Annotated in this window: 37 protein-coding genes; 33 read left to right on the top strand and 4 right to left on the bottom strand. The window is 45.0% G+C overall.

Annotated elements, in window-relative coordinates:
* The first annotated feature begins 226 nt into the window (after positions 1 to 226).
* From NXH67_RS07460 to NXH67_RS07405, 12 genes are all read left to right on the top strand, one after another.
* On the top strand, positions 227 to 1,219 hold the full coding sequence (locus NXH67_RS07460) for a pyruvate kinase (RefSeq protein WP_272796953.1): 993 nt from the start codon (positions 227 to 229) through the stop codon (positions 1,217 to 1,219).
* Between the two features lie 145 nt (positions 1,220 to 1,364).
* Positions 1,365 to 1,631, top strand: a complete 267-nt coding sequence (locus NXH67_RS07455) for a hypothetical protein (protein WP_155830796.1) — start codon at positions 1,365 to 1,367, stop codon at positions 1,629 to 1,631.
* Between the two features lie 91 nt (positions 1,632 to 1,722).
* Complete coding sequence (locus NXH67_RS07450; protein ID WP_272796952.1) at positions 1,723 to 2,640, top strand: hypothetical protein; 918 nt, start codon at positions 1,723 to 1,725, stop codon at positions 2,638 to 2,640.
* Between the two features lie 178 nt (positions 2,641 to 2,818).
* Positions 2,819 to 3,490, top strand: coding sequence for a hypothetical protein (locus NXH67_RS07445; protein WP_272796951.1), 672 nt, complete (start codon positions 2,819 to 2,821; stop codon positions 3,488 to 3,490).
* Between the two features lie 229 nt (positions 3,491 to 3,719).
* A complete protein-coding gene (locus tag NXH67_RS07440; RefSeq protein ID WP_272796950.1) occupies positions 3,720 to 4,217 on the top strand; it encodes an FUSC family protein in 498 nt (165 codons plus the stop codon).
* Positions 4,218 to 4,262: 45 nt separating this feature from the next.
* Entirely contained in the window at positions 4,263 to 5,582 is a 1,320-nt protein-coding gene (locus NXH67_RS07435) for a circularly permuted type 2 ATP-grasp protein (protein ID WP_272796949.1), read from the top strand.
* Positions 5,564 to 6,229, top strand: coding sequence for an alpha-E domain-containing protein (locus tag NXH67_RS07430; RefSeq protein ID WP_272796948.1), 666 nt, complete (start codon positions 5,564 to 5,566; stop codon positions 6,227 to 6,229). The genes NXH67_RS07435 and NXH67_RS07430 overlap by 19 nt, the downstream gene beginning before the upstream one ends.
* Before the next feature lie 19 nt (positions 6,230 to 6,248).
* On the top strand, positions 6,249 to 7,085 hold the full coding sequence (locus NXH67_RS07425; protein WP_272796947.1) for a transglutaminase-like domain-containing protein: 837 nt from the start codon (positions 6,249 to 6,251) through the stop codon (positions 7,083 to 7,085).
* On the top strand, positions 7,085 to 8,032 hold the full coding sequence (locus NXH67_RS07420) for a M14 family metallopeptidase (RefSeq protein WP_272796946.1): 948 nt from the start codon (positions 7,085 to 7,087) through the stop codon (positions 8,030 to 8,032). Before NXH67_RS07425 ends, NXH67_RS07420 begins: the two co-directional genes overlap by 1 nt.
* The gene (locus NXH67_RS07415) at positions 8,029 to 8,955 is read left to right on the top strand and encodes a M14 family metallopeptidase (protein WP_272796945.1); all 927 of its coding nucleotides are present in this window, start codon (positions 8,029 to 8,031) and stop codon (positions 8,953 to 8,955) included. Before NXH67_RS07420 ends, NXH67_RS07415 begins: the two co-directional genes overlap by 4 nt.
* 114 nt (positions 8,956 to 9,069) lie before the next feature.
* Positions 9,070 to 11,595, top strand: a complete 2,526-nt coding sequence (locus NXH67_RS07410; protein ID WP_272796944.1) for a response regulator — start codon at positions 9,070 to 9,072, stop codon at positions 11,593 to 11,595.
* A complete protein-coding gene (locus tag NXH67_RS07405) occupies positions 11,588 to 12,892 on the top strand; it encodes an ABC transporter substrate-binding protein (protein ID WP_272796943.1) in 1,305 nt (434 codons plus the stop codon). The genes NXH67_RS07410 and NXH67_RS07405 overlap by 8 nt, the downstream gene beginning before the upstream one ends.
* A gap of 6 nt (positions 12,893 to 12,898) precedes the next feature.
* On the opposite strand, the gene NXH67_RS07400 is transcribed toward NXH67_RS07405, so the two are convergent.
* Positions 12,899 to 13,480 carry a hypothetical protein gene (locus tag NXH67_RS07400; RefSeq protein WP_272796942.1) on the bottom strand — a complete coding sequence of 194 codons (582 nt, stop codon included), beginning with the start codon at positions 13,478 to 13,480 and terminating at the stop codon, positions 12,899 to 12,901.
* 121 nt (positions 13,481 to 13,601) lie between these two features.
* Here NXH67_RS07400 and NXH67_RS07395 point away from each other — a divergent pair, with 121 nt between their 5' ends.
* The 13 genes from NXH67_RS07395 (at position 13,602) to NXH67_RS07335 (ending at position 27,097) form a co-directional block, all read left to right on the top strand.
* A complete protein-coding gene (locus NXH67_RS07395; protein WP_272796941.1) occupies positions 13,602 to 14,639 on the top strand; it encodes an HD domain-containing phosphohydrolase in 1,038 nt (345 codons plus the stop codon).
* 119 nt (positions 14,640 to 14,758) lie between these two features.
* Positions 14,759 to 16,573, top strand: coding sequence for an ABC-F family ATP-binding cassette domain-containing protein (locus NXH67_RS07390; RefSeq protein WP_272796940.1), 1,815 nt, complete (start codon positions 14,759 to 14,761; stop codon positions 16,571 to 16,573).
* Between the two features lie 87 nt (positions 16,574 to 16,660).
* Positions 16,661 to 17,341 carry an ABC transporter ATP-binding protein gene (locus NXH67_RS07385; protein WP_272796939.1) on the top strand — a complete coding sequence of 227 codons (681 nt, stop codon included), beginning with the start codon at positions 16,661 to 16,663 and terminating at the stop codon, positions 17,339 to 17,341.
* Positions 17,342 to 17,343: 2 nt separating this feature from the next.
* Complete coding sequence (locus NXH67_RS07380) at positions 17,344 to 18,099, top strand: hypothetical protein (protein WP_272796938.1); 756 nt, start codon at positions 17,344 to 17,346, stop codon at positions 18,097 to 18,099.
* Between the two features lie 4 nt (positions 18,100 to 18,103).
* Entirely contained in the window at positions 18,104 to 18,997 is an 894-nt protein-coding gene (locus NXH67_RS07375; RefSeq protein WP_272796937.1) for a hypothetical protein, read from the top strand.
* Positions 18,998 to 19,031: 34 nt separating this feature from the next.
* Positions 19,032 to 19,718, top strand: coding sequence for a response regulator transcription factor (locus NXH67_RS07370; RefSeq protein ID WP_272796936.1), 687 nt, complete (start codon positions 19,032 to 19,034; stop codon positions 19,716 to 19,718).
* Positions 19,719 to 19,726: 8 nt separating this feature from the next.
* The gene (locus tag NXH67_RS07365) at positions 19,727 to 21,157 is read left to right on the top strand and encodes a sensor histidine kinase (protein ID WP_272796935.1); all 1,431 of its coding nucleotides are present in this window, start codon (positions 19,727 to 19,729) and stop codon (positions 21,155 to 21,157) included.
* Between the two features lie 111 nt (positions 21,158 to 21,268).
* Positions 21,269 to 21,976 carry a histidine phosphatase family protein gene (locus NXH67_RS07360; protein WP_272796934.1) on the top strand — a complete coding sequence of 236 codons (708 nt, stop codon included), beginning with the start codon at positions 21,269 to 21,271 and terminating at the stop codon, positions 21,974 to 21,976.
* 148 nt (positions 21,977 to 22,124) lie between these two features.
* Positions 22,125 to 22,709, top strand: a complete 585-nt coding sequence (locus tag NXH67_RS07355; RefSeq protein ID WP_272796933.1) for a lysophospholipid acyltransferase family protein — start codon at positions 22,125 to 22,127, stop codon at positions 22,707 to 22,709.
* On the top strand, positions 22,699 to 24,432 hold the full coding sequence (locus NXH67_RS07350; protein ID WP_272796932.1) for an AMP-binding protein: 1,734 nt from the start codon (positions 22,699 to 22,701) through the stop codon (positions 24,430 to 24,432). Before NXH67_RS07355 ends, NXH67_RS07350 begins: the two co-directional genes overlap by 11 nt.
* Positions 24,413 to 25,789 (top strand): B12-binding domain-containing radical SAM protein, encoded by a 1,377-nt coding sequence (locus NXH67_RS07345; protein WP_272796931.1) that lies wholly within the window; start codon positions 24,413 to 24,415, stop codon positions 25,787 to 25,789. The genes NXH67_RS07350 and NXH67_RS07345 overlap by 20 nt, the downstream gene beginning before the upstream one ends.
* Positions 25,782 to 26,456 (top strand): CDP-alcohol phosphatidyltransferase family protein, encoded by a 675-nt coding sequence (locus NXH67_RS07340; protein WP_272796930.1) that lies wholly within the window; start codon positions 25,782 to 25,784, stop codon positions 26,454 to 26,456. Before NXH67_RS07345 ends, NXH67_RS07340 begins: the two co-directional genes overlap by 8 nt.
* Complete coding sequence (locus NXH67_RS07335; RefSeq protein WP_272796929.1) at positions 26,453 to 27,097, top strand: hypothetical protein; 645 nt, start codon at positions 26,453 to 26,455, stop codon at positions 27,095 to 27,097. The genes NXH67_RS07340 and NXH67_RS07335 overlap by 4 nt, the downstream gene beginning before the upstream one ends.
* Here NXH67_RS07335 and NXH67_RS07330 read toward each other — a convergent pair.
* Entirely contained in the window at positions 27,094 to 28,053 is a 960-nt protein-coding gene (locus NXH67_RS07330) for an AraC family transcriptional regulator (RefSeq protein WP_022779075.1), read from the bottom strand. The genes NXH67_RS07335 and NXH67_RS07330 overlap by 4 nt on opposite strands.
* A 119-nt stretch (positions 28,054 to 28,172) precedes the next feature.
* Here NXH67_RS07330 and rhaB point away from each other — a divergent pair, with 119 nt between their 5' ends.
* From rhaB to NXH67_RS07305, 5 genes are all read left to right on the top strand, one after another.
* The gene (gene rhaB, locus NXH67_RS07325; protein WP_272796928.1) at positions 28,173 to 29,615 is read left to right on the top strand and encodes a rhamnulokinase; all 1,443 of its coding nucleotides are present in this window, start codon (positions 28,173 to 28,175) and stop codon (positions 29,613 to 29,615) included.
* Between the two features lie 31 nt (positions 29,616 to 29,646).
* Positions 29,647 to 30,909 (top strand): L-rhamnose isomerase, encoded by a 1,263-nt coding sequence (locus NXH67_RS07320; protein ID WP_272796927.1) that lies wholly within the window; start codon positions 29,647 to 29,649, stop codon positions 30,907 to 30,909.
* A 76-nt stretch (positions 30,910 to 30,985) separates the two neighbouring features.
* A complete protein-coding gene (rhaD, locus tag NXH67_RS07315; protein ID WP_022779072.1) occupies positions 30,986 to 31,810 on the top strand; it encodes a rhamnulose-1-phosphate aldolase in 825 nt (274 codons plus the stop codon).
* Positions 31,811 to 32,032: 222 nt separating this feature from the next.
* Complete coding sequence (locus NXH67_RS07310; protein ID WP_022779069.1) at positions 32,033 to 32,749, top strand: ABC transporter ATP-binding protein; 717 nt, start codon at positions 32,033 to 32,035, stop codon at positions 32,747 to 32,749.
* Entirely contained in the window at positions 32,743 to 34,341 is a 1,599-nt protein-coding gene (locus NXH67_RS07305) for a hypothetical protein (RefSeq protein ID WP_272796926.1), read from the top strand. The genes NXH67_RS07310 and NXH67_RS07305 overlap by 7 nt, the downstream gene beginning before the upstream one ends.
* A 79-nt stretch (positions 34,342 to 34,420) precedes the next feature.
* Here the strand turns inward: NXH67_RS07305 and NXH67_RS07300 are convergent, their stop codons facing one another.
* Complete coding sequence (locus NXH67_RS07300) at positions 34,421 to 35,842, bottom strand: amidophosphoribosyltransferase (protein ID WP_272796925.1); 1,422 nt, start codon at positions 35,840 to 35,842, stop codon at positions 34,421 to 34,423.
* Positions 35,843 to 36,017: 175 nt separating this feature from the next.
* Here NXH67_RS07300 and NXH67_RS07295 point away from each other — a divergent pair, with 175 nt between their 5' ends.
* Positions 36,018 to 37,340 (top strand): HD-GYP domain-containing protein, encoded by a 1,323-nt coding sequence (locus tag NXH67_RS07295; protein ID WP_272796924.1) that lies wholly within the window; start codon positions 36,018 to 36,020, stop codon positions 37,338 to 37,340.
* Between the two features lies 1 nt (position 37,341).
* On the opposite strand, the gene NXH67_RS07290 is transcribed toward NXH67_RS07295, so the two are convergent.
* Positions 37,342 to 38,259: a magnesium transporter CorA family protein gene (locus NXH67_RS07290; protein ID WP_022779065.1), complete on the bottom strand. Its 918-nt coding sequence runs from the start codon at positions 38,257 to 38,259 to the stop codon at positions 37,342 to 37,344.
* Positions 38,260 to 38,431: 172 nt separating this feature from the next.
* Here NXH67_RS07290 and NXH67_RS07285 point away from each other — a divergent pair, with 172 nt between their 5' ends.
* Both NXH67_RS07285 and NXH67_RS07280 read left to right on the top strand, forming a co-directional pair.
* Positions 38,432 to 43,453, top strand: coding sequence for a DUF4132 domain-containing protein (locus NXH67_RS07285; protein ID WP_272796923.1), 5,022 nt, complete (start codon positions 38,432 to 38,434; stop codon positions 43,451 to 43,453).
* A gap of 98 nt (positions 43,454 to 43,551) precedes the next feature.
* Entirely contained in the window at positions 43,552 to 43,776 is a 225-nt protein-coding gene (locus tag NXH67_RS07280; protein WP_272796922.1) for a hypothetical protein, read from the top strand.
* Positions 43,777 to 43,978: the final 202 nt, after the last annotated feature.

The following is a 43,978-nucleotide window of genomic DNA, read 5'->3' as shown; positions in this document are numbered from 1 at the left end:
CATGCTGGCATGTTAAGCATTTTGACTTTATGGCCCAAACAAATATGAGGAATTAGCAATTTACGCAGTAAATTAGCGGTTTCCGAATATTTGTAGAATTGCGAGAATGACGATAGTCATGGAGCAATTCGTATATCATATTAATTGTATAGCGTTGATACTTAGGTAAATTCGAAAAAGAAATTAAGCGCGAGTGCATAACATGAATATTGAGCAAAAGGAAAAAATGAAAACTATCGATATATTCGGGACCTTAGGGCCTTCCTGTGACAATGAGAGCATTTTGGCAAAAATGTTTGCTGCAGGAATGACCGGGATCAGGATCAACCTGTCGCATATAATGCTAAAAGACTGTGAAGAGAGCATCGGCAGGATGATAAGAGCGGCCAATACAAATGGTATTCAGCCCAAAATCTTAATTGATATGCAAGGTCCCGAACTTAGGATAGGACGTTTTAACTACGAATATGAGCTTAGAAGCGGCGATGAAGTGTTCTTCGGTGAGGGCGGAATACCTGTGGAAATGGCAATTATCAGGCAACTTGTAGTTGATGATGAGATCCTTCTTGATGATGGAAAGCTTCTTTGCAAGGTGCGGGAAAAAGGTGCAAGTAGTGTCAGATTGGAAGTCATCCGCGGAGGACTCCTCACTCAGAGAAAGAGTATAGCAATAGTTGGAAAAAGCATAGAACTTCCGGCGCTGACTAATGACGACAGGGAAAATCTCAGAATCGCAAGAAGCCTGGGAATTACAGGAATTATGCAGCCCTTTGTAAGGTGCAGGAAGGATCTGGAGCTCCTTCATGATGCCCTGGAGGAATGTGGCTGCGCAGATCTGAAAATATATGCAAAGATTGAAAACACTGAGGGCATGAAGAATCTGGAATCCTTCATGGGCCTATGTGATGAGGTGATAATCGCAAGGGGAGATTTGGGAAACAGCATGCCTCTCTGGAAACTTCCCCGAGCTCAGAAAATGATCGCAGAGATCTGCAGAAGAAATGACAAACCCTTCATGGTAGTAACTCAGATGCTGGCATCTATGGAAAAGTCCGAAGTTCCTACCAGAGCTGAGGTTTGCGATATCTACAACGCAGTGCTCGACGGCGCATCTTCAGTGATGGTAACCGGTGAGACCGCAGTTGGAATCGCCCCTGTAGAGGTTATAAGATATCTGTATAACACCGCTGTGGAGGCAGTTAAATACAATGTTTATTGAAAAATCACAGAAGTATCACACGAAGAAACGACAGTAAAAATCGGCGGATATAAGGATTTATCCTCCTCTATTTTGCCCATCTGACAATATATCTTTGTTGAGCCATTAACTAAAATGGGCTTATATATGAAACGGAGGAAAAACTATGGGTGGACTATTAAGTTTGTTGTTGGGACTAATCGGACTTGCATTTATGGCAGTAATCATTGTGATTGCAGCTATCTTGATCGGTATGTTCTTTACAGGACTGATTGGAGGAATAGCTCTTCTTTGTACCGGTAAACATTTTTCCAAGGATACCAAAAAGAAGATTGCAAGCCGCGTTTGTATTATTGTTGGGGTGGTTCTACTTGCTCTCGCCGGCGGATCTGCCGGAATAATCATCAACTACGCAGTAAAGTTCTTTGGATAAAAAATGTATTTAAATTTCGCCGGAACGATAGTATAATGGCGAAGATGTGCCGATTGTCACGGCATACAAGTCTAAAGGAGGAGCTTATATTATGCCTCATTCATCAGGCGGCGGACATTGTGGCGGAGGATGCCACATGGGATCATCAGGTAGTTCCGCCAGATCACATTATGACAGAAGTCACGGAAGAGTATTCGGAAGTCGCAAACCATTTGCCAATTCAAACAGATACGTATATTACAGGCATGGACAACCGCATTATTACTACAATACGAATCCATCTAATTTCAGAAGTCTTCTTATGTTCACGCTTCCCTTTCTGATCGGAACTTTTATTGGAATTATATACGGAGCTTTTTTAATTTTTAGCATCATAAACGGGAAAAGTTCAATACTGCCGGTTCCGGGGGCATCCGTCCAGATCGTGGATAATTACGATGCTGTTTCAGAGCAGGACGAGCAGGAACTGTCTCGGGTACTGAATGAATTCATGGATATCACCAATATAGTACCGGTAGTCGTGACCTGCAGTAATGATGAATGGCAATCAGACTACAGCAGCCTCACCAAGTATGCCTATGACTATTATGTTGACAGATACAGTGATGAGAAGCATTGGGTGATCATCTACAGCGCAGACAAAAATGTCAGATTTTCAGACTGGTATTTTGAGGGAATGCAGGGCGATAATACAGATTCTGTCTTGAGTCCGGGAATAACACGTGATTTTAATAATAGTCTGTATGACAAGCTTATGGAGTCAGAAGAATATACCACTGGCAGAGCTTTTGCGGAGGCCTTTGAGGAACTAAATGGCAGGCTTACAAGCCCTGAATATAAACGGGCCAAGATAGTAGAGACATGGATCCTTATAGTTATCTTTACAGCTATTTTTGCTGTGATGTTATTCTTAACTATCAGAATTAAATATGAGAGCACCGCGAAGATATGCGTAATCTCAGAGGAAGGCAGACCGGATGTCTATAATGTCAAAACCGGTTCTTATTAAAGCAAAAAGCATCTATCAAAAATATTATTTCACGCCTATATAAACAATCCGCTTGAAGTGGCAGAAAACAACAGAGCACGCTTCGAGGATATGAAGGAAGTAGTTGCTGAATATGACAAGATCCGTGCAAGATGGAGAAATTAAGCATTTTAGAAATATAAGAAAAGAGGATATGTGTATGGAAAATTGTATTAAAACCTATGGGCTTGAGATGGCCGAAAGTCAGGAGTATGACGCAGTATATTTCGATCTCTATGCAGATTATGAAAAAAACTGCATGCTGTTAGGCAGAAGAGTTGTATACAGGCCTATACCTCTTGATAACCTGGGGGCGAAAAGGGTCGTTAAGGAGTCGGATATTTGCTGTGTTTTGAAATTCAACTTAAATGAAGAGGGTCTTAGTGATTCTTTGAAAGAAGCTGTTTCTGAGGCGATAAATTCACCTGTTTTCTACAAAATCAGACTTAGTAAAGACAGATCCTTCATACATCTTTATGAAGAAGGCTTTGCGAAGATTCCAAATGAAAAGGCATATGGAAATAAGAGCGACACAATGATGGGCCCGAACAATGTTCAGATGATCACAGGCTATATTGAGGAGCAGATGCGTATGCTAAATAGCCTTAATGTACCATCATTTAAGTCAGTTTTATCTGATTGGGTTAAGAACCATCCCGATACTCTCTTTGATGACAGAGAGAAGTCCGAGCCTGTTTACGATGCTATGCTGTTTATCAAAGATTGGCAGTTACTGCTTCTGTCAGAAGATAAAGAGCTTCGTGACCTGTATCTTGAATATATGAAAAAGTACAGTGCTTGCTACTGCGCAAGAATGACAATGGACAGGTAATTAAGCCGAGATATTTTGTGTAAAATGGCAATTGCCAAAATGCGCACAATCAGTATACTTGTATACAAACAAAGGCGTTTTGATTCACACAGTGATTCAAAGCGCCTTTTCTTTTATCCTTTTTCTTATAACTAAACCTATTTAAGTGCAATGAGACAATGGCGTTTCGGTTTGTTACCGGAGCGCCATCGTTGCATTTAGGGAAGGGGAGAGCGTTATAGACAGATATATGGAAAGAGTTATGGATCATATCCCGCATATAGGGATGAGGATAATTAAATCGGCACTGGGGGTGCTTATCTGTTTCGCCATTTATTTTATAAGAGGAAAGCAGGGAACACCGTTTTACTCGGCACTGGCGGTTCTGTGGTGCATACAGAATCAGACCAGGAATACCGTTCAGAATGCCCTTCAGAGAACCGTTGGAACGGGAATCGGTGCAGCCTACGGACTTGTATATATCCTGATCAAGCAGAGATTTCCTCAGCTTGGCGACAGTTTTCTGCATTACTGCATAATATCTTTTTCGCTGATACCGATCATTTACACTACGGTTGTAATTAAGCAAAAGAAAGCATCGTATTTTTCATGCGTTGTCTTTTTGAGCATAGTCGTTAATCACCTTATGGATGAAAATCCTTATTTATTCGTGGCAAACAGATCCTTGGATACCTTGATAGGAATCGCCTTGGGCCTGATTTTAAACTACGGATACATGAAAAAATGAGTGAAGCTGACGCCAAAAACAATGAGGAAGAGAAGGAAAATGCCTATGAACAATGTTAACCTGCTAAAACACACAGATGACGTCAATGCGCTCCTTGCCAGGTATGGAGTAAAATTCGGTATCTACAAAAACAATGAGTTCAAGGAGCAGCTTTTTCCTTTTGATGCCATTCCTAGGATCATTGAACATGACGAATTCAGCTTCCTCGAGGGGGGACTTAAGCAGCGAGTTACTGCGCTTAATCTTTTTCTGAAGGATATATACAGCGATAAGAAGATAGTAAAAGACGGTGTTGTGCCTGAGGATTTCATTTTTGCTTCCAGCGGATACATGGTTGAATGCGAGGGAGTGTGTCCGACAAAGGGTATATATTCCCATATCTCGGGAATAGACCTGGTAAAGGGCAAAGATGGGGGATGGTATATCCTGGAGGACAACCTCAGGGTTCCGTCGGGAGCGTCCTATCCGATGATCGCAAGAGAACTGTGCAGGAGGAGTTCACCGGGAACATTTAACGGAGTAAGGCTTGAGGATAACAGGAATTATGCCAAGCTCCTTCGAAGGACAATGGATAATGTCAATGTAGGAGGCCACACAGTTATCCTTACGCCGGGCAGGTACAATGCCGCGTATTTTGAACATTCCTATCTGGCGGAGCAGACGGGCGCGCATCTTGCCAATGGTTCGGAGCTTATAGTGGAAAATGACAAGCTCTACTTTATTACAGCTGATGGAAAGTATGAGAGAGTTGGGGCTGTGTACCGGAGAATTTCGGACGAATACTTGGATCCCATGAACTTCAATCCCCAGTCGGTAATAGGAATCCCGCATATTTACGATGTTTTCAGGAAAGGAAACGTGGCGCTTATCAATGCTCCGGGCAACGGAGTGGCTGATGATAAGGGAATCTACTATTTTGTTCCTAAGATGATCAGTTACTACCTGGGAGAGGAGCCGATTCTTCACAATGCTCCAACATATCTTCCTTTCTATGAAGAGGATATGAAGTATGTTCTTGAGAATTTCGACAAGCTTGTGCTCAAGGATGTTGCGGAGGCAGGTGGTTACGGCGTTGTATTTGGCAATTCCATGACAAAAGAGCAGAAGGAAAGCTTTATGAGTCTTCTCAAGGCAGAGCCAAGAAGATTTATAGCTCAGGAGGTCATAGACTTCCAGGATCTGGACATTCTCGAAGGCGGAGAGATGGTTCCAAGAAAAGCGGATCTTAGGGCATTTGTACTGATGGCGGATGAGCCGCTGGTGTGGAGGAGCGGTCTTACACGTTTTTCCAGAAACCCGGATTCATTCATTGTTAATTCATCACAGGGAGGAGGATTTAAGGATACATGGGTATTATCTCAATAGAACAAACCAACAGACTATATTGGCTTGGCAGGTATGCAGAGAGAGTTTACACACTGGTGCGCTGCTATTTTAAGAGCTATGACACTATGATCGATGAGATCTGCGATAGCTATCCCGATTTTTGCCATATGATAGACATTCCAAATATTTATGAGGATAAGCAGGACTTCATGAGGTCCTATCCCTTTGATGAGAGCAATCCTGACTCCATAATCAGCAATCTCATCAGGGCATACGACAATGCCATCGTGCTGAGGGAAAGTATCGGTTCAGAGTCTCTTTCCTACATACAGCTGGCCATCTATGAAATGAATAAGGCCAAGCTAAGCGATGCTCCGCTTATTGAACTGCAGCAGGTTATCGATGATATATTGGCATTTTGGGGGATGATCGATGACAAGCTGGATGATGACCACATAAGAAATATCATTAAGTCCGGTAAAAGAATTGAGAGGTTTGATCTGTATGCCAGACTTGGTCTTGGAAGAGAGGTCCTCATAAGAGAGGCGGGACGTATGATTCCAAGGATAGAAAAAAGCGGTATCGGCGTCAAAAAAGAAAAACTTGAAGATATCCGCAGGGCTGTGGAGCAGCAGGAAGTAGATTATTACGGAGTTATAAAAATGGTTGAGGCGCTGATTGCCTGAACTTTGAGGGGATTATTCTGTGAAAAAACTACATTTTGATTATTGCATGGAAATCCGTTACTCGACGGATGTTTCCTGGTGTTGCTATACGATAAAGTGCATTCCTAAGGACGATGAGAGGCAGAAAATATCAAACATAACAATCGATATGATTCCGGAAACAAGAGCCGAGTGGGCTACGGATTCTCACGGAAACAGGTATATTTACGGCAGTAACGAGATTCCGCATTCATATTTTAAGTACCATATTAAAGGGGATGCTGAGTGCGGATGTGGTTCCTATGAAACTGCCGCGTCCCAGACTGAAGAGATGATATACAGGCATAGCCATGGACTGACTCTTCCAGGAGAGAAACTGAGGGAATATCTGAAGAATATCAGGGTATCCATGCCATCTTTTGATGAAGAGAGCCCCAGGGGGAAGGCCGGGATTATTATGGCAAGGCTCCATGAGGATTTTGTTTATGAAAAAGGTTCCACAGGCGTTGAAACCGGGGCGGAAGAGGCTTTTTCCATAGGTAAAGGCGTCTGTCAGGATTTTTCCCATATCATGATCTCGTTGCTGAATCTGTCGGGGTGTTCGGCCAGATATGTAACAGGCCTTATCATAGGAGAAGGGGAGTCCCATGCCTGGGTGGAGGTGGTGGACTCCGGAAAATGGTACGGCTACGACCCCACCAATAACAGTTTGGTCTGTGACTCACATATCAGGATCGGCTGCGGAAGAGATGCCTCTGAATGTCAGATCAACAGAGGAATCATGCATGGCGGAGGGCAGCAGACACAGGAGGTCTATGTAAATGTGTCAGAGCTCACTCCGGGGCAGAATATTGTAAGCAGAGGAGCATTGTTCTGATGATAGAGACAATAGCACAGGTGGCGCTACCTGTTGATGAGGTATTGAGAATAAAGAAAAGGCGTATTCTTCCTAATGACAGAAAGGACAGGAAAAAGCGCATCAGCATAGTGACCGGAATACATGGGGACGAGCTGGAGGGGCAGTATGTCTGCTTCGAGCTGTCAAGGCGGATTGAGGCCCAAAAAGAATGTCTTAAAGGTATAGTGGATATTTACCCGGCTATGAATCCCTTGGGAATTGACTCCATAACCCGCGGAATTCCGGCCTTTGACCTGGATATGAACAGAATATTTCCGGGAAATGCGGAAGGCAATATGACGGAATCACTGGCCGCTAATATCCTGAAGGACATCTCCGGCTCAGATGTGGTGCTGGATATTCATGCCAGCAATATCTACCTTACGGAGATTCCGCAGATAAGGATAAGCAGGCTCCACAAAGAAAAACTGGTTCCCTTGGCTGAGCGCTGCAATGTTGATTTTATCTGGGTCCATGAGGCAAGTACCGTGCTTGAATCCACCTTTGCCTACAGCCTTAACAGTACGGGGACTCCGTGTCTTGTGGCTGAAATGGGTGTAGGCATGCGGATAACCAAAGAGTATGGGGACCAGCTGGTTGAGGGAATATTTAATCTGATGGATTCCATGGGGATGTGGACCGGGGATACAGCGGCATCAAGGAAAGCTATTGTCTCAGAGGATTCCGACGATGTCTGCTTTTTAAATGCAGCTGCGGGAGGACTCTTTATTCCTGATGTAAAGCATTGGGAAAAGCTGCAAAAAGGAGATCGGATAGGACGTATCATCGATCCGCTGTCCGGCGCAGTGCTTCAGAACGTTGTAAGCCCTGTGGACGGAATTCTTTTTACCATAAGAGATTATCCTATCGTGGATGAAGGCTCCCTGATTGGGAGATTACTTAAGAAGGAAGTAGCATCTGTATGAAAAAGAGAACGATCTATGAGATAAATGGTCTCTATAGGGACAGCTTCAGGATCACCGGTTATGAATTCGGCAAGGGGAAAAAGTCCCTATGCATCGTGGGAAGCATGAGAGGCAATGAAGTCCAGCAGCTCTATTGCTGCTCACAGCTGGTTAAGAAATTCAAGCAGCTGGAGGAGGAAAGGCGTATTACTCCGGGGATTAAGATACTTATCATTCCTTGCTGTAATCCCTATTCCATGAATATCCAGAAGCGTTTTTGGACCATTGACAATACCGATATTAACAGGATGTTTCCCGGATATGCACTGGGGGAGACCACTCAGAGAATAGCAGATGGTATTTTTTCCCGGATCAAAGATTATGAGCATGGAATCCAGTTTACTTCCTTTTATATGCCGGGAGAATTCATGCCCCATGTAAGGATGATGGATGAGGGCTTCTCAGACGTTGATACTGCAATGAAATTCGGACTTCCCTATGTGGTAAAAAGAGCTGTCAGACCCTATGACACCGCAACCCTCAACTATAACTGGCAGGTATGGAATACCAAGGCCTACAGCCTTTATACGTCCACAACCAGTAGGATCGATAAAAAGAGCGCCGGTCAGGCGGTTCTGTCGGTCCTTAGGTTTTGCGCAGGATTGGGCCTTGTAAAGTACCGGGAGTCCGGAGAGCATCCTTCTGTAATAATCAGTGATAAGGAGCTCATTAGCGTCCGTACGGCAAAATCAGGGATATTTGAGCCTCTTGCTATGGTCGGAGAGCATATTTTAGAGGGAACACCGCTGGCTGAGATCATAGACCCTTACGATGGGACGGTGATGGAAACACTGTATGCTCCTTGCGAAGGCAATCTGTTTTTTATGCATTCAGATCCCATTACTTATGCTGATACAGCGGTAATCAAAATGGTGCGTCAGTAGTGGGGTGAAGACTCATTTATACTTTTTTAACAATATAAATATACGTAAAATGGTAATATTAATCTGTACTGATATGTAAATTTTTAGTTCCCGGGTTTTTGTTGAGGCTGCAGATTGAAGAAAAGATATATTATCATTATTAATATCGTGATAGTAGGTTTGATTCTTTTTATTATCGTGAAATATGCCAACGATAGGGCATCAGAATCAAACCATGCTTCGATTGCGTCTTTTGAGAAGATGACCACCACCACAGAGCAGATCATCGCCAATTACCTTGAGGATGAGCAGCATCTGTGCGATATCTGGTCGAATTATATCAATGAGTCTGCGGATGCAGGCACTCCGATGACTGTTGAGGAGGCTATTTCATATATCAGAAAGGCTAAAATATCTCCTGAAATCTCAGGACATCTTATCTACATTGATGACGGATCTATGAAGGGTATCTCTACGTCCCCCAATACTACAAATCCGTCGGATTATTCCGTAAATTACTCCCATATATCGATTTTTGACAACCTTGAGATCAGTGACATAAATGGCGTGGTAAGCCTTACGAGGGCCTATACCAATCCCTTAAATGGCATTCAGTCCATCGCTGTTTTGAACAATGTAAAGGTTTTGGATGATGAAACAGGAGCCATGCGCGCAGGGCTTCTCCTTCGCGTGGTACCTGTAAGCATGCTTGAGCAGAAACTGGTTTTTCTAAAGGGCGAGTATGAAAATGTGGAAATATCCCTTATAGACTGGGACGGCGACTACATGATCCGCGGCAAGTCCCTTAAAAACAGCAATTTCTTTGAATATTTCAAATCCTACAACCCAATGTCCGTCAAGGAATATAACAAGGTCATAGATACAATCCGAACCGGTGTTGGATCAATGCATATGCGCAATTCCAGGAATGAAGACAGCGTGATCGCCTATACCCCTGTCAGCAACCTGAATTCCTGGTTCCTTGTAGCTTATATTCCTGCCAAAGAGCTTACGGTGAACAGGTCAATTGACTGGATCCTGCTGGGAATCGTAACGATGGGACTTATGGGCCTTCTTCATTTTAACATGATAATTCTCCTTGGCTTTAACCGCAAGCTCTCGGTAGCTGCAGCTGCTGCGAATCAGGCAAATGAGGCAAATGAGGCAAAATCCCTGTTCCTGTCCACAATGTCCCATGACATCAGAACTCCCATGAATGCCATAATCGGTATGAACGAGATGATCCTAAGGGACAGTCATGACGAGGAAATCCTGATGTATTCAGAAAACATCAGGGCCGCCGGAAACACCCTCCTTGGGATCATTAACGATATCCTTGATTTCTCAAAGATTGAAGCCGGCAAGATGGAGATTATAGATGTAGACTACAACTTTGTATCTCTTTTAAATGACCTTGTTAACATGGTTCAGCGAAAGGCAGATGAAAAGGGGCTTGTTTTCAAGCTTGAGGTGGACAGAGAGATACCAAGGATCCTTCATGGCGATGAAATCAGGATTAAGCAGGTAATCATCAACATTCTCTCCAATGCCGTCAAATACACCAAGGAAGGCAGCGTTATCTTTTCAATATCCGGGAAAAAATGCGAGGATGAACCGGATCATATAATGCTCCATGTAAGTGTTAAGGACACCGGAATCGGTATTAAAAAAGAGGAACTTGATAAGCTGTTTGTCGCTTTTGAGAGAATAGAGGAAAAGAGAAATAGAAATATTGAAGGAACCGGACTTGGTATGGCAATTGCCCAGAGCTTTCTCAATATGATGGGAAGTAAGATACATGTGGACAGTGAGTATGGAAAGGGCTCGGAATTCTCTTTTGACCTGAAACAAAAGGTAGTTAAATGGGAGCCGTTGGGCGATTTCGAAACCGCCTACAAGAACTTTCTTCGTGAAAGAAAGAAGTACAGCGTGCAGTTTTTGGCACCTAAGGCAAGAGTATTGGTGGTGGACGACACTGAAGTTAACCTCAAGGTCTTCGTAAGTCTTTTGAACAAGACAAAGATGCAGATAGATACTGCAGACAGCGGAGATGCAGCCATTGCTCTTTTCAGGCGAAATTGCTATGACGTGATCTTCCTTGATCATATGATGCCGGACAAGGATGGTATTGAGACCATCAAGGAAATGAAAGCCTGCACGGATACGCCCAATCAGAAGACGCCTGTTATCTGTCTTACAGCCAATGCAGTGTCCGGAATGCGTGAAATGTACATAAATGCAGGATTTGACGATTATCTGACCAAACCTATTGATACCGGCAGACTTGAAAGCATGCTTCTTACGTATCTGCCTGCGGATCTTGTGGAGAAGGCAGGGGAAAACGGGGAAGAAAAGAAAGAACCGGCAGTCGTACATAACATTCTTGTGGTGAATGAAGATGTCGAGTTTTTGCGCGGAGTTCGGGAATGGATGCCTGCTCATATAAATGCAGCTGTGGCCAAATCGGGAGAGCAGGCCTTGGCGTATCTCAAAAAGCATGAACCTGAGCTTGTACTTATGGATAGCAGTATACAAGGGCAAGCGGAGTTTGATAAGGACAAGCTGTTGCAATTGTGCTTCAAGGAACTGAGCACGGAAGAAATCATTTCACAGGTGGATAAGTATTTTGACGAAGGCGGTGAAAGGAGAGAGCATGAATAGACGAATTAAGACAATCATTTCCACAGCCCTTGCGGCAACAATGGTATTTGGCGTGGCAGGTTGTGGCGGCATTCAGGGAACAAGCAAGGAGTTTTCCCCGAAATATTCATCAGATACTGAGTACAAGCTATCAGTGGTGGGGACATATTCAAATTTTGAGTCCCTGGAAAGTGCTATAGAGAGATTCTATGAGCATTATCCCAATGGTGAGATCGAATATAATTACCTGGATGACTATAGCAATACTATAGTTAATGCCCTGGCAGGCCAGGAGGCCCCTGATATCTACGTTGTTCAGCCCTGGATGTACGGAAACGAGAAGCTGGATCCATTGTTTAGTGCAGCAGAGAATCTGGCTGATTCCAAGCTTAATATCAATCTTGATTGCATCAGGCAGGGCGTAAGATGGGAGATGAATAACGGTGAGGTACTGACTTTGCCTGTTTTTGCTACCTCATACGGAATGCTTGTAAATATGGATATCTTTGAAAAAGAAGGGCTGAAAGTACCTAAGACCTACGGCGAGCTAAAAGAGACCTGTGAGAAGCTTAAGGCAGCTGGCTACGAGTCTCCCATTATGGGCAGCAATACCTCAACTACGCCCGGAATAGGCTATACCTTTGCCTATCCGATGTTTGCTAAAACGGTCAAGGACGACAGAAGCATAGAAGCCGATCTCAATAACCTTGTACCTTCCGCCGGTGAAGCCATGAGAGCGCCTCTAACAAGGCTAAAAGATCTTGTGGACTCCGGCTGCATAGATATAGACAAGTGCACAGCAGAAATAGAAGATGATTACAATGCAGTTATCATGCGATTTTTTGAGGGTGATGTACCTATGATGCTCTGTTCCGGAGACGTTGTTTCCGGGACCAAAAAGCGTGAGAGTAAGTCTGAAGCTTTTTCCGCTAATCCCTTCAAGTACGATTTCTACATAGCTCCGTCGGGTGACGAAGGCGGGTATTACATGGATTCTATGTCAATTCTGTTTAGCGTTAACAAGAACAGCACAAACCTTGATATGACCAATGAATTCATAAGGTTCCTTACCAGTGAGAAGGAACTGGGACTTATGGCGCAGGAAAAGAGGCTCATAACCCCTACCAAGGACTATTCGCTGGATGAAGTGTATGCTTCACTTTCCGGCTTCCCTGCTGATAGAACCGTCAACTTCAGAGATACGGAAATACTTGATACTGCGGTCAAAGAGTTCAGGGCAGCAGCCTATGCCGTCATAAACGGCGAAATGAGCGTGGATGAAGCAGTTGCAGGCTATGGATCAATATCCGGCAAGTGAACATACTCAGAGATCGGCAAGAATCTGATTGATCAGCTCTTTGGCCTCATCGTAATCAAGATTGGAAATGAGTTTATCAAGATCCTTGAGCTTTCCTTGTAAGGCTTCATTGCAGCCATAGGAAAACAGCTGTTTTGTGGCATCTTCCGCGGCGGCAAGATTAAAATCATCTATTGCCTCGAGAAGACTGTTTAATTCAGCTGAAAAAACGTCCTTGTCAAAGGCCTTATGGGGATCGCCTTTGTGGGGAGAAAAGGGCTCAAGATGAGGTTTTAACGCCCTGAAAGCTGCAAGAACATCGGGAGTAAGCTTAGAAGCCTGTTCCAGGTCGTTTTCTTTTCCAAGTTTTTCCAGGGTAAAGAAATCCTCTCCAAGCTCCATGGCGCCTATCATGCGGCAGGTGGTCTTAAGGGCATGGACCTGGATGGTATAGTTTTTCAGATCTTCGTTTTTTAAATAGGTTTCCACAAGATCACTTTTTTCATCAATGATCCTGTGGACGTCACCGAGAAGCTCTGTAAAAAGCTCTATGGAACCGGAATTGTCGATGGCTTTTTCTATGTCAAGACCTGGGATATTTATATTCACAGAAAGGGTTCCTCCTTGTTGTTTATGCTATTTGTACATTTTGAGTATATCACTATTAAGTTGATGTATAAACGTCTTTGAGATATTATTTAATTGGGGGAATTTTCTTTTGGAGGTAAATATGATTCCGGAAGTAATAGTTATTGATGATGACCCTATAATTCTTAAAAGAGCCTGGAATATCCTGACGGACGTCGGATTCAAGGTGATTGTGCTTAAGTCGGGCAAAGCTCTCCTGGAACATATCAAGGATAATTCTGCGCCGGATATCATTCTGATGGATATCAGCATGCCGGAGATGGATGGCTTTGAAGTCATTAAGGAGCTTAAAAAATGTGAGAACGGCTGGAGAGATACGCCGGTAATCTTTCTGACTGCCAATGAAGATGAAGAAGTGGAGACTAAAGGGCTTTCTCTCGGAGCCATGGATTTCATCAGAAAGCCGTTCATTGCAAGTGTCCTGGTTATCAGAGTGCAGCATGCTGTGGAACTCATACGGCTTCAAAGAAACCTTGAGGGCTTAGTAGATGCTAAGACCAAAGAAAATGAGAATCTTTTCCTTCATGTTGTAGAGTGCCTTGCAGACGCCATTGACGCCAAGGATAAATATACAAATGGTCATTCCGGAAGGGTGGCGGAGTATTCCAGAGAAATAGCCAAAAGATACGGCTATGACGAGAAGAGGCAGGAGAAAATCTTCATGATGGGACTTCTCCACGATGTAGGCAAGATCGGAGTTCCCGATGAAGTGATTAACAAGCCGGGGAAACTGACAGATGAGGAGTTTGCCTGCATCAAAAAGCACCCTGCTATAGGCGGCAAGATCCTAGGGAATATCAAGGAGATGCCTGAACTTGCAGCAGGTGCAAAGTGGCATCATGAAAGATTCGATGGAAGAGGCTATCCGCAGGGGCTTGCAGGTGAAGAGATTCCCGAGGAAGCCAGGATCATTGCCGTGGCTGATGCCTATGATGCCATGACCAGCAATCGAAGCTACAGAGGCGCTCTGGCGCAGGAAATAGTAAGGGGCGAGATTGAAAAGGGCAAAGGCTCCCAGTTCGACCCCAAGTTTGCCGACATAATGCTGGCAATGATCGATGATGATAAAGAGTATCTCATGAGGGATGATCATGATAATCATGGCGCAAAGAACTACTGATTTGACACCATGAGGCCTATGAAGTATATTTGATGAAGTTAAACGTCATTTTTCTACCTAAAGATAGTATAGGTAGAAAAATGGCGTATTTAGTTTAAGGAAGATTGGAAGGCTTTTTAATGAACATCTTAAATGTAGAAAACGTCACCAAGGCATATATGTCAAGGCCCGTTCTTGACAGTGTTTCGGTGGGTATAAATGATACAGACAAAATAGGCGTTGTGGGAACCAACGGAACAGGTAAGTCAACACTTCTGTCAATAGTTGCGGGAGTGATAGAGCCTGACAGCGGGCAGGTGGTAATGAGCAGCGGTCTTCGCATCTCATATTTGCCTCAGAATCCGGTGTTTGACATGGATAAAACCCTTTTGGAGAATATCACAGGTAAAATCTATGCAGGAAACGACAACTGGGACAAAATGGGGGAAGTTAAGGCAAATCTGGCCAAATTTGGTATCGACGATCCCGAATGTAATCCCAAAGTTCTCTCCGGAGGACAGAAGAAAAGAGCTGCTCTTGTGGCAGCAATCATGACCCCATCCGATCTGCTTATCCTGGATGAGCCCACCAACCATCTTGATTCTGAGATGATAGAGTACCTTGAGGAGTTTCTTCAGCACTTCAGAGGGGCCCTTCTTATGATCACCCACGACAGATATTTCCTGGATGAAGTTACCAATCAGATACTTGAGATCGATAAGGGAAACGTATACCGCTACGAGTCCAATTATTCAGGATTTCTGGAACTTAAGCAGCAGCGAATGGACTATGAGCAGGCCGCCGAGAGGAAAGCAGCTACCCTTTACAGAAAGGATCTGGCCTGGATGCTCAGGGGCGCAAGAGCCCGTTCCACCAAGCAAAAGGCGCATATTCAGAGATTCGAAGCTCTTCGCGACAGGGTAAGGCCCGAGGAGGAGAGACAGGTGGAGCTTAGCTCCCTTCCCACAAGAATGGGCAATAAGACCATAATTCTGGAGGGAATCTCCAAGAGCTACGCGGATAAGGCATTATTCAAGGATTTCTCCTATACCTTTGGAAAGCTGGACAGAATCGGCATTATCGGCCCCAACGGCTGTGGTAAGTCCACTCTTTTGAAATGTATCATCGGCGCAGTATCTCCCGATGAGGGCACTGTGGAGATCGGTCAGACCATTAAGATCGGATATTTTGGCCAGGAAAATGAGGCTCTTGATGAGAGCAAAAGAGTCATCGATTACATCAAGGACACCGCTGAATTCATCAGAACCAAGGAAGGTCTCACCTCGGCCTCTGTCATGTGCGAGAGGTTCCTTTTTACCCCTGAGATGCAGTATGCACCCATTTCCAAGCTCTCCGGAGGAGAGAAGAGAAGACTGTACCTGCTGAGAGTCCTGATGGAACAGCCCAATGTCATCATCCTGGACGAGCCCACCAATGATCTGGATATTCAGACATTAAGAGTGCTGGAGGACTATCTGGATGGCTTTGCGGGTATCATCATAACCGTCAGCCATGACAGATATTTCCTGGACAGAGTTGTGACCAGAGTATTTGCTTTCGAAGACGGAAGTCTCTATCAGAGCGAAGGTGGCTATTCGGACTATCTTGTGCATAAAAAAGAAAGCGCCGAAGCCGAAACGTCAAGTTCAGGCAGTAAGAATGCAGGAACAGCCGGCAAATCTGAAGACAAAGCCCCCAAGGGCAAATATCAGGCACCCAGAGAAAAGACCAAGCTTTCTTATAAAGAACAAAAGGAATATGACAGCATAGAGTCTGAGATAGAACAGCTGGAGGAAAGAAGCGCTGAGCTGGAGAGCGAAATAGCGGCAGCAGCCACTGATTTTCCCAAGCTTATGAAGCTCAGCAAGGAAAAAGAAGAAGTTGACGCCGAAATTGAGCGCAAAATGGACAGATATGTTGAACTGCAGGAAATGGTGGACAGTTTTAACAAATAATCATATCTTTAGGAAATCTTAAGGCCTCCTTTAAGGAGGCTTTTATTTGTATTGCTAATATATCCCCTGTAAGGAGGAGCGATACAAATGAATGACATCCTGGTTTTGAAAAACGTACAGAAAAAATATAAGGAAACGGCAGTTGTAAAAGATTTGTCGCTTAACATCAAAAAAGGGGAAGTATTTGCACTGCTTGGGGCCAACGGAGCAGGCAAAACAACTACAATTAAAATGATCCTGGGACTTGCCAAGGCAAGCTCAGGAGATATAGAGATAGAGGACGGTGCCAAAATAGGATATTCGCCGGAAACACCTTATTTTCCCGAATATCTCACAGCTATGGAGGTGATGAACTACTACGCCGGAATAGAAGGGGACAAGGCCAAAAAAGACAAGGCATACTTAAGGAGTCTTTTGGAAGTGACCGGGCTTGAGGACAGCAAGGTCAAAGTCAAGAACTACTCCAAGGGTATGATCCAGAGGCTGGCACTTGCCCAGGCACTTATCTCTGATCCGGACATTCTTATCCTTGACGAGCCCACCGCGGGTCTTGACGCTCTTGGCAGGAAACATAATCTTGAACTGCTTAAGAAGCTTAAAGAACAGGGCAAAACAGTTATAATCAACTCTCACATCCTTCATGACATAGAAGCTGTCTGTGACAGAGGCGTGATCATGCGAAAAGGAGAAGTGCTTGATACCTGGACTAAGGACGAAAGCGACGAGAGTCTTGAGGACAAATTTATCAGACTGGTTGGGGAGGAATGATCATGGAAATCGTACTTAATGTAGTAAGGGAAAAAATTCGCAGGAAGATGCTATATATCACAACAATACTGGGGATCCTTGTTGTGGCAATCTTTTCTACAGGAACGGGAACACTTACCGTGGGCGGAAAAAGCATGAACGATTATTACGTTCTGGTTCCCATTCTTATCAATGTTCTTAACTTCTTAAACGGTGCGATAGCACTGGCAATATCCTGTTCTACAATTCCACAGGAATACGAAAGGCGCACAAGCCATCTGATATGGTCAAGGGGCATAAGCCAGAGCAGATATCACATGAGCCTGGCAGCAGGGAATGTGCTTGTTTCCTGGACCTCCGGAGTTATTTTGTACCTGACACTCGGAGTATTCGCAGTGGTTAACGGCTATTCCGAAATGCTGGGAAGAATAGCAGTTGCTTCACTTTTCATGATGCTCTATGCGGCATGTATCTGTATGCTGACTTCAGCACTTTCAATTAAGATCCCGACACTCTTTACCGGAACCATTATGGTAATCATCCTTGTCTGCGGAGCGCTCAGAAGCGCACTTAACCTTATGACTGCAGCGCTTACGGGATTTGGCGGAGCAGTGATCAAAAGAGCGGTTCTCCTTATTCCCAACCTGGCAGGCATCAGCACTCAGGCGGGGAACCTGGTTCAGGAGAGGCCTGTGAACGCACACGTGATAATAATGGGACTTATAGTGATCTGGATTGCAGGACTTATGGTAATCACATTGAGAAGAGAGGAAGCATAAGGTTATGAAAAAAGCGGGATTAGTGTTATACATTCTTGCGGGAGCTGCACTTGTTATCTCAGGCTTTGCCACCATGGAGAAGGGGCTTAAGGAAAATAACAGGGAAGTGCTCTACAAGGTTGCTGATGATTATCAAGAGCTTGGTGATATGGGCTTTGCGGGGTTCTGTCCCCTTGACTACAAAGTGGCATTTTCAGATGGGGAAAAGGACATCCTTGTAAGCTATAACGACGGAAAATGCGATTATATCGAGAGAAAGGCCGTTTTCGAAGGTCTTGTGGGCAGCGTGTATCAGGACGGGGATGAGTTCCAGATCGTTGTACCGCAGTACGATACCTGGGCTACGCTTGAAGCTCTGAACGACGAGCCGCTGTCAGTGGTTGTCTGGCATGAAGGCTTCCATGCCTATCAGAACACTCATTTTAACCTGTATGAAAACGTAACGGGTGATATTTATTCGGAGACAGAGCTCTCTTCAATCATTGATTCCGATAGCGCCGCAAAAGAGCTGTTTGAGCATGAGCTTAAGATATTAAGCCGCATAATTACTGAAGAAAACAGTGGCGATGCAGTGGAAATTGCGATAGAATATACCAAAACAGCCAAGGAGAGACGGGGACTCCTTGCAGATGCAGCAGCCTATTCAGAGGATTTTTATACCATGCTGGAGGGCACTGCATACTACGTAGAAGCACAGGCAGTAAGATCAGAGATGGGTGAAGAGACATATATCAAGAATTACCTGGACACCGCATCTAAATATGTGGATGGCAATGCCAAGTACTATCGACTCGGAATGCTGGAATGCATGCTTTTGGACAAGTTGGATGAGAACTGGAAGGACTCCTACAGCTTTGACAGACCGCTTATTGAAGTGATAGAGGATTACATCCGCTAAAATCTGCGCTCCTGTGCCGGAAAGGGTGAGAGGTATGGAATATACGGTACTTGGGGCAGATGATGAGATAGAGCTCCTGGATTCCCTGGAGCTTTTTTTGAACAAAGAAGGAATAAGATTTATCAAGGTCGATAACGGATTATCGGCCTTGGAGCAGTTTAAGGCGCTTAAGCCCCACATGCTCCTTCTTGATGTAATGATGCCGGGGCTTGACGGTTTCGCCGTTCTTAAGAAGATTCGTGAGATTAGCCATGTTCCTGTTATTATGCTAACGGCCAGGAACGAGGATTACGACAAGATCCTGGGGCTTGAGCTGGGGGCTGACGACTATGTCTCCAAGCCCTTCAATCCAATGGAGGTTGTAGCCAGGATCAAGGCTCAGCTTAGGCGCAACTACGATTATCATGAACGTGTCGCAAGGACCTATAGCGCCTTTGGCATAGAACTTAACACTGACGCCAGATCCGTTACCAGAAACGGACAGAGCATCGCCCTTACAGGCACAGAGTACAAGATTCTTGAACTTCTGATGCCTCATCCCGGGCATATTTTTACCAAACAGCAGATAACAGAATACGTCTGGAACGATGGCTGCGCCGCAGACGACAGCACAGTCATGGTTCACATCAGTAACCTTCGCAACAAACTAAGGAAAGCAGATGCTGACAGCGTGATGATCAAGGCAGTTAAGGGCCTTGGCTACAAATTTGAGAAAGAATGAAGCTGACTATGAAGAGTAAACGGGAAAAAAGAAAGAGCATTTTTTCAAGGCTTGTTAAGAGTTACATATTGTTTCTGATAATTACGATCCTGGTGTATCTGGTTCTGGCAGTGGCGCTTCTGATATATTTCGGAAACGGAAGTATGAGCAATGCTTCGCCCCAGTCCTTTGTTCATAACGATGGAACCATTGCAGATACTGAGGTTCTCAGCCGCGTCGGAGGCTGGATCGAGGAACTTGACGATAGCGGCAATGTCATTAATGTTGTGGGAGACAAGCTGACAGACAAGTACAGCTATGACCTCACTGATATGGCCAAATATCTGGACATGGGCTACGCATCCTACGAAAAAACGGGAATTGTTCTCAGGGAGTTCGATGTATACGATGATATAGGCTATTCGGCTCTCGTAAGATATGCCGGGGATCCAAAGCGCATTTTTCTTGTCTTTTATCCCTTAGATATGGTGAATTATAAGATTTCATATATGATCACCAATGACAACGGAGGCAGATATATCTGGTTCCTTGTGATCATTGCGACCATGTTCGGACTTGAGATCGCAGGTATCAGTTTCTACCTCAAAAGACATATCGATATGCCTCTTAAGCTTCTGATGAAGGGAATGAATGAAGTTAGCGAAGGCAAGAGAGACGTGGTCATCGACTACAAAACCGACAGGGAATTCGAGGACATCAGAGACCGATTCAATGAAATGGCCGTGAAGCTCAAGGAAACCGAAGAGCAGAAGCATCAGATCGAGCAGAGTAGGAATTTGCTGCTCTTGGAGCTAGCCCATGATATCAAGAATCCCGTGGCTTCAATAAAGAGCAGTGTCTATGCCCTTAAGGAAGGACTTGTCACTGAGGACAAAAAGGATGATTATTACAAGGTAATTGAGATGAAGGTCGAGAGGATCAGCACCCTTATCGCTGACCTTAACACCAGTCTTAAGATAGATAGCGATGCCTACAAGCTCAACCTGGAAAAGACTGATATTTGTGAGCTGGTTCGAAGGAACTGTGTGGAATTCTACGAAGAGATCGCCGCCACCGGCAAAGAATTTGACATAGATATTCCGGACGAAGCTGTTTTTGCCAATCTTGATACACAGCTCTTCAGGAGAGCGGTAAGTAACCTCCTGGCCAATGCCAATAAATACAATGAGACCGGCAGCAACGTAGGTGTCAGAATACTTGACGATTCCGGCAAGATAACAATTGAAGTGTATGATGACGGCGAAGCCATAGACGAAGAATTCGCCGCCAGAATGTTCGAATCCTTCGCCAGAGGCGACAAAACCCGAAAAACTGACGGCGGAACCGGTCTTGGCCTCGCCATATCACGCAAGATCGTGGAGCGCCACCATGGAACCCTTAAGTACAAGCGCTCCGGCGGTAGGAACTGTTTTGTTATCGATATGAAGAAATGTGCGTAACATGCTGATTATCGATGAGCCAACATGAGGTAGGGTACAATTGTCAGTTCTGCGAATTCAGGATGGATAAAGAGAATTATCAGCGATTAAGGACCAGGAAGGGGTAGATATATGAGACTGATTTTTATAAGACATGGAGAGCCGAATTATGAAAAGGACTGCTTGACGGACAACGGCATAAAGCAGGCAATAAGCACTGCCGCAAGGCTCAGGGATGAAAATATTAAGGCAATCTATTCTTCTCCAATGGGAAGGGCCAAAGAGACGGCATCTTACACGGCGGGGCAGCATAAAATCGAGGTGCAGATTCTGGATTTCATGCATGAGATTGACTGGGGAGACAAGGGCGGAGTTGCAGCTGCAACTGATAAGCTACCCTATGACGGTCATCCCTGGACTCTTGCCTACAAAGTACTGACAGATACAGGCGAATATGTGGGCTCTCCCAATTGGCCGGAACACCCCTTTTTCAAGAATAATATCTGTATGGATTATTATGACAAAGTGTCTAATGGCCTGGATGAACTCCTTGGAGAGTACGGTCTTGCAAGGAAAAACGGCCTATATGAATGTACTAAGGAAAATGATGATACCATAGCCATCTTTGCTCACGGCGGCTCCGGAGCAATCCTGTTCTCACACATTTTGAGCCTTCCGCTGCCCTTTGTACTTACTACCATGCCTTACGGAGTCTGTTCCGTCTCAATCCTGCGATTCGATGGAGGTCAGGGAGATATGGTAATTCCAAGACTTGAGCTCTTTGACGACATGGGACACATAGAATCCTTCAAGGAAGAGAAGCTACATTTTGATAAATAAGATTAGTATCAAACCCCGGACAAATTGTTCCGGGGGATTTTTCTGTTTTAGAGTTCGCTGGTACTAATGCGGGGCTATTTCGGGTATAATTCGTATAGATGTAATGCAAATTACCTCGATATTTAATAAAGGTGGTTTTCCAAAAAAGATGAAAAACAACGCGAAATTATACAGAATCTTAAGGCCTGCTCTGGCGGGATTATTTCTGGCATATTATAATCCTACAATCGTTAACAGTGAGGTGATTCCACGTAAAGGAGCATGTGTTATCGCAGGTAATCACAAGCATGCGATGGATCCGATACTTGTCGACAGTTCCACTAAGAGAGTGGTATACACCCTTGCCAAAAAAGAGCTTCATGACGGTCCCTTCGGATGGTTTTTCAGAGCTATCGGAGCAATACCGGTTGATCTTCACGCAGCCCGTAATAAGGAGGCTCTTGCCAGCGCAGTAGAGCATTTAAAGGCGGGCTGTCTTATTAATTTATCTCCGGAAGCAAAGAGAAATTACACAGAGGAGATTCTTTTACCCTTTAAGCCCGGAGCCGTGGTCATGGCTAAGAGAGCCGGGTGCAGGATCATTCCTTATTCTATAACAGGAGATTACAGATTTAGAAGTAAAAACCTTAAGATTACCTTTGGTGAGCCGATAGACGTATCGAAACTTGAGGTCCCCGAGGCCAATGATCTTCTTTTTTCAACAGTAAAGGAACTATTATTAAATGCAAAATAAAGTTAAAACTCCATGGTATGGATTTTATGACGGAGTAAGGCCTCATTTGGACTATCCGGACTGCTCCGTATACAAGTTTATAGAAGACAGTGCATCTAACCATCCTGACTGTATCGCCTACAATTACTATGGCAAAAAAGGCAGCTTCAGGCAGTTTCTTCAGCAGATAGAGCGCTGTGCAAGGGCGCTTAAGGCTCTTGGGATAAAAGAGAAGGATGTGGTCAGCATATGTATGCCCAATACCCCGGAGGCGGTCATTAGCTTCTATGCTATAAACAAGATTGGCGCAGTGGCGAATATGATACATCCGTTGTCTGCGGAACCGGAGATCAAATATTACCTCAGTGTGTCAAAGAGCCGCCTTGCAATAACAATAGATATCGCATATAACAAGATAAAACATGTATTGCAGGATACTCCGGTGGAAAAGGTTATCGTGGTATCCGCCGCGGATTCTATGCCCTTGTATATGAAACCTCTGTATCAGCTTACCAAGGGAAGGAAGATTAAGCTGGAGAGCGACGATGCACATACTACCGGCAGCATGCTTTCCTTCAGAGAATTTCTAGGGCTCGCAGGCAGTTATCAGGGAAATACTACCGTAGAGACAGGCGGAGACGACGTTGCAGCGATTCTATACAGCGGAGGAACCACCGGATATCCCAAGGGAATAGAACTTACCAATCTTAATTTCAATGCGCTTGCAATGCAGGGAATAGAGGCCTGCGCCTGTCTTAAGGAGAAAGACAGGATATTGTCCATAATGCCCGTTTTTCACGGCTTTGGACTTGGAATATGTATCCACACTGCGCTGTATAAAGGAATGACGGCAATACTTCTGCCTACTTTCAGCGCAGGAACTTTCCATAAGCTCCTTATTAACTATCGGCCCAATGTTATAGCAGGCGTTCCGACGCTCTATGAAGCGCTTCTTAAGAACAAGAAGCTTGAGGGAAAGGATCTGTCTTTTCTTCGCTGCGTAATATCAGGCGGAGATTCCCTGTCGGTTAGTCTTAAAAGTAAGATAGATGCTTTTCTCAAGGAACACGGCGCCGATACTCAGGTCAGAGAAGGATACGGCCTTACGGAATGTGTCACAGGAAGCTGCCTGACCCCGCTTGGATACTACAGGGAGGGAAGCATAGGAATCCCCTATCCCGATACCTATTACAAGATCTGTAAACCTGATTCCACACAGGAACTTCCCTATGGAGAGGAAGGTGAGATCATTCTCGCAGGCCCCACAGTTATGAAGGGCTACCTTAACGATCCCGAGGAGACCGGGAAAGTACTTAAACTTCACGAGGACGGCCTTGTATGGCTGCACACGGGAGACCTTGGATATATGGACGAGGACGGCTTCATATATTTCAAGCAAAGGCTTAAGAGAGTAATTGTAAGCTCCGGCTACAGTATATATCCTCAGTATATTGAGAACGTGATCGATTCCTATCCTGATGTACTTATGTCCTGCGTTATAGGGATCGACCATCCCTACAAGATTCAGGTGGCTAAGGCCTTCATTGTACTTAAAAACGGTGTAAGGCCAAGTGATGAGATTCTTGCAGCCATCAAAGCGCACTGCGAAAAGAATCTGGCCGTATATTCCCTGCCCTATGAATATGAATTCAGGGAGGAACTGCCCAAAACACTGGTGGGCAAGGTGGCCTTCAATGAGCTGGTCAAGGAGGAACAGTTGAAGAATGGAAAGAAGGAGTCTTAAGTTTTTACTTATCCATCCTGAAATATCCCGCACCAGATACAATTTTGTCGGAGTTATTGAAAACGAATGTCTGGAGCTTGAATATATCAGTGCCGTATTAAAAGAAAAAGGGCACGAAGTCTATATTTATGACGGACAGGTGGAGACCGCTACGGTTCCTATGGCCCTTAATAAATACGACCCGGACGTGGTCTATGTATGTGGCAGAACAAGGCAGGAGAACTTCATGCTGGAGTATTGCAGAGATGCCAAAGACCACAGTGCCGATACGCTTACGATAATCGGCGGCCTCCACGCACAGCTGTGCTACGAGAGGATGTACAGGGATTATGTTGACTATATCCTTACAACCTTCAATGTATACAAGATTCTGGATATAATCGACATCGCTTTTTTCGGAAAAGAGCTGCTTAGAACCAAGATGGACGGGATATGCTACCGGGATGGTTCAAAGTGGAGGAGCAATCCATCAACGGCCTTTGATATCAACGATCTGCCGTTGCCGGACAGGACGTACTTTTATGAGCATCCGAATAATTACAGATACCTGGAGCTGGAGCACGCTGCTTGGGTCAGAACCGCCTATTCCTGTCCCTATCGCTGTGAATTCTGCGTCCGCAACAGAATGAATGCAGGTGTTTACGTACAGCGTGACATAGAGAGAGTTGTTGATGAGATTGCGCAGATTAAGTCAGGCAATATCTACATCGTGGATGATGACTTCCTCGTTGACGAGAAGAGAGTTAAAAGATTCATCGAGCTTCTGAAACGCAGGAATATCCGCAAAAACTATATCTGCTACGGCAGAGCCGATTTTATCGCGACTCACGAACAGTTGATGAAGGAGTTTAAAGAGGTAGGTCTGTACTACGTGCTGGTGGGGCTGGAATCCTTTGACGACAATCATCTAAACAGCTATGAGAAGCATTCCTCTGCATTTAATAACATTAAAAGTGTCGGAATCTGCAACAGGCTTGGAATTAATCTCATGGGACTCTTTATAGTTGATCTGGACTACACCAAGCGGGATTTCATGCGGCTCTTCAAATGGATAGTAAGGAAAAAACTAAAGCATGTGGCTATTTCCATATATACTCCGGAGATGGGGCTTGAGAATTTTGCCAGATACAAGGATAGGATGATAACCGACAATCCGTCCCATTTTGATTATCTGCATCTGGTGGCAAGACCTACGCATTTGTCGGTAAAAAGATATTATTTCTATTATTATATTCTGCTGATAAGCCTCTTTCTTCGAGCCAAGAGAGAGGGAGTATATGACTTCATAGACTACGGCGATTACATCAGATCTTTTATTGCAAATATGTTTAAGAAAAGGAAGAACGACGATGAGTAATTCTGCGGATAGTAAGAAAGCAGTCAAAAAGATTGTGCCAAGTAAGCTTGAGAACGCTTCTTACCCGATTATTTACAGGGTTTTCGGAAGGTTGATCCCTGAAACTATGACTCCCAATCAGATGACGCTTCTGGGGGCAATTGGAGGGCTGTTCGGAATAGTTTGTGCGTTCCTTGCCCGTGTGAACCTGATGTTTCTTATAGGAACCGTTGTGGGACTTATCTGGCATATTATCTGCGACGACCTGGACGGATATATTGCAAGGAAGCGAAATATGGCATCGGAGGCTGGAGCCTTTTTTGACCTTCTGACGGATATACTTCATATCACATATCTGCTGATAGGGCTGGCTTTTGCGAAAGTTGCGAGCTTTGAAGTGATGATATTCATGGTGCCTGTGTATGCACTCATGATGTTTACTGCCATGAATTATATAAGGTATCTTAATGAGTTTCTGTTTCCGAGACTTGGGCCCATTGAGACGCATCTGTTTTTTGCGGCGGTGTGCATAATTACTATGATTGTGGGAACAGATCCTGTGGTTACTGTACCGGGACATGGATTTACCGTAGGAGATATCATTATTCTGATCGGGGCAGTTCCCATGTACTATGAGATGATAAGGCTTCAGATTCAGCTATTTATAAGGTTGAGTAAAAAGAGATGAAGAGTAATGAGAATTATGTCTACGTTGTTCTGGTGAAGGCCCACACAGGGCTTGGAAGCATTGCCAGAGCCGTGACGGGATATGAATATACACATATAGCTGTGTGTCTTGAGGAGCCTTTCAGTGACTTTATAACCTTCTCGAGACGCAGGCACTATGCGCCCTTTGATTGTGGTTTCATGCATGAGAGCCTTGAATGTTATGCATATGGCAAACACAACAGAGTTAAATTAAAGGTGTTCAAGGTGCCTACAGATGATGCGGGACTTGTGCGGATCAAGAGCTATATTGCAGATATCGAAGCGGATTCCGAATATATTTTTAACCTGTATTCAATGGCAACAATGCCGATTCTTCATGGCTTTAAGATATACAAGGCGCTTAATTGTATGTCCTTTGTGGCAAAGATTATAGAAATGACAGGAGCTGTGAAGCTGTCAAGGAAGTATTACCGCTACAGTATCAAGGATATGGACCGGCTACTTACCGGGTATCTGTATAAAGAGGAATTCTTTTACAAAAAAAGCGCGCAGGATGGCGGGTATATGAAAAGAGTTTCGCCACTTATCAATGCGGGACTGTTTTTCAGGATAAATTCGAAGCTTATATACAGAATGATTTTCAGGCGGTTCTGCGATTAAGTTCTTTTTCTGTATTCTCTGGGAGAGCAGCCGTATTTTTTGGCAAAAACCTTGTAGAAATATGCGCTGTTCTCGTATCCGATTTTTTCAATGATATTTTCTGTGGTCAGTGTTGTGTTTTCCAGGTAGTAGGCGGCTTGCTGGAGCTTTCTTTGCTGAAGGAGCTGCTTGAAGTTACAGCCGGTGTGACTCCTTAGAAGGCGGCTTAAGTAGGCGGTGGTGTAGCCGGTCTGCGTTGCAAGTTCCTCAAGGGTTCCGCAGGCGAAGTTGTGGTCAATGTACTCAAGGGCAGTAATGGTGATATTCTGACCCTTGGAGCGCATGTCCTTAAGAGTGTCTGCGGACAGTGCCGCCAGATTCATTAGAAGCAGGTCCATGGTGGAATGTACGATCTGATTCATGTCATTTGGATGATTTATCAGAGTCCATATGAGGTTTTCCATAAGATTCTCAACAGCGATTACTCCTGCAGCGTGATACAGGAGGTAGTCGCTGTATCTTTTTTTCTCTGAGAGGGAGGCGATGATAAAGCCCCTTAGGATGTTTTCCTTGTCGTAGGAGACGCTTCCCCGGGAAAAGAATTCCGGAAGAATAATGAAGTTAAGGGCAAGGTCGTTCCTTTTGCAGGGCAGGATCTCATGTCTTGCGTGGCGGTTCATAAGGAGGATATCGCCTTTTCTTAAGGTAATGGTGTCGCCGCCGACGATCCTTGTGGTAAGGCTCCCTTTCAGCATAACTACCATTTCTATGTAGTTGTGGCGGTGTTCGGGAAAGTGGGCGAACCTGGTGTGAGGGCGGATCGCAATGAGTTTACCCTGCTCCAGGAGCTTGGCGGAGTCCACCACGAACTCATCTTCGGAGGTGTAGAGCTCCTTGGAAATGGAGGCGTTCTCCTTGACGATCTTTTCTTCCTCTTCGGTAATTTTGTACAGATGATCCAGAATTTCTTTTCTCATTTTTATCCCTTGAATTAATGTCAAATAAGGTTCCATTTTGGCACTTATATGGTTCTAGAAAACAGTGCCCGTGCATAATATTATAGCATCATAAACATGAATTGTATCGGGGTACGTATATGAACAGATATTTTTTGGCAATCGACATTGGGGCATCCAGTGGTCGGCATATGCTGGGCTGGATGGAAGATGGCAAAATGAAGCTCAAGGAGATGCACCGCTTCGAGAACAGGCAGGTCATGAAGAATGGGCATCTGTGCTGGGATCTGGAGAACCTCTGGACCGGCGTTGTAGAAGGCCTCAAGGCCTGCAAAAATGAGGATATGATTCCCGAGACCATTGGAATCGACACCTGGGCAGTGGATTTCGTTTTACTTGATGATAAGGATGAGATCATAGGAGATGCTGTCGCTTACAGAGATGAGCGAACCAAGGGGATGGATAGCGAAGTTTTTTCCATTATTCCCGAAAAAGAACTGTATGCAAAATGCGGAATTCAGAAGCAGCCCTTTAACACCATATATCAGCTGATGGCGGTTAAGAAGGATATACCGGAGGCGCTTCAGGCGGCGAAGACTTTTTTGATGCTGCCGGATTACCTGAATTTCAGGCTGACGGGAGTTAAGAAGCAGGAGTATACCAATGCCACCAGTACGAACCTGGTAAATGCTAAGACCAAGGCATGGGATATGGAACTGATCGATAGACTTGGACTTCCCGCAGGGCTCTTCGGAGAGCTGTCTCAGCCCGGGACCGTTGTTGGAGAGTTGTGCGAAGCTATTGTGAAAGAAGTTGGCTTCACATCTAAGGTTATCCTTCCCGCAACCCACGACACCGGATCAGCGTTCCTTGCTGTTCCCGCAAGAGATGAGACCAGCGTATACTTATCAAGCGGAACCTGGAGTCTTCTGGGAGTGGAGAATAGGGAACCTATTACCACAGAGGCTGCAAGAAAAGAGAATCTCACCAACGAGGGCGGAGCCTTCGGTACCTACAGATTCCTTAAGAATATTATGGGGCTTTGGATCATTCAGTCCGTAAGGCGCGAGCTTAACGGCACCGAATATGTTGAGGGCAGAAAGAGTAAATATGCTACAGGCATAACTTACAGCTTCCCGGATCTCATTGCAGAGGCGAGGGCTGCAGAAGGCTTTGAGACTGTACTTGATGTCAATGATGAGTCTTTTTTATCACCTGTAAGTATGATAGATGCCATCAAGCACTACTGCGCAGATCATGATAAGGCAGTTCCGGAGACTGTTGGAGAGATCATGCAGTGTGTATATAAGGGATTGTCGCAGTGCTATGCAGATACAGTGAAGCAGATCTCCGAGATCACGGGTAAAGAGATAACCGGCATTAATATTATCGGAGGCGGATGCCAGGACGGATACCTCAACGAGCTGACAGCTAAGGCTACGGGACTTCCTGTATATGCCGGCCCCATCGAAGGTACAGCGATCGGCAATCTGGTGATTCAGATGATAAATGCAGGGCTATTTAGTGACCTGGCACAGGCAAGAGATTGCATATTTAAGAGCTTTAGTATCGAAGAGTTCTGAATAATATAGTTAATGGAGGGAGTTATAAAACATGAGCTACGAACAGGCAAAAGAGAAATACGCAGCACTTGGAATCGACACAGAAAAAGCGATAGAAAAGCTAAAAAAAGCTGAAATAGCGCTTCACTGCTGGCAGGGAGACGACGTAAGAGGTTTTGATACGGACCCAAGTAAGCCCCTTACAGGCGGAATTCAGACTACAGGAAATTACCCGGGAAGAGCAAGAACTCCGGAGGAACTCATGGCAGATATCGATGAGGTATTAAAGCTCATCCCCGGAAGAGCCAAGATGAACCTTCACGCCAGCTATGCTATTTTTGACGATGAGAACGGTGGCTGGGTGGACAGAGATAAGCTTGAGCCCAAGCACTTCAAGAAATGGGTGGATTTCTGCAAGGAAAGAAACCTTGGCTGCGACTTTAATCCCACATTTTTCTCACATCCCAAATGTGATCCTCTGACACTGGCTTCGCCCAATGAGGAGACAAGAAAGTTCTGGATCGAGCATGGTAAGGCATGCATTAGGATATCCAATTACCTCGCTGAGGAGCTGGGTGAGCCCTGCATTATGAACATCTGGACCGGCGATGGCTTCAAGGATGTTCCGGCAGACAGAAAGGGACCCAGAGACAGATACAAGGATTCCATCGAGCAGATTCTGTCTGAGCCCTTTGATTTTAACAAGGTTAAGCCCTGCGTAGAGTCCAAGGTATTCGGCATCGGCGTGGAGTCCTATACTGTGGGAAGTGCGGAGTTTACACTGACTTTTGCGGCAACTCATTCGGATAAGTGTATTCCTCTTATGGACAATGGTCATTATCATCCAACAGAGGTTGTAAGTGACAAAATTCCTGCACTTTTGTCCTTCTTCCCCAATATCGCACTTCATATCACAAGACCTGTGCGCTGGGATTCAGACCACGTAGTTCTTTTCGACGATGAGACCAAAGAGATCGCAAAAGAGATCGTTCGCTGCGGCGGACTTGATGGCAAGGTATTTATGGCACTGGACTATTTCGACGCTTCGATTAACAGAATCGGCGCATGGGCTACAGGCTTTAGAAATACACAGAAGGCTCTTCTTAATGCTCTTTTGACCCCCAATGAGGAATTTAAGAGCTTACAGGATAACAGCAACTTCACCAAGCTTCTTGTGATGCAGGAAGAGATGAAGACAATGCCTTTTGGTGATGTCTGGAACGAGTATTGCAGACGCTGCGGCGCCCCTGAGGACGGCAAGTGGTTCGAAGAGGTTGAGCGCTACGAGAAGGAAGTTCTGTCAAAGCGCGTGTGAGGCGGATTTTGATAAGCACGAGTTTGATAAAACAGCTATAATACATAATTAATTACTTATACACAGGAGATTTATCATGAAGGTTTTAGAAGCAGAATTTACACAGGGCTTTATCAGAATGGCCAACGATGGCTGGGAGCAGGGCTGGCATGAGAGAAACGGCGGCAATCTCTCCTATAGAATGAAGGCTGAGGAGGTTGAGCTGGTAAAAGAGGAATTCAAAGAGGGAGAGTGGCAGGATATCGGAACCACAGTTCCCGGTCTTGCGGGAGAATTTTTCCTTGTAACAGGTTCAGGCAAGTTTTTTAGAAACGTGATCATCAAGCCGGAGGACAGCATGTGTATAGTAGAGCTGGATGATAAGGGCGAGAAATACCGCATTGTCTGGGGCCTTATTAATGGCGGAAGACCTACTTCCGAGCTTCCCTCACATCTTATGAACCATGAGGTTAAAAAGAGGCTTACAGATGGAAGATACAGGGTTATATATCATGCACACACCACCAACACAATAGCTCTTACTTTTGTGCTTCCTCTTACTGATGAGGCTTTCACAAGAGAGCTGTGGGAGATGGCTACAGAGTGTCCCGTAGTGTTCCCCGATGGAATCGGTGTCGTGCCCTGGATGGTTCCCGGAGGAAGAGAGATTGCAGTGGAGACCAGTAAGCTCATGGAGAAATATGATGTTGCCATCTGGGCTCACCACGGAATGTTCGCAGCAGGAGAGGATTTTGACCTCACCTTCGGACTTATGCACACTGTTGAGAAGTCCGCAGAGATACTGGTGAAGACTCTTTCCATGACAGGAGCCAAGAGACAGACCATCACTCCCGATGATTTCAGACATCTGGCTAAGGATTTCAAGGTTACTCTTCCTGAGAAGTTCCTTTTTGAGAAATGATGGGTTGAAAAGTAATATATTCCTGTCTTTGACAGTTTTAATACCAACTAAAGACGCCAAAAGCCTTAATACATCAGGCTCTTGGCGTTATTTTTGTGATTCTATGGGTCATGGCCTTTTTCAGTGCAAAAATATGCGTAATAAGTGTATTTCTTCTCGAAAGTTGCATTTGTCCTATGCTATAGTAGTAACGTATGACCTACTACAAAGGGGGTAAGATCAATGCTTAATATAGAACATTTAACCAAACGATATGGGGACAAGCTGGCGGTGGATGATCTGTCTCTTCAGATCATGCCGGGCGAGATCTACGGATTCATTGGCCACAACGGCGCAGGCAAGACGACGACCTTAAAGAGCGTTGTAGGAATACTGCAGTTTGACCAGGGAAAAATAACCATCGACGGGAAATCAACCATGGATTCGCCTCTTGAGTGCAAGAAGAATCTGGCTTATATTCCCGATAACCCGGATCTGTACGATTTCATGAGCGGTATCAGGTATCTGAATTTCATAGCAGATGTCTTTGAGATTCCTGTTTCTGAAAGGAATGAGAGAATTCGCAAATATGCAGATATTTTTGAGCTGACAGATGATCTGGCGCTTCCTATTTCTGCATATTCTCACGGAATGAAGCAGAAACTTGCCATAATCTCAGCCTGGATGCACTCACCGAAGCTTATCATAATGGATGAACCCTTCGTGGGACTTGATCCCAAGGCCGCACATCTTTTGAAGGAAATGATGAGAGAGCATTGCGACAGGGGAGGAGCCATTTTCTTCTCAACTCATGTACTGGAAGTGGCGGAGAAGCTCTGTGATAAGGTTGCCATCATCAAACAGGGAAAGCTTATTAAGTCCGGAACAATGGAAGAAGTTAAGGGAGACGCAAGTCTTGAAGATGTATTCCTTGAACTGGAGGAGGTGCCTGAATGCTGAGGATCCTTGTAAAAAAACAGCTTGAAGAAGTTTTTAGAGGATATTTCTATAATTCAAAGAAGAACTGCATGCGCCCCAAATGGCAGATTGCGCTATATTTCGTGTTCTATGCGCTGATAATGGTGGGACTTTTGGGAGGCATGTTCACGGGGCTTTCTTTTTCACTGTGTGGACCCTTTACTGTTGCGGGATATGGCTGGCTGTATTTCGTTATGATGGGGGGAATTGCCGCTGCCATTGGAATATTTGCCTCGGTGTTTAACTGCTACTCGGGGTTGTACCTTGGCAAGGACAACGATCTTCTTTTTTCCCTGCCGATCCCGCTTCGGACCATCATTGCTTCAAGACTTATCAATGTCTATATTCTTGGAGCCATGTATTCCGCCACAGTTATGATACCGACTTCGGTTATATATTGGATAACCGCAGGAATCAGCGCAATCAGCGTTATATGCCATCTGCTGTGGTATATCATGATCACTGTTTTTGTGCTGATGCTGTCCTGTATTTTCGGATGGATCGTTGCAAAGCTCAGTCAGAAGATCAAGAACAAGGGACTTATCAGTGCTGCTGCGACGCTAATGTTTATTGGTCTATACTATTATTGTTATTTCAAGGCAGGGGACCTTATTCAGCAGGTCATTACCCATGTGGATTCTTACGCAGATAAGATAAAAGGTGCTGCATATATCCTATATCTGTTCGGAAGAGTAGGGGAGAGCGATATCATTGCAACCCTGATAATGTCTGCGATAACCGCAGTGGTCTTTACTCTGGTGTGGAGACTTATGAGCAGGAGCTTTCTGAAGATAGCCACAGCAGAAGGAAAGACTGCGAAGATTAAGTACAGGGAAAAAAGATATACCCAGAAGACAGTATTCGGCGCTCTCGTATCCAAGGAACTTGCCAAGTTTACCTCCAGCTCCGGATATATGCTCAACTGCGGCATGGGAATACTACTGATTCCCGTCGGAGGGATTGCCCTTTTATTTAAGGGGAAAATGCTGGCAGAGGTTATAGGAAATATGTTCGCTGATAAGCCGGGAGTACTGCCGATAATGATCTGCGGAGCACTGTGTACCCTGGCTGCAATGAATGATATCGCAACGCCTTCGGTTTCACTTGAGGGCAAGAGCCTGTGGATACCGCAGTCACTACCTGTTCATGCCGGAAAGGTCCTTCGCGCCAAGGCCTGTGTTCAGATAATTCTGACCGGGATTCCGATGTTAGTTGCCTGTATCTGCGCTCTTTTTGTTGTGGATGCGTCTGTACCGGTGAAGATACTTATGGTGATAGTTCCCTTGATCCAGGTCGTCTTTTCATCACTTTTTGATCTGATCCTGGGACTTAAGATGCCCCTTCTTAACTGGACCAACGAGCTTGCGCCCATCAAACAGAGCGGAGCCATTGTGGCATCCATGTTCGGCGGCTGGATCTTTACCATGATCATGATGGTGGCATATATTCTGGTGGGGTATAAGCTGGGGGCCTTCACCTACCTGATCATCTGCGGCGTGATCTACGCACTTGCGGCACTTACCATGCTCAGATGGCTGGATACAAAGGGGGCAAAGGAATTCGAAGCACTGTGATTACATGACTATATAAATGCCCCGCAGTCCAGCAAATAGCTGAGCTGTGGGGCATTGTGAATAACAATAGTTATTAAAATTATTCCTTACCACTCCAGCAATAAGTACACAGCTTACAGGGCTCAAGAGGAATAGCTTCCACCATATCGTCGAGACGATGGTAGTGAAGTGATGTGAAGTTGAGCTCTTTTCTTATTTCCTCAAGCATTGCCTCGTACTGAGGTGAATCGGGATCGGTGTACTTGCGGATGGCCTCTTCATTGGGTGAAGGATAACCCTCAAGCTTCTCGATAACACGTCTTGTGATAAGCTCCATCTCGGAGTTGGATCTTGAGAAGTTCAGGTATTTACAGCCGTAGATGAGAGGAGGGCAGGCAGGTCTGATGTGGACCTCGCTGGCGCCGCTCTTGTACAGGAACTCTGTGGTCTCTCTAAGCTGCGTTCCTCTTACGATGGAGTCATCGATAAGAAGAAGGCTCTTGTTGTTGATGAGCTGATTGATGGGAACCAGCTTCATCTTGGCGATAAGATCTCTTCTGGACTGCATTGTGGGCATGAAGGATCTGGGCCAGGTAGGTGTATATTTAACAAAAGGTCTTGAATAAGGGATTCCTGAGGTGTTGGAGTATCCGATGGCATGTGCCACGCCGGAATCCGGAACGCCTGCAACAAGATCGGGGTGAAGGCCCCTTTGCATATCTCGCTGGGCCAGCTTTGCTCCGCAGCCGTATCTTACTTTTTCAACGTTAAGGCCCTCATAACAGGAAGCCGGGAAACCGTAATAGATCCAGAGGAAGGTACAAATGCGCATATCATCAAAGGCAGGCGCCACTATTTCAACACTTTCGGGAGTAATATATGCTATTTCACCGGGACCAAGTTCCTTGTAGTGATCATAGCCCAGATTCAGATATGAGAAGCTCTCGAAGCAGGCGCAGAAGCCGTCGTCCTTGTGGCCTATCTGAATAGGAGTTCTGCCGTACCTGTCTCTTGCTGCGTAGATGCCCTCGGGAGTCATAAGAAGAAGGGACATGGAGCCCTTGATGACCTCCTGAGCGTAACGAATACCTTCGACAATGGTTACTTTCTGATTGATAATGGATGCCACCAGCTCGGTGGGATTGATGTCGCCGCCGCTCATCTCAAGGAAGTGAGAGCGATTGTCTGCAAAAAGCTTATTGGTGATCTCATCGATGTTGTTGATCTTGCCAACGGTAGTAATGGCAAAGGTACCGTGGTGTGATCTTACGATCAGGGGCTGGGGCTCAAAATCAGAGATACAGCCAATTCCCAGGTTACCCTCCATTCTCTGAACATCATCTTCAAATTTAGGTCTGAAGTAGGACCTTTCGATGTTGTGAATAGAACGATCGAATCCGTTTTTCTTACTGTATACTGCAAGTCCGGCACGACGTGTGCCAAGGTGTGAGTGATAGTCTGTGCCGTAAAAAAGATCGAATACTGCACTTTCACGAGATGCTACGCCAAAAAAACCGCCCATGGAATCCTCCTATGTGTTACTTTTTTAGTTGCCTTGTGTATTTTAGCACATAAATTTTATTTTTTTAATATGTATAAACAATGTTTAACTGGAGAATAGAGCTTGTACGATGATATAATGTGAATGAATATACGCAAAAATGTACGTTTGTTTCCCGGGATGCAGAGGAACGGTTATGATTCTGGAAACGTTACAATACTATTGGCCCCGAATATTGCTGGGCGTGTGGTTTGCATTTGTCAATTCCTCCATTACGGCAAGAAGGGGCAATAAGAAAAATTTTATAAGGGATTTCCTCATTCTGTTTTGCTTTTCCTGCACAACGGTTGCTATTGTAAATGAAACGCTGTCAGGCTTTTTGTTTGAGCGCTTTTATGCACATGCCATTGCGAGTTATTCATCAGATACACAGACGGTGATCTTTTTGGCCTTCAGTCTGTTCAATGATGTAATATCCCTGATACTTCCCATATATTTATTCAAAAATGTCATACACGAAAGATTTACGGTCGCTGCCACAGTATATTTGATGTATGTCATTCTGGACAGAATGTGCCTTTTAATGGCGGTATCGGCCTTTTCTTACTTTGCCATCCTGCTGATAGTCCTTATCCTTGGAGTTGCCCTTTTTACCAAAAGGATGCAGTTTGTGGTCGATCACTCAGACAGCATAGAGTGGGAGCCGGTTATGCATTACCAGCTGGGACTCTTTTTCCTTCTGGATGCGCTATATGCGGTTTATTATGTTTTTCCGGGGATTATTAATGGAAAACTGGATCTAAAAAATCTATGGATTGATTCCATTGTTATTGTATCCTTCGGATTCTTCATAGGCTTTACGCGTTTAAATATCAAAGCATCCGGGGAACGGGCTGAGAAGCTCAAGTATATGCAGGAACTCCAGGAGAGCGAGAGAAACATTATCATGAAGTTCTCTGAGATATCCGAGGCCAAAAGCGGTGAGACAGGTCAGCACGTCCGCAGAGTTGCGGAGTATTCGGCGCTTCTTGCAAAGGAATACGGATTTAGTGATGATGAGGTGGGACAGATAAGAATTGCATCAATGATGCATGACGTAGGTAAGCTTCTTGTTCCCAGGGAAATTATTGAAAAGCCCGGTAAGCTCACCGATGATGAGGTTAAGATCATGAGGCTTCATACTACCTATGGAGATAATATCCTGTCTAATTCAAAGGGGGAAGAGATCGTGATGGCCCGGCAGATCGCAGGTCAGCACCATGAGTGGTGGGACGGAAGCGGATATCCCAAAGGTCTGTCAGGGGATGAGATATCTCCGTATGCTCAGATTGTGGCTGTGGCAGATGTATATGACGCCCTTACCAGCAGAAGATCCTACAAGGAACCCTGGGACAGCGAAGCTGCAAGACAGGAGATTCTGTCCCAGAGCGGAAGTCAGTTCTCACCGATAGTTGTGGAAGTCTTCGACAGGAGCTTTGACAAGATCCTGGAGATTCAGAAGACTTATGCTGATGAATAGGTCAGATTATCTTCTTGACCTTAAAGAAGACAAGGCTTCCCACAACAATGGCAATAGATAATATAATGATCACAGGGTAACCGACCCTGGACTCCAATTCCGGCATATACTTGAAGTTCATGCCATACCAGCCTGCAATCAGGGTAAGAGGCATGAAGATCGTTGTAACCACTGTAAGGACGGTCATGATGCGGTTCTGTTTAACATCCAGCTGGGACTGATAGAGGTCGTTGAGCTGGATGGTGTAGTCACGAAGGTGGGTGGCGGCGTCATAGAGCCTGTCCACACGGCTTGAGAACATATGGAAATATCTGAGGTTGTCCTCGTCAAAAAAGCCGTTCTCATTTTCCTCAAGCTCCTGGCCGAAGTCCTGAAGCTGTTCATAGTGAATCCGAAGGTCACGGATATCGCCGCGGATCTCGTTGTTTCGCTGAATAGGAGCTTCCTCGGCATTGGCCATAATTTCTTTTTCTATAGAATCAAGTTCTCTTTCATATCTCTGCATTATCTGCAGGTCATCGTGAATCAGCATTTCGAGAAAATCATACAGAAATCTTTCAAGGGAGGGCTTTCTCCACTTTTTGTTTCTCTGAATACGTTTAACCAGAGAAAGTGCGCTTTTTCCCGCATCTATGAAGACAATGCCCGTCTCATCCAGGGCAAAAGAGAATTTCTGAACTTCATCTGCAATTGCGGACTGGGCCGGAATACAGAAGGTTCCGGTGAGGGAGTCGAAGTTAACCTCGGCTTTGGTGGTGAGGACATCGTCAAGGCTCAGGTCAAAGTCTATGCCCATGTCAAAGTTCTCGCTCTGTTCCTGCCACTGCTCGGGAGTAAGAACCGCCACATAGGGTGAACCTGCGTCGTGACACTGCTCTGCGCTGCATTCTTCCAAAGTATTTCGAATCAAATAGTACATGGCTTTTCCTCCCGGGATAAAAATATCTAATGGAAGTATAGCATTATTTGCTGTTTCCTTCAAAATAAAGTAGTATAAAACGCCTGTTTTACTGTATACTTAAAGGCCATACTAAGCTAAAATGTTGCTATATTCTGGCCGGAGGGCAATCATAAAAGGAAGGTTGGGGAAAATGGAAAAGAACGAGGAAAAGACTCTCCTTAAGTCTTACAGGGAGGATGTGGCTGAGTTTCTGGAAGCGGCACCAAACTATCATATAACTACAATAGTTTCAGTGCCGCATGCACTTGAGATCAAAAAGCAGCTGCAGATTCCCGGAATGACACCGGGGAAGTATTTCAGGGAGAACAGTGAGCTGTACAGGGGATGGATTGATGAAGAGCTGCTGGAATCCTTTTACTATGCCGTTGATAACGTTATCTATTGGCAGCATGTTGACAGAAGCGACCGCAGAACCTTAAGAGACCTGTGCTATGCAAATAACGTGGGGAAAATAGCCAATGTCATCGCTGACTTCCATGATCATACGGGGGGCAAAAACGATGCAAAGAGCCTTATGAACAGCAACGGCTATATTATCGCAGCCGAGCTGGACAGAGGTAACAAGGAACTGGAAGATCTTATTGAAGAGCAGATAATGGAAGCCGGCGGACAGGTCACCTATAGCATGATCCGCGGCATTATGATGAGTAAGAGCACCAGGCTCTATGAGGCTCTGGGCAAGCTCCTGGTGGCTGCAATGCTTCAGGAGGGGCTTCGCCAGGCTATCTGTGAGTGTATGGACTGTGGTCGTGAAGAGGCCTTCCTGTATTTCTATAAGATTCTTATCGATAACGATATGTTCAGATTCTCCTCGGTGGTGAGAGCCGGAGGAACCTGGACAGGACTGATAGATCCTTTTGACAGCAGAACCCATGAGAGAGTCAGCAAAAAAATGTTTGAGCTGTGCTATGAATATCTGACTGACAAGGATGCTCAGAAGGCAGCGCTTGCAGGAGAGGATTCCATGCAGGTATTTATCGCACTGTGGTCACTGGGATGCCACAATGCAGGTGACAGCAGCGCTGCGGCCAAGGAGCTCTTTAAGAGCGGTACTCCTCATCAAAGGCTGGTTGCAATGTACTATCTGTTATCCCTGCATTTCCACGACGGCTCCGTTATAGAGGCTGTGAGATGCCACAGTGATGAGCTTGCCCTGATGGCATTTGCGGTAAGGGATATTGAGCTTAATGCATGCTCTCTCATCTGTCATGTGGTGGGAAGTACTTATGCATATGCTTATATGAACGATGATGATAAAAAGGAGCCTATCCGCAAGGGCTATGCTGCTCCTACAGAGCTTTTCGGTGATGTGTCCGGTTATAGGGAGCTATATGATCTTTTTTACGGCATTTATAAAAATATGCCAAGCAAAAAGATGGAATTTTCACCCTGTGTGTTCCCCTGGCACAGCGAAAAACTCACAAAATCCGATGTACTTGTGATAATGGCATATCTTGCCAGCGCCATGAAGGACACCGCCCTTGGTGATGAAGTACTTGGAATGCTCACGGATATTGGTGGAAATCGCGGAAGAGTCTTGGAGCTCCTTGCGGCGGAGCCTTCCACAGATATACAGAGAAAGACCGTACTTGCTATGGTAAGTAACGCCGACACTGAGACGAGAGCCGTTGCCCTTCGTATTCTTGAGACAATGGAGCTTAGCGATGCTGAGTACGGCGTACTTGAGGACATTCTTAGATTAAAGAAGGCCGATATGAGAAACAAGGTCATCGTTTTCCTCTACAACAAGCGTACAGGGCAGGAGCTGCAGGATATGCTAAAAAGGCTCCTTTCGGCAAAATATGAGGAGAAGCGCCTTGGAGGCCTTAGTATTATCACTATGCTAAGGAAAGATGAAGCAAGAAAAGAGGAGTTCCAAAAGGCCCTGCCTCTCCTTGACCTGATCACCGACAAGACCGACCACGAGAAAGTACTAATAGATGAGATTACGGCCGGAACTCAGGCAGAGACTAAGATAGAAGAAAAACAGTTGTTATTTGATCCGGACGCTTCCTACACGCCCTCTTTTGATGAGAAATGGATAGCTGAGTGCAAAAAGACGTTTGCATCGGTTTTCCCGAATTCTGTTATGGCAGGAGAAAAGACATCTTCGGATGAATACACAAGACTTCTTAAACACCTTCAGGAGCTGGACGATCTTATTGAGAAAAATAAGCATCTGGAGTGCATTAACTGTTTCGGAAATACCTGCCTTCTCGAGAATCTGGAAGCGCTTCATTACAGGGTAGATGATGCAAGCGGCGCTACGCTTGAAAGTGGCTATAATCATGAGGAGCTGTGGAAGGATTTCTACGAAAGTAAGCTCGGCAGTGATTACAGCCTTGTTCTGAAGCTCTATATGATGCTGACAGGCAAAGAAAATGATGATATCAGGGACTTTTTTGATAAGCCTATGACGGAACTCTTTGGCGAGGAATACCGGCAGTCAGTAACTCTTAAGCATGTTACGGTTGTCAGGCTGGTTCTTAGGTATCTTGAGGAACAGTGCAGAGATAAGGAGCTTGTAAAACAGCTTGCTGTGGCCATTTCGCACTGGCTTGTCACAGATTGCAGCCATCCTCTCAGCTATCATTATGAGACCGAAGATTACTGGACCAAAAAGACTGTCGATGAGCATTGCAGTATTTTAGAGCTTCTTTTAATGAAATACTTCATGGGTATTTATTACAATCCGGTGGAGGATTTTGACAGACTGTTCCCGCTAAAATATGCGATTACTGAGAAGGCTGAGCTTGAGGATTCCAGGCATAATTGTCGTGGCTATTACGGTGAATACGTTGGTAGCGGCATCAGAACACTCACAATCGATGATTATATTAAAGCCTATGAGGCCGGGCTTATTTCCCACAGCTTCCTTGAAAAGTACTTATGGAGCGAGAAGATGATCAAAACCTCCGTTGGCACTGTTTCCGATTATGTAAGGAGCATAAGGGAAAAGGGTAAATCCGTTACCGGAAGAAAGAGATACTACATTAGCCACGATATCGATTACTACTTCTATTACAAGGATAACGATGAGAAGAATAAGAGGCTGGAGGAGATAGTTAACGACTGCTACGACAAAATAGTTCCTGTCATTATGGAAGCTGAACTTACAAGAGGCGATATGGCTTCCGAATACACGAAGTGTGTACCTGATCTTCACCGTATATACGGAACCGAATATTTTGTCAGGATTCTGGCAGCTCTTGGTAAACAGAAGCTCAAACCCGCCGATACCATTAACATGTCCTACAAGAATTACACTTTGAGCAGAGTGGGAAGTCTGGGACATTTATTGGAGGTCTGCATCCCTGCAGATGGAGAAAATGCCGATACACTTAGGGCTGCTCTCAAGGGCACAAAGATCTCTGACAAAAGGCTGGTGGAGGCAGCGCTGTTTTCTCCCGAATGGATAGACATCGTGGGAGAATATCTTGGCTGGGAGGGCTTTACTTCCTGTTGTTATTATTTCATAGCTCACATGAATGAATATTTTGATGATAAGAGGGCAGCAATTATAGCCAAGTTCACACCTCTTTCCTCCTGGTCTCTCAACAGAGGCGCATTTGACAGTCTGTGGTTCAAGGATGTATATGCCACAATAGGAGAAGACAGGTTCAAAGAAATCTATGACGCCGCCAAATACATAAGTAACGGTGCCAAGCATACCAGAGCAAGAAAATACGCGGACGCAGCTCTGGGTAAGCTTGAAATCGAAGAGGTATGCAAGGAAGTTGAAGATAAGCGCAACAAGGACTTGCTCATGGCCCTTGGAGCAATTCCCTCCAAGACACCGGATGACCTTAGAGACAGATATGTTTTTATCAGGAAGTTCGAAAAAGAGAGCCGGAAGTTCGGCGCCATGAGAAGAGAGAGCGAGCAGACCAGCTCTCAGATGGCTATCAAAAATATGGCCCTTGCTAACGGCTATAACGATGACATGCGTTTTATCCTCAAGATGGAGAGCAGTGTTTCCGAGGGACTTCTTGGTTTCTTTGAGCCTCACAGGATTGATGACGTGGAGGTATTCCTTGAGCTCGACAGCACCGGCAAGATAACAAATGCCTGCATCAAGGATGGCAAAAAGCTAAAAAGTATCCCTGCATCTCTTAAGAAAAACGAGTATGTTCTTGAACTTACCGAGGCTAAGAAGACTCTTACAAATCAGGGTTCAAGAAGCAGATATATGTTTGAAAATGCCATGGAGGAGGAGACTCCTTTTACCATCGGAGAACTTAGAGACCTTGCCAAGAGCCCTGTTATTAAGCCGGTTGTAAGCACGCTGGTTCTTAAGACCGCAGATTCGTACGGATTCCTCGAGGAGTTGTCAGAACTTAAGGCAGATACCGAGGTACTTATCGCTCACCCCTGGCATCTGTATCAGAGCGGTGTGTGGCGCGATTATCAGAAAAAGATATTTGACCTTCAGATCAGACAGCCCTTCAAGCAGGTATTCAGAGAGCTGTATGTGAAGACTGAGGAGGAGATGGAGCAGCTTCGCACTCAGCGCTTTGCCGGCAATCAGATACAGCCCGGGCGTACGCTGGCGCTTCTGCAAGGAAGACGTTGGGTTGCGGACTATGAGGACGGCCTTCAAAAGGTTTATTACAAAAAGAACATCATTGCTTCAATATATGCAATGGCTGACTGGTTCTCCCCGGCTGATATCGAGGCACCAACCCTTGAATGGGTGGGCTTCTATGACAGAAAGGGCTTTGGAGATAAGAAGATCAAGGAGGTTCCGGATATTCTTTTCTCTGAAGTAATGAGAGATGTGGACCTTGTGGTCAGCGTAGCCCATGCAGGCGGTGTGGATCCGGAGTTCTCACACTCAACTATAGAGATGAGAAAGGCCATTGCTGAGCTTACTCTCCCTCTGTTCAAGCTGGATAATGTAACATTTACCAAGACCCACGCCATCGTTCAGGGAAGCAGAGCCAGCTATACAATTCACCTCGGAAGCGGCGTGATCCATCAGGAAGGCGGCCCTATGATCAATGTTCTTCCTGTTCACTCACAGCACAGGGGCAAGCTCTTCCTTCCCTTTGTGGATGATGATCCCAAGACAGCTGAGGTGATCACCAAGATCCTGTTCTTTGCTCAGGACAAGAAGATCAAGGATCCGTTTATTCTTGACCAGATCAGATGACAAGGTGCATGCAAAAAGTAGTTGTATCTTCAAGATATAGTCAGTATCATGTATAATGCTATTTATACTAAATCTATCTGACAGGAGAACAAGCAAGCATGTGCAAATTTTGTGAGAAAAAAGCAGCCGGAGATGTCTTCGGCGAAGAAACCATATTTTTTGAGAAGATCCAGCAGGAGGAGGGCTTGTTTTTAGTGAATTCACTCCAGTTAGACCCTGACAGCAAGGAGCTGGCACTGGTACTAAGCAGTGAAGACGGCAGGTTAGACAAGGAGTTTGTTAAGTCTATTAAATATTGTCCCTTCTGCGGAAGAGATCTCTGATCATCAAGAGAGTGGAACTGAAACTATTAGGTTTGGTTCCACTCTTTTTTACATATTCATGTATAATCCCATCTTTGACAGTTGTTGGATATAAAAAGTCTCACAACCCTTGTATATATGGCATTGTGAGACTTTTTCTCTTCGTTTTGAAGTATAGTATTTTTTTACTTCCCTTTACTTTTCTTTTGGATTGTTTTCATCT

It is taken from the genome of Butyrivibrio sp. DSM 10294 (assembly GCF_028539135.1).
GTDB lineage: Bacteria > Bacillota > Clostridia > Lachnospirales > Lachnospiraceae > Butyrivibrio.
The sequence above is the reverse complement of the archived record's forward strand: the minus strand, read 5'-3'. Positions and strand labels throughout refer to the sequence as shown.

What these genes read in the sequence shown, in the direction of transcription:
- NXH67_RS07460 (WP_272796953.1), top strand. Translation starts at nt 227, where the DNA reads ATGAAAACTATCGATATATTCGGGACCTTAGGGCCTTCCTGTGACAAT.
- NXH67_RS07455 (WP_155830796.1), top strand. Translation starts at nt 1,365, where the DNA reads ATGGGTGGACTATTAAGTTTGTTGTTGGGACTAATCGGACTTGCATTT.
- NXH67_RS07450 (WP_272796952.1), top strand. Translation starts at nt 1,723, where the DNA reads ATGCCTCATTCATCAGGCGGCGGACATTGTGGCGGAGGATGCCACATG.
- NXH67_RS07445 (WP_272796951.1), top strand. Translation starts at nt 2,819, where the DNA reads ATGGAAAATTGTATTAAAACCTATGGGCTTGAGATGGCCGAAAGTCAG.
- NXH67_RS07440 (WP_272796950.1), top strand. Translation starts at nt 3,720, where the DNA reads ATGGAAAGAGTTATGGATCATATCCCGCATATAGGGATGAGGATAATT.
- NXH67_RS07435 (WP_272796949.1), top strand. Translation starts at nt 4,263, where the DNA reads ATGAACAATGTTAACCTGCTAAAACACACAGATGACGTCAATGCGCTC.
- NXH67_RS07430 (WP_272796948.1), top strand. Translation starts at nt 5,564, where the DNA reads ATGGGTATTATCTCAATAGAACAAACCAACAGACTATATTGGCTTGGC.
- NXH67_RS07420 (WP_272796946.1), top strand. Translation starts at nt 7,085, where the DNA reads ATGATAGAGACAATAGCACAGGTGGCGCTACCTGTTGATGAGGTATTG.
- NXH67_RS07415 (WP_272796945.1), top strand. Translation starts at nt 8,029, where the DNA reads ATGAAAAAGAGAACGATCTATGAGATAAATGGTCTCTATAGGGACAGC.
- NXH67_RS07405 (WP_272796943.1), top strand. Translation starts at nt 11,588, where the DNA reads ATGAATAGACGAATTAAGACAATCATTTCCACAGCCCTTGCGGCAACA.
- NXH67_RS07395 (WP_272796941.1), top strand. Translation starts at nt 13,602, where the DNA reads ATGATTCCGGAAGTAATAGTTATTGATGATGACCCTATAATTCTTAAA.
- NXH67_RS07390 (WP_272796940.1), top strand. Translation starts at nt 14,759, where the DNA reads ATGAACATCTTAAATGTAGAAAACGTCACCAAGGCATATATGTCAAGG.
- NXH67_RS07385 (WP_272796939.1), top strand. Translation starts at nt 16,661, where the DNA reads ATGAATGACATCCTGGTTTTGAAAAACGTACAGAAAAAATATAAGGAA.
- NXH67_RS07380 (WP_272796938.1), top strand. Translation starts at nt 17,344, where the DNA reads ATGGAAATCGTACTTAATGTAGTAAGGGAAAAAATTCGCAGGAAGATG.
- NXH67_RS07375 (WP_272796937.1), top strand. Translation starts at nt 18,104, where the DNA reads ATGAAAAAAGCGGGATTAGTGTTATACATTCTTGCGGGAGCTGCACTT.
- NXH67_RS07370 (WP_272796936.1), top strand. Translation starts at nt 19,032, where the DNA reads ATGGAATATACGGTACTTGGGGCAGATGATGAGATAGAGCTCCTGGAT.
- NXH67_RS07365 (WP_272796935.1), top strand. Translation starts at nt 19,727, where the DNA reads ATGAAGAGTAAACGGGAAAAAAGAAAGAGCATTTTTTCAAGGCTTGTT.
- NXH67_RS07360 (WP_272796934.1), top strand. Translation starts at nt 21,269, where the DNA reads ATGAGACTGATTTTTATAAGACATGGAGAGCCGAATTATGAAAAGGAC.
- NXH67_RS07355 (WP_272796933.1), top strand. Translation starts at nt 22,125, where the DNA reads ATGAAAAACAACGCGAAATTATACAGAATCTTAAGGCCTGCTCTGGCG.
- NXH67_RS07350 (WP_272796932.1), top strand. Translation starts at nt 22,699, where the DNA reads ATGCAAAATAAAGTTAAAACTCCATGGTATGGATTTTATGACGGAGTA.
- NXH67_RS07345 (WP_272796931.1), top strand. Translation starts at nt 24,413, where the DNA reads ATGGAAAGAAGGAGTCTTAAGTTTTTACTTATCCATCCTGAAATATCC.
- NXH67_RS07340 (WP_272796930.1), top strand. Translation starts at nt 25,782, where the DNA reads ATGAGTAATTCTGCGGATAGTAAGAAAGCAGTCAAAAAGATTGTGCCA.
- NXH67_RS07335 (WP_272796929.1), top strand. Translation starts at nt 26,453, where the DNA reads ATGAAGAGTAATGAGAATTATGTCTACGTTGTTCTGGTGAAGGCCCAC.
- NXH67_RS07330 (WP_022779075.1), bottom strand. Translation starts at nt 28,053, where the DNA reads ATGAGAAAAGAAATTCTGGATCATCTGTACAAAATTACCGAAGAGGAA.
- rhaB (WP_272796928.1), top strand. Translation starts at nt 28,173, where the DNA reads ATGAACAGATATTTTTTGGCAATCGACATTGGGGCATCCAGTGGTCGG.
- NXH67_RS07320 (WP_272796927.1), top strand. Translation starts at nt 29,647, where the DNA reads ATGAGCTACGAACAGGCAAAAGAGAAATACGCAGCACTTGGAATCGAC.
- rhaD (WP_022779072.1), top strand. Translation starts at nt 30,986, where the DNA reads ATGAAGGTTTTAGAAGCAGAATTTACACAGGGCTTTATCAGAATGGCC.
- NXH67_RS07310 (WP_022779069.1), top strand. Translation starts at nt 32,033, where the DNA reads ATGCTTAATATAGAACATTTAACCAAACGATATGGGGACAAGCTGGCG.
- NXH67_RS07305 (WP_272796926.1), top strand. Translation starts at nt 32,743, where the DNA reads ATGCTGAGGATCCTTGTAAAAAAACAGCTTGAAGAAGTTTTTAGAGGA.
- NXH67_RS07300 (WP_272796925.1), bottom strand. Translation starts at nt 35,842, where the DNA reads ATGGGCGGTTTTTTTGGCGTAGCATCTCGTGAAAGTGCAGTATTCGAT.
- NXH67_RS07295 (WP_272796924.1), top strand. Translation starts at nt 36,018, where the DNA reads ATGATTCTGGAAACGTTACAATACTATTGGCCCCGAATATTGCTGGGC.
- NXH67_RS07290 (WP_022779065.1), bottom strand. Translation starts at nt 38,259, where the DNA reads ATGTACTATTTGATTCGAAATACTTTGGAAGAATGCAGCGCAGAGCAG.
- NXH67_RS07285 (WP_272796923.1), top strand. Translation starts at nt 38,432, where the DNA reads ATGGAAAAGAACGAGGAAAAGACTCTCCTTAAGTCTTACAGGGAGGAT.
- NXH67_RS07280 (WP_272796922.1), top strand. Translation starts at nt 43,552, where the DNA reads ATGTGCAAATTTTGTGAGAAAAAAGCAGCCGGAGATGTCTTCGGCGAA.